Source organism: Herbiconiux gentiana (genome assembly GCF_024978135.1).
Classification (GTDB): domain Bacteria; phylum Actinomycetota; class Actinomycetes; order Actinomycetales; family Microbacteriaceae; genus Herbiconiux; species Herbiconiux gentiana.
Genome location: NZ_JANTEZ010000004.1, coordinates 282016 through 339686, shown reverse-complemented (window position 1 = coordinate 339686; position 57671 = coordinate 282016). Strand labels below are relative to the sequence as shown.

Sequence of the window (57671 nt, the reverse complement as noted above, 5' to 3'; positions counted from 1 at the left end):
CGTTCGCGAGATGGGCCTGCTGCGCAAGCGCCAGGGCTTCTACATCGGCATGTTCGCGGTCCTGATCCTCGCCCTGGGCGGAGCCGTCACCGGCTTCATCCTGCTCGGCGACACCTGGTACCAGCTGCTGATCGCCGGCGCGCTCGGCATCATCTTCACCCAGTTCGCCTTCCTCGCCCACGAGGCCTCGCACCGCCAGGTGTTCAGCTCGAACAAGGCGAACGACCGCGCGGGCCGCACGCTCGCCACCGCCTTCGTCGGCATGAGCTACTCGTGGTGGATGTCGAAGCACACCCGCCACCACGGCAACCCGAACACCGTCGGCAAAGACCCCGACATCGACCGCGACACGGTGTCCTTCCTCGAGAAGGACGCGGCGGCCACCACGGGTCTGTCGGCCCTGATCACGCGCAAGCAGGGCATCCTGCTCTACCCGCTGCTGCTGCTCGAGGGCTTCAACCTCCACTTCCACTCCTTCAAGACCCTTCTCGGCCGCAAGCCCGTCGAGGGCCGCGCGCTGGAGCTGACCTTCATCGGCATCCGCCTGATCGCCTACCTCGCGGTGGTCTTCTACTTCCTCCCGCTCGGTATGGCCTTCGCCTTCGTCGGCGTGCAGGTCGCCGTCTTCGGCTTCTACATGGGGGCCTCGTTCGCGCCGAACCACATCGGCATGACGATCTTCCCCGCCGGTTCCCGCATCGACTTCCTGTCGAAGCAGGTGCTCTCCTCGCGCAACATCGGCGGCGGCTGGCCGATGACCATCGGCATGGGCGGGCTCGACCTGCAAACCGAGCACCACCTCTTCCCGAACATGGCCCGCCCGAACCTGGTGAAGGCGCGTCCGGTCGTGCAGGAGTACTGCGCGACGCACAACATCCCGTACACCCAGGTCTCGCTGCTGGCGGCCCACAAGGCGGTCGTGGTCTACATGAACAAGGTGGGCCTCTCGGCTCCCGACCCGTTTGACTGCCCGCTCGTGAACCAGTACCGGGTGCGCCGCAGCTAGGCGGCCCGCTGTCAGGGGCCCCGGCTATCGTGAAGGCGTGAGCCGCACCCACCGCCCCCTGACTCTTCTCGCAGCGACCGCGTTCGCCGGCACCGCCCTCGTCTGGGCGGGGTTCGGCGGCGCGGTCGCCGCCGTCTCCGCCCACGACGTGCTGGCGAGCGCGGCGCCGGGCGACGGCGACTCCATCACGGCCGACCCGGGCTCGGTGGTGCTCGGCTTCAGTGACGAGCTGCTCCTTCAGCCCGGCGGCACGACCGACGGCTTCGCGGTGCAGATCGTCGACAGCGAGGGGCTGCACTACGAGTCGGGCTGCGTCACCCTCGACGGCACCTCCGTCTCGGCTCCCATCGCCCTCGGCGGTGCGGGCGGCTACCAGGTGCTGTGGCAGGTCGTCTCCTCCGACGGGCATCCCACCAGCGGCCAGTACGGGTTCGACTACGAGCCGCCCTCGCTCGAGGGCGCGCACGACGGGCTCACCAACGCCCCCACCTGCGGCGCCCCCTGGGCGGGCGAGCCCGACGGCACCCCCGTGGCGACGACCCCTGCCACCGGGTCGGCGCCGGTCGGGGCGGCACCTGTCGAGCCGGCTCCGGCGACGGATGCGCCGGCCGACGCCGAGGCGCCCACCACCCTGCAGGCCACCGAGACGGCCGGGCCGGTCTCGGGCGAGCTGCAGCAGCCGGGTGCCCTGCTGCCGTGGCCCGTCATCGTGCTCATCGTGCTCGCCGGGCTCGGCGCCATCGCGGCGATCGTGGTGCTCACCCTGCGCCGGAGCCGTGGCGGGGGCTTCGGCGGCAGCTGACCCCGCGCTATGCTGTCCCGAGCAGCCCGCGACGGCCGCTCCCGCCCCACCTGCTCCACCTTCAATTGAATACCGCTGGCCATCAGGCCGACGCGGGAGAGCCGGGTCCGTCCCGGCACCGAAGGAGCAATCCTCCCCGATAATCTCTCAGGTCCTCGTACCGCGTCGAACTGGCCACTCTGGAAAGCAGTCCGCGGCATCGACGGCGGCTCGCCCATGGTGAAAGCATCCGCTCGCGGGTGTGAAACTCTCAGGCACGATGACAGAGGGGGAGTTCCCGAAGGGCGCCGACGCGCCCTCCCCACGCGAAGCAGCGCTTCGCCGATCGGAGAACTCCACTCGTGACCGACGCACCCTCCTCCCCGTCCCGCTTCTCGCCGCTCGACGCGGTGCACCGCGCCGCCGGCGCGAGCTTCACCGACTTCGCCGGCTGGCAGATGCCGGTGCGCTACTCCAGTGACCTGGCCGAGCACCACACCGTGCGCTCGGCCGCCGGCCTCTTCGACCTCTCGCACATGGCCGAGTTCCGCGTCTCCGGCCCCGACGCCGGCGCATTCCTCGACCTCGCCCTCGCCGGTCTGCTCTCGGCGACCACGATCGGTCAGGCGAAGTACTCGCTGCTCCTCACCGACGAGGGCGGGGTCGTCGACGACGTGGTCGTCTACCGTCTGGGCGACGCGGAGTTCCTCGTAGTCGCCAACGCCTCGAACCGCGAGCCGGTCGCCGCCGCCCTCGAGGAGCGTCGCGCCGGCTTCGACCTCGTGCTCGTCGACGAGAGCGACGAAACCGCCCTGATCGCCGTGCAGGGCCCCGCCTCGCGCGAGATCCTGACCCGCACCGAGGGGTTCGAGGCGCCGGGCCTCGACGAGCTGCGCTACTACCGATCGACGCCGGCGACCTTCCGCGGTGAGCCCGTGCTGCTCGCCCGCACCGGCTACACGGGCGAGGACGGCTACGAGCTCTATGTCGCCCCCGCGCACGCAGAGGCGCTGTGGACGGCCCTCGCCGCCGCCGGCACCCCGCTCGGCCTCGTGCCGGCGGGGCTCGCGAGCCGCGACACGCTGCGCCTCGAGGCCGGCATGCCGCTCTACGGCCACGAGCTCTCGCTCGAGACGCAGCCGGTCCAGGCGGGCCTCGGTCGCGTCCCGGCGCTCACGAAGGAGTCCTTCGTCGGTCGCGACGCGCTGCTCGCCGGCCCGCCCGAGGGGGCTCCCGTGCTCGTCGGGCTCGTCGCGGAGGGCCGCCGCGCCGCCCGCGCGGGCTACGAGGTCTACCCGATCGACGGTGGTGCGGATGCTCCGCCCGCCGGTCTCGTCACGAGCGGCGCACTCTCGCCCACGCTCGGGCATCCCATCGCCCTGGCCTACGTCGACCCCCGCCTCGCGGCCGAGGGCACCGAGGTCACCGTCGACATCCGGGGCACCCGCCTCGCGTTCCGCACCACGACCCTGCCGTTCTACCGCCGGAAGAAGGACTGACATGCCCGAGAACACCGAACTCCGTTACACCGCCGAGCACGAGTGGGTGCTCGTCGAGGGCTCGGTCGCCACCATCGGCATCACCGCCTACGCGGCGGCGCAGCTGGGCGACATCGTCTACCTCGACCTGCCCGATGCGGGCACCGAGGTCGCGGGCGGCAGCATCGTCGGCGAGATCGAGTCGACCAAGTCGGTCGGCGAGCTGTTCGCCCCGGTCGACGGCACCGTCGTCGAGAAGAACGAGGCCGTCGAGAGCTCGCCCGAGCTCGTCAACAGCGACCCCCTCGGTGAAGGCTGGCTGCTCAAGGTCGAGTTCACCGAGCTGCCCGAGCTGCTCTCGTTCGACGAGTACTCCGCGCTGATCGGGGGCTGACGGATGACCGACCTCCTCGAGCCCGCCGTGGCCACGCCCACCGGCGGCACCCTCACCGACCGTCCGGCCGAGTCGGGCGTCTTCTCCGCCCGGCACATCGGAACCGACGCCGCCGCCCAGGCGCGCATGCTGCAGGCCGTCGGCTACTCCAGCGTCGTGGAGCTGATGCGCGCCGCCGTGCCGACCGCCATCCAGTTCGACCGCACGCTCGCCGACTCGCTCGTGCCGCCGGCCGCCACCGAGCGCGAGGCGATCGACGAGCTGCGCGCCCTGGCCGGCCGCAACACCGTCTCGACCTCCTACCTCGGCCTCGGCTACTACGGCACCGTCACTCCCGCGGTGATCACGCGCAACGTGCTCGAGAACCCCAGCTGGTACACGGCCTACACGCCGTATCAGCCCGAGATCTCGCAGGGCCGGCTCGAGGCGCTGATCAACTTCCAGACCATGGTCGCCGACCTCACGGGGCTCGCGACGGCGAACGCCTCGATGCTCGACGAGTCGACCGCCGCCGTCGAGGGCATGCTGCTCGCCCGCCGCGCCTCCAAGTCGACGTCCAACCGCTTCCTGGTCGACGCCGACGCGTTCCCGCAGACCCGGTCGCTGCTCGCGGCCCGGGCCGAGGCGGTCGGCATCGAGATCGTCGAGACGGTGCTCGACGCGATCGACCACCCCGCGCATCCGCTCATCGGCGACGACGTCGACGCCTTCGGCGTGTTCGTGCAGTACCCCGGCGCCTCGGGGCGGGTGTGGAACCCGAGCGACGTGATCGCGCGTGTGCACGCCTCGGGCGGCATCGCTGTGGTCGCGGGCGACCTGCTCGCGCTCACCCTCGTGGCCTCGCCGGGCGAGCTCGGCGCCGACGTCGCCGTGGGCACGAGTCAGCGCTTCGGCGTGCCGATGGGCTTCGGCGGCCCGCACGCCGGGTACATGGCCGTTCGCTCCGGGCTCGAGCGCCAGCTGCCGGGCCGGCTCGTCGGCGTGAGCGTCGACGCGGCGGGGCACCCCGCCTACCGGCTCAGCCTGCAGGCGCGGGAGCAGCACATCCGGCGCGAGAAGGCCACCTCGAACATCTGCACCGCCCAGGTGCTGCTCGCCGTCATGGCCGGCATGTACGCGGTCTACCACGGCCCCGAGGGGCTGCGGGCGATCGCCGAGCGGGTCAACACCACCGCCCGGTCGCTCGCCTCGGCCCTCACCGCCGCGGGCCTCGAGGTCGTGCACGCCGACTTCTTCGACACCGTGCAGGTGCGCGTGCCGCGCCGCGCGCGGGGTCTCGCCGAGCACGCGCACTCGCGAGGCATCCTGCTGCACGTCGTCGACGACGACACGATCAGCCTGTCGGTCGACGAGACCACCCGCGACCGCGAGCTGCTCGAGCTCGTGCGGGTGTTCGACGCCCAGCCGCACGACAGCGATCGTGCCCTCGACCCGAGCATCCCGGATGCCCTGCGGCGCACCTCGGCCTACCTGACGCACCCCGTGTTCAGCGCCCACCGCTCGGAGACGAGCATGATGCGGTACCTGAAGCGCCTCGCCGACGCCGACTACGCCCTCGACCGCGGCATGATCCCACTGGGCTCGTGCACGATGAAGCTCAACGCGGCCACCGAGATGGAGGCCGTCACCTGGCGGGAGTTCTCGGGCATCCACCCCTTCGCGCCGAAGGAGGACGTGGGAGGCTACCTGGAGCTGATCGCACAGCTCGAGCGCTGGCTCGCCGACGTCACCGGCTACGACTCGGTGTCGCTGCAGCCGAACGCGGGCAGCCAGGGCGAGCTCGCCGGGCTCCTCGCCATCCGCGGCTACCACCGCTCACGCGGCGACCTCGACCGCACCGTGTGCCTCATCCCCTCGAGCGCCCACGGCACGAACGCGGCCTCGGCCGTGCTCGCCGGCATGAAGGTCGTCGTTGTCGCCTGCGACGAGCTCGGCAACGTCGACCTCGACGACCTGCGCGCGAAGATCGCGGCGCACGCCGCCGACCTGGCCGCCCTGATGATCACCTACCCGTCGACCCACGGGGTGTACGAGCACGAGGTCGCCGAGATCTGTCGGCTCGTGCACGCCTCGGGCGGTCAGGTGTACGTCGACGGTGCCAACCTGAACGCGCTGCTCGGCTTCGCACGCTTCGGCGACTTCGGCGGGGACGTGTCGCACCTGAACCTGCACAAGACGTTCTGCATCCCGCACGGCGGTGGCGGACCGGGGGTCGGGCCGGTCGCGGCGAAGGCCCACCTCGCTCCATTCCTCCCGGGGCATGTGTTCGCGCAGGAGGCCGAGCACGTGCAGGTCGACGGCTCGACCGTGCTGCACGCGGGCGGGCCGGTCTCGGCGGCCCCGTACGGCAGCCCGAGCATCCTGCCGATCAGCTGGGCCTACGTGCGCATGATGGGGCTCGAAGGCCTCGCCGACGCCACCGCCTCGGCCGTGCTCGCCGCCAACTACGTGGCGGCCCGCCTGGCGCCCCACTTCCCGGTGCTCTACACGGGCGACAACGGTCTGGTGGCGCACGAGTGCATCCTCGACCTGCGGGGCATCACCGCGGCGTCGGGCGTCTCGGTCGACGACGTCGCCAAGCGGCTCGTCGACTACGGCTTCCACGCCCCGACGATGAGCTTCCCGGTGGCCGGCACCCTGATGGTCGAGCCCACCGAGAGCGAGGACCTCGCCGAGATCGACCGCTTCATCGACGCCATGATCGAGATCAAGGCCGAGATCGACGCGGTCGCGGCGGGGGAGTGGCCGGTCGAGGACAACCCGCTCCGCAACGCACCCCACACGGCGCAGTCGGTGATCGAGGGGGAGTGGGCGCACCCGTACGACCGGGAGCGCGCCGTCTACCCGGTGAAGAGCCTGATCCGGGGCAAGTACTGGCCGCCGGTGCGGCGCATCGACCAGGCCTACGGCGACCGCAACCTGGTCTGCGCGTGCCCGCCGCCGGAGGCCTTCGCCTGAGTCGCCCCTCCCGGGCGGCCGACGAGGCGGTGAGGTAGGGTTCGGGTCATGCCCGAGCTGCTCGACACCCGTTCTCGTCGGCCGCTCGCACGGGCCGGGGGCCGGGGTCGGGCGGCCGTCGGGATCGGCGCGCTCGGCGTTCTCGTCGGTGCCGTGCTGGCCGTGTCCGCGGTGGCCCCCGCGCAGGCCGACCCGCTCTTCGCCGAGGGCGACTGCGTCGTCTCCCCGATCAGCGAGGGCGGCCCCGGCGGCGCCCAGTGCCCGGGCGTCGACCTGAGCGGCACCCGCTTCGGCGAGGGCGACTTCCGCACGGCGAACCTCACCGGGGCGTCCTTCGCGGGCGGCGACGTGCAGGGGGCCGTCTTCGAGGGGGCGGTGCTCGACGGGGCCGACTTCAGCGGCACGCGCATCGTCGGTGCCGACTTCACCGGGTCGAGCATCCTGCCCGGTCAGCTCGACCTCGAGGCCGACGGGAGCGGGAGCGCGCCGGTGCCGATCCAGGCGGCGCTGCCGGCGGGGCTGACGCTCGACGGCTGCGCCATCGCCGGCACCCCGGTGGAGTCGGGGCAGCCGTTCCCGATCGGCACCTCGACCATCCTCTGCACGATCTCGAGCTCGTTCCCCGGCACCGCGTCGGCGCGCCTGACCGTGAACGTGGTGGCGTCTCCGACCGCGACACCGACCCAGGCGCCGCTGTTCACCCCCGAGCCGGCGGCCGCGGGCACGGGTGGGCCCGGTGGGGCGGACTGGATCGCGATCGGCGGCTGGGCATCCGTCGCCGTGCTGGTCGGGGGAGCGGCGCTGATGATCGTCACCGCGGTGCGGGGCGGCGGCTCGCGGCGGCGACCGGGTCGCGTCAGCCGAACAGCGCGGGCGCGAGGCTGACGGCGAGCGGGTAGCCGACGAACGAGACGATGTCGATGATCCAGTGCGCCACGACCAGCGGCATCACGCGGCCCCAGCGCCAATAGCACCAGCCGAAGACCACCCCCATCGCCACGTTGCCGACGAACGGCCCCGGCCCCTGGTAGAGGTGGTAGCTGCCCCGCAGCACGGCGGCGCCGACGATGATCTGCCACTTGCGCCAGCCGAGCTGACGCAGGCGGGTGAAGAGGTAGCCGACGACGATCACCTCCTCCTGCAGGGCGGCGCGCAGCGCGGCGAGCACGAGCACCGGCACCGTGTACCAGTGGCCGTCGAGCGGGGCGGCGACCACCGCCGCGCTGAAGCCGAGCAGGCGCCAGACCACGTAGAGCGCGATGCCCGGCACGCCGACGACGAGCACGAGCAGTGCCCCCCGGCCGAGATCGCGGCCCGGCCGGGTGAGGTCGAAGCCGATGCGCCGGAACGGGTCGCCGCCCGAGATCGCGAGCAGGTAGAGCACGAGGGCGACCGGCACGAGGTCGAATCCGATCGCCAGCAGCTGGTAGGTCAGGTCGAGCCACGCGCGGTCGCTCAGGGCGCCGTTGATCGTCGCCGTCTGATCGGCGAGGGCGGTGCCCGAGGTGGTCTTGGCGACGAGGCTGACGACGGAGTACACGGCGGAGGCGCCGAGCGAGAGACCGAGCACCAGGAGCACCTCGGTGCCGAGCCGACGACGGCGGAGGAGGTACCAGGAGTCAGCTCGCGGCATCATTTCGCTTTCTTGCGCCAGGCGCTGTTTTCGAGCGGGTACTGTCGAACATGCACAAAGATCCTGCGGAGATAGTTTCGTGTATGTAACTTTTTCGGCCCGCATTTGATCTGGTGTTTACCCCCACTTAGGGTACTTCCTTAGGTCTCGGCCCTCACAAGGGAGTCGTCGCCTGCCCCTATTCTGCACAGGAGGAAAATTGAAGAAGAGACGGTATGGCATCGGCGCGATCGCGCTGATCGCCGCGAGCGCGCTCGCACTGTCCGGCTGCGCCGCCGGCGGTTCCGACGACAGCGCGTCGGGCGACACCTCGGCGGTCATCACGGCGAACGGCTCCGAGCCGCAGAACCCGTTGATCCCCACCAACACCAACGAGACCGGTGGTGGAAAGATCCTCGACTCGATCTTCGCCGGCCTGGAGTACTACGACGCCACCGGTGCGCCGCAGCTCGACATGGCCGAGTCGATCGACACCGACGACTCCCAGACCTTCACCATCAAGGTGAAGGCCGACCAGACCTTCAGCAACGGCGACCCCGTCGACGCCGACAGCTTCATCAACGCCTGGCAGTACGGCGCCCTACTGTCGAACGAGCAGCTGAACAGCTACTTCTTCGAGGACATCGAAGGCTTCAGCTACGACGCCGACAGCCCCCTCACCGGTCTGACCAAGGTCGACGACCTGACGTTCACCGTGAAGCTGAAGGAAGCGCGCTCCGACTTCCCGCTGCGCCTCGGCTACTCGGCGTTCTACCCGCTGCCCAAGTCGGCGTTCGACGACATGGAGGCCTTCGGCCAGAACCCCGTCGGCAACGGCCCGTACAAGCTGGCCAGCGACACCGCGTGGGCGCACAACGAGAAGATCGACCTCGTTCCGAACGAGGCCTACAAGGGTGGCCGCCAGGCGAAGAACGGTGGCCTGACCATCGTGTTCTACGCCTCGGAGGACGCCGCCTACGCCGACCTTCTCGGTGGCAACCTCGACGTGCTCGACGCCGTTCCCTCGAGCGCCTTCGGCAACTACGAGTCCGACCTGGGCGACCGTGCGGTCAACCAGCCGGCCGCCATCTTCCAGTCGTTCACCATCCCGGAGCGCCTCGCGCACTTCGGCAACGACGAAGAGGGCAAGCTCCGCCGTCAGGCCATCTCGATGGCCATCAACCGCGACGAGATCACCGACGTGATCTTCTCGGGCACCCGCACCCCGGCCTCCGACTTCACCTCCCCGGTGATCGACGGCTGGAGCGACTCGCTCGAGGGCGCCGACGTGCTGAAGTTCAACGCCGACGAGGCGAAGAAGCTGTGGGCCCAGGCCGACGCCATCTCGCCCTGGTCGGGCACCTTCCAGATCGCCTACAACGCCGACGGCGGCCACGCCGACTGGGTCGACGCGGTCTCGAACAACATCAAGAACACGCTCGGCATCGACGCGTCGGGTGCTCCGTACCCGACCTTCGCCGAGGCGCGCACCGCGATCACCGACCGCAGCATCCAGACGGCGTTCCGTACCGGATGGCAGGCCGACTACCCCGGTCTGTTCAACTTCCTCGGCCCGCTGTACGCGACCAACGCGTCCTCCAACGACGGCGACTACTCGAACCCCGAGTTCGACAAGCTGCTGCAGGAGGGCTCGTCGACCGCTGACGCGGACGAGGCGAACACTGACTTCCAGAAGGCTCAGGAGATCCTGCTGAAGGACCTCCCCGCCATCCCGCTGTGGTACTCGAACGTGGTCGGTGGCTACGGCGAGAACGTGCAGAACGTGGAGTTCGGCTGGAACTCGGTGCCGCTCTTCTACGAGATCACCAAGAACTAGTTCCCGCATCTACGGGGGCGGCAGCCACGGCTGCCGCCCCCGTATCATGTTGTCTGTGATTCGTGTGGCGGCTCTCGCCCCTTAGTTTCGATTGGTTCGGTCTGATTCGTGGCCGGTTACATCCTCAGGCGTCTACTCCAGGCGATCCCCGTCCTGCTGGGTACGACGTTCCTCATCTACTTCATGGTCTTCGCGATGCCCGGAGACCCCCTTCTCGCCCTGTTCGGCGACAAGACGCCCAACCCGGCACTCCTCGAGCGGCTCCGCCAGGAGTACCACCTCGACCAGCCGTTCATCGTGCAGTACTTCCTGTACCTCGGCGGCATCTTCCGCGGTGACTTCGGAACCTCCTTCTCCGGTGAAGCAGTGTCCGACATCCTCGCCCGCACCTTCCCGGTGACCATCCGCCTGGCCATCCTCGCGCTCATCATCGAGTTCGTCGGCGGCGTGCTGATCGGCCTCTACTCCGGCCTCCGCAAGGGCAAGCTGTTCGACGGCACCGCCCTGATCGTGAGCCTGGTGTTCATCTCGCTGCCGATCTTCGTGATCGCGTTCGTCGGGCAGTACGTGTTCGGCATCCAACTCGGCTGGGCCAGGACGACGGTGTCCACCGGTGCCCCGATCCAGGACCTGATCCTGCCGGCCTTCGTGCTGGCGAGCATCTCGTTGGCGCAGCTCATCAGGCTCACCCGGGCATCCGTCATCGAGACCGCGGGCCTCGACTTCGTGCGCACCGCCTACGGCAAGGGCCTCAGCCGCCGTCGCATCATCCCCGTGCACATCCTGCGCAACTCGCTCATCCCGGTGGTCACCTACGCGGCGACCGACTTCGGGGTGCTGCTGGTCGGCGCGACCGTCACCGAGGGAATCTTCAACGTGCCCGGCGTCGGGCGCACGCTCTACCAGGCGATCATCCGAGGCGAGGGCCCTACCGTCGTCTCGTTCGTGACCGTCATGGTGCTCATCTACCTGGTGGTCAACCTCGTCGTCGACCTCCTGTACGGCCTTCTCGACCCGAGGATCCGCTATGTCAAATAAGCCACTCTCCCCGACGCACTTCGTCGCACCGCTGGAGGAGACCCCTCTCGTCGCGATCGACGCCGTCAACGTCGGCGAACGCAAGAGCAACCTCTGGATCGACGCCTGGCGCGACATGCGCCGTCGGCCCATGTTCTGGGTGTCCGCCGTCATCATCCTGCTCGTGGTCGTCGTCGCCCTGGCGCCGAACCTGTTCACGTCCGTGCCCCCGAACTCCGACTGCCAGCTGTCCAACAGCAACGGCGCTCCCACGGGTGAGCACATCCTCGGCTTCACGAAGCAGGGCTGCGACGTGTTCTCGCGCATCGTGCACGGCACGTCGACGTCGCTCTCGGTCGGCATCATCGTGACGATCCTGACCTCGGTGCTGGGCATCCTCTTCGGCGCCTTCGCCGGCTTCTACGGCGGCTGGCTCGACGCGGTGCTCTCCCGTGCGGGCGACATCTTCTTCTCGATCCCCTACATCCTGGCCGCCGTGGTCATCATGTCGGTGTTCTCGGCCTACCGGAACGTCTTCGTGATCTCGCTGGCGATCGGCATCTTCGCGTGGCCCTCCACGGCGCGCGTGCTCCGTGCCGAGATCCTCCGGGTGAAGCAGAGCGACTACGTGATGGCGGCCCAGGCCGTCGGCGTCTCGAACTTGAAGATCCTGATGCGCCACGTGCTGCCGAACTCGATCGCCCCCGTGATCGTCGTCACCACGATCTCGCTCGGGGCGGCCATCGTCGCCGAGGCGACGCTGTCGTTCCTGGGTGTCGGGCTCCCGAACTCCACCATGTCCTGGGGCAACGACATCAGCGCCGCGCAGGTCGACCTGCGGAACGCCCCCCAGACCCTGATCTACCCCTCACTCGCGCTCTCGATCACCGTGCTCGCCTTCATCATGATGGGCGAAGTGGTTCGCGACGCACTCGACCCGAAGGCGAGGGCCCAGCGATGAGCGACTCCTCCACCCGCAGCACGGGCACCACCCCGCTGCTCGAGATCAAGAACCTCGAGGTCGGCTTCCAGTCGACCAACGGCATCGTCCCGGCCGTGCGCGGCGTCGACCTGACGCTCATGCCCGGCCAGACGCTGGCCATCGTCGGCGAGTCCGGCTCGGGCAAGTCGACGACCGCGCACGCGATCATCAATCTGCTGCCGGGCGCCGGGCGCATCACCGGCGGCAGCATCATGTTCGACGGCAAGGAGCTGAGCTCCTACTCCGAGAAGCAGATGGAGGACATCCGCGGCCGCGAGATCGGCTTCGTGCCGCAGGACCCGATGTCCAACCTCAACCCGGTGTGGAGCGTCGGCTTCCAGGTCGAGGAGACCATCCGGGCCAACGGCGTCGCCACGGGGCGCAAGGAGGTGCGCGCGCACGCCATCCAGGTGCTGAAGGAGGCCGGCCTCGCCGACGCCGACAAGCGCCTGAAGCAGTTCCCGCACCAGTTCTCGGGCGGAATGCGCCAGCGTGTGCTGATCGGCATCGGGCTGTCCTCGCGCCCGAAGCTGCTGATCGCCGACGAGCCCACCTCGGCACTCGACGTGACCGTGCAGCGGCGCATCCTCGACCACCTCGAGACGCTCACCCGCGACATCGGCACCGCCGTGCTGTTCATCACGCACGACCTGGGGCTCGCCGCCGAGCGCGCCGAGCAGCTCGTCGTGATGTACAAGGGCCGTATCGTCGAGGCCGGGCCCTCCAAGGAGATCCTGCAGAATCCGGTGCACCCGTACACGCAGCGTCTCGTGGCCGCCGCACCGAGCCTCGCCTCGCGGCGCATCCAGTCGGCGACCGCCCAGTCGGAGACGCACTCCCTGAGCGACCTCGACTACGCGCCCACGAAGGTCACCGAGGGCCTCGACCTGATCGCGGCCGCCGAGGAGCGTGTCGAGAGCCGTCCCGTGACCAAGCGACCCGACGCCATCGTGGTGAAAGATCTGACGAAGGTCTACAAGATCCGCGGTCAGGGCAAGGGGTCCTCGGGCGAGCTCGTCGCCGCCGACAAGGTCTCGTTCGCGGTCGAGAAGGGCACCACGACGGCGCTCGTCGGAGAGTCGGGCTCCGGCAAGTCGACCGTCGCCAAGATGATCCTGCGCCTCGAGAACCCCACGAGCGGCCAGATCCTGATCGACGGCACCGACGTGGCTCCGCTGAAGGGCAAGCCGCTGCTCGATCTGCGCCGTCGCATGCAGCCGGTGTTCCAAGACCCGTACGGCTCGCTCGACCCGCTGCGCAACATCGGCAACACGATCGCCGAGCCCCTGCAGGTGCACGACGTGGGCGACCGCACGGCGCGCCGCGACCGTGTGCTGGAGCTGCTCGGCCAGGTCTCGCTGCCCCAGTCGCTGATCACGCGCTACCCGAACGAGCTCTCGGGCGGTCAGCGTCAGCGCGTGGCCATCGCCCGGGCACTCGCGCTGAAGCCCGACATCGTCGTGCTCGACGAGGCGGTCTCGGCGCTCGACGTGCTGGTGCAGGCCCAGATCCTGCAGCTCTTGGCCGAACTGCAGAGCGAGCTCGAGCTGACGTACCTGTTCATCACGCACGACCTGGCGGTGGTCCGAGTGATCGCCGACAACGTCTGCGTGATGCAGCAGGGGCGCATCGTGGAGGCCGCTTCGACGGATGCCGTCTTCGACAACCCCAAGGAGCAGTACACTAGGGAGTTGCTGAACGCTATCCCGGGCGCTGGAATCATCCTGGGCGTTTAGCGGTCCGGGCCACGACGCCCACCCCACACCCTGTTATTCGAGCCCGCGGGTGGCTTCTGCCATCAGTCCCGGGTTCAAGAGACCTGAGGACTCCCCATGGCACAAGCCACCCGCGACGACCTGCGCAATGTCGCGATCGTCGCCCACGTCGACCACGGCAAGACCACCCTGGTCGACGCCATGCTCACGCAGACCAACTCCTTCGACGCGCACTTCGACGCCGACGACCGGATGATGGACTCGAACGACCTGGAGCGTGAGAAGGGCATCACGATCCTCGCCAAGAACACGGCGATCTCCTACAACGGCAAGCACGCGGGCGACAAGCCGATCACCATCAACGTGATCGACACCCCCGGTCACGCCGACTTCGGCGGCGAGGTCGAGCGCGGCCTGTCGATGGTCGACGGCGTCGTGCTGCTCGTCGACGCCAGTGAGGGCCCGCTGCCCCAGACCCGCTTCGTGCTCCGCAAGGCGCTCGAAGCGAAGCTGCCCGTCATCCTCCTGGTCAACAAGACCGACCGCCCCGACGCGCGCATCGATGAGGTCGTGGGCGAGTCGCAGGACCTGCTGCTCGGCCTCGCCAGCGACATGTCCGACGACGTGCCCGACCTCGACCTCGACGCAATCCTCGACGTGCCCGTGGTCTACGCCTCGGGCCGCAACGGCGCCGCGAGCCTGAACAAGCCCGAGAACGGCACCCTGCCCGACAACGACGACCTCGAGCCGCTCTTCGGCGCGATCCTCGAGCACATCCCGGCGCCGACGTACGACGACGAGGCGCCCCTGCAGGCCCACGTCACGAACCTCGACTCCTCGCCGTTCCTCGGCCGCCTCGCCCTGCTGCGTGTCTTCAACGGCACCATCAAGAAGGGTCAGCAGGTCGCCTGGGTCAAGCACGACGGCACCGTCACCAACCAGCGCATCAGCGAGCTGCTGAAGACGGTGGCGCTCACCCGCTTCCCGACCGAGTCGGCCGGCCCCGGCGACATCGTCGCCATCGCCGGTATCGAGGACATCACGATCGGCGAGACCATCGCCGACCCCGAGGACGTGCGCCCCCTGCCGGCCATCACGGTCGACGACCCGGCCATCTCGATGACCATCGGCACCAACACCTCGCCGCTCGTCGGCAAGGTCAAGGGCCATAAGCTCACCGCCCGCATGGTGAAGGACCGCCTCGACCGCGAGCTGATCGGCAACGTCTCGCTGCGTGTCGTCGACATCGGAAACCCCGCCGCCTGGGAGGTGCAGGGCCGTGGAGAGCTCGCGCTCGCCATCCTGGTCGAGAACATGCGCCGCGAGGGCTACGAGCTCACCGTGGGCAAGCCCCAGGTGGTCACCAAGCAGGTCGACGGCAAGACGCACGAGCCCTACGAGCACCTGACGATCGACGCCCCCGAGGAGTACCTCGGCGCGATCACGCAGCTGCTCGCCGCCCGCAAGGGCCGCATGGAGAACATGGCGAACCACGGTACCGGCTGGGTGCGCATGGAGTTCATCGTGCCCTCGCGCGGCCTGATCGGCTTCCGCACCGAGTTCCTCACCATCACCCGCGGCACCGGCATCGCGAACGCGATCTCGCACGGCTACGGCGAGTGGGCCGGTTCGATCGTCACCCGCAACAACGGTTCCATCGTGGCCGACCGTTCGGGTGTCGTCACCCCCTTCGCGATCATCGCCCTGCAGGAGCGCATGACCTTCTTCGTGAACCCCACCGAGGAGGTCTACGAGGGCATGGTCATCGGCGAGAACTCGCGCGCCGACGACATGGACGTGAACATCACCAAGGAGAAGAAGCTGACCAACATGCGTCAGTCGACCTCCGACACCTTCGAGTCGATGACGCCGTCGCGTCAGCTCTCGCTCGAGGAGTGCCTCGAGTTCGCCCGTGAGGACGAGTGCGTCGAGGTCACCCCCGAGATCGTGCGCATCCGCAAGGTCGAGCTCGACGCCAACGCGCGTGCTCGCCGCACCGCGAACCTCAAGCGCGCCAACCAGTAGTCGGCGCGCACACGAACGGCCGGTCTCCCTCGGGGGGCCGGCCGTTCTGCGTCTGGTGCCCGACCGGCCCGTTCTGGGATGATCGTGCCATGACGAAGAAGCCGGCCCTGATCCTCGCGCTCGCTCTCGCCGTCGTGCTCACCCCCACGCTCACGTCCTGCGCCAACCCGGTCGAGCAGCTCGTCGAGGGCGCGGTCGAGCAGGCGGGCGGCGGCGACGTCGACCTGAACTCCGACGGCGGGCTCCCTGACGGCTTCCCGAGCGACGAGGTGCCCCTCGCCGACGGCGAGATCGTCGGCGGCATGGGCGCCGGCAGCGTCGACTCCGGCGGCGGCTGGACGGTCATCGTGCGGGTCGGCGACGACCGCGAGGCCGCCTTCACCGCCATCGACGAGCAGCTGAAGGCGGCCGGTTTCGAGGCGAGCTACTCGGGCTTCGTCGAGGGAGTCGGCAGCGGCGCCTACAGCGACAGCGCCTACTCGGTCATCGTCAGCGTCGCCGACGACGGCACGGGCGCGAACACCGCCACCTACATCGTGGGCGGCACGTCCTCGTAGCCCTCTCGGTTCAGGATGCGCGAACCGCACCCCGCGCGACCCCGACCCCGGCCCCGGCCACTCCCCGCGAGAGCCCGACCGCCCCGACCGCCAGCGCCAGCCCCAGCCCGAACACCGCGGCGAAGCCGTCGACACCCACGCCCGGGAGGGCCTGGAAGGCGAGCCCGGCGATCGACAGGGCGACCGCGGGGCCGGCGGCATCCGCGATGTTCAGGGCGCTGCTGTTGAAGCCCTGGTCGGCGTGCGAGGAGCGCGCGAGCAGCAGCACCGACAGGCGCGGGTAGGCGAGCCCCATGCCGGTGCCCGAGAGCGCCCAGCCGGCCACGGCCACCCAGCCGGGCAGGCCGAGCAGCGCAGTGGCGAGGGCCACGGCGACCGCGAGGGCGACGAGCGAGGTGCCGGCGGCGAGCATCCACCGGTCGGCCAGGCGGGCCGCGTAGCGACCCTGCAGGAGCGACGCCGCGCCCCACGCGACACCGCTCACCGACAGGGCGAGGCCCGCCTGGGCGGGGGAGTAGGCGTACTCGTGGGTGAGCAGGAAGGGCAGATACGTCTCGGTGGCGAAGAAACCGCCGGCGAGCACGAAGCGGGTCAGCACGATCCGCGGCAGACCGGGCCGGCCGGTGAGGGTGCCCCGGGGCAGCAGGGGCCGCACGGCGAGGGCGGCCAGCAGCACCGATCCGGCGGCGACCGCGACCGCGAGCATCCCACCGAACTCGGCCGAGATGCTGAGCGCCAGGATGCCGACGGCCAGCAGCACCGAGCAGACCAGCCGCGACACCACGAACCCCGGCGCCGACCCGGTCTGCGCCGCGGCGAGCGAGCGCAGCACGGGCAGGAGGAGCCCGAGCGCGGGCACGCAGATCAGCGCGACGCCGAGGAACACCCAGCGCCAGCCCACGGTCTCGCCGAGCACGCCCGCGATGAGGGGCCCCACCAGCGCCGGCACGACCCAGGCCGCCGACATCAGGCCGAAGACGCGCGGCTGCAGCGCACCGGAGAAGACGCGCGCCACGATGACGTAGAGGGTCACGGTCACGCCACCCGAACCCAGACCCTGCACGAGGCGCCCGACGACCACCTGCTCCATGGTCGACGCGAGACCGGCCACCACGAGTCCCGCGATGAACAGCGCGACGGATGCGCTGAGCGGCACCCGAGGGCCGCTGCGGTCGCACCACTGACCGGCCGCGACCATCCCCACCACCGACACGGCGAGCGGGGCCGCGAAGGCGACGGCATACAGGGCCTCACCGTGCAACTCGGTGCTGATCACGGGCATCACGGTGGTGACCGCGAGGTTCTCGAACGCGGCGACGAACACCAGCACGACGGTGCCGAGGGTGATCAGGCGGTAGCGGCCCGACAGGGGGCCTTCGGCGCGCGGCTCCTCACGGGACCCGTCGGCGCGCGACCCCGACGGAGGGGTCACCCGAGGAGCGTCTCGCCGACCCAGCCACCCGACGAGGCACCCGGCGGAACCGCCCAGAGGCCGGAGCCGACGTGACGGAGGTACTCGTTCATGGCGTCGTTCTTCGCCAGGTTCATCTGGATCGGCACGAACTGCTTCGCCGGGTCGCGCTGGTACGAGATGAAGAACAGGCCCGCGTTCAGCCGCCCGAGCTCGTCGTTGCCGTCGACGAAGTTATAGCCGCGCCGCAGCAGCTGCGCGCCCGAGTTCATGGTCGGATGCGCGAGCCGCACGTGCGAGTCGGCGGCGATCAGCGGGGCACCGCCCTGGCCCTTCGCCTCGAAGTCGGGCTCGCTGAACTCGGTGCCGCCCGAGTACGGGGCTCCCTCGCCCTTGGTGCGGCCGACGATCGCCTCCTGGTCCTTCAGCGAAGTGCGGTCCCAGGTCTCGATGGTCATGCGGATCTTGCGTGCGACAAGATAGGAGCCGCCGTGCATCCACGAGGCGCCGTCGTCACGCGAGGCCCAGACCTGGTCGGCCACGACGTCGGACTGCTCGGCCTTGATGTTCGCCGTGCCGTCTTTGAAGCCGAACAGGTTGCGCGGTGTCACCTGTGCGGTGGTGGTGGAGCTGGTGCGGCCGAAACCGAGCTGCGACCAGCGCAGCGACGCGCGGCCGAAGGCGATGCGGGACAGGTTGCGGATGGCGTGCACCGCCACCTGCGGGTCATCGCTGCAGGCCTGGATGCAGAGGTCGCCGCCCGTGAGCGACTCGGTGAGCATGTCGCCCGGGAAGTGCGGGAGCTCGACGAGGGCGGACGGGCGCTGGGCGGCCAGCCCGAAGCGGTCGGTGCCGTCGGCCGAGGTGAAGAGGGTGGGGCCGAAGCCGAAGGTGATCGTGAGGCCGGCGGCAGGCAGGTCGAGCGCCTCGCCGGTGTCGTCGGGCGGGGCGGTGTAGGGGCCGTTGACCGCCCCGTAGGTGCCGACCGGGGTGCCGGCGGTCATCAGCGCGGCGGCGGCGCTCCAGTCCTGCAGGAGGCCGACGAGCTCGGCGCGGGTGATGTCGGCGACGTCGAAGCTCGCGAAGTGCAGGCGGTCTTGTGCCGGGGTGACGATGCCGGCCTGGTGCTCGCCGAAGAAGGGGTAGACGGTACCCGCTCCGGGCGACGCGGCGGCCGACGGGGGGAGGGCGAAGCGGTCGACCGCGATGCCGCCGGCCAGCCCCGCGCCGGCGCCGAGCACACCGGCGCCGGCGAGGCCGAGCAGCCCCCGTCGGGAGATGCCCGGCTTCGCCGGCGTGGGTTCGGGTTCGACCATGCTCAGAAGCCTACGGGTCAGCCCACCAGCGTCGCCGTGAGGCGGCTGAGCGGCTCGCTCAGCGCGCTCACGCCGTCGGCGAGCTGCTTGACCTGGTCGGTCGTCAGCTCGTCGTAGTACACGAAGCCGGTGTCGAGGCTGCCGTACTCGGCGAGGGTCTTCTCCAGAGAGGCGAAGCGCTCGTCGATGGTCGTCACGAGCTCCGGGTCCTTGGCCTCGACGATGTCGCGAACGCCCTCGTAGGCCACGCGGGCGCCCTCGAGGTTGGCCTGGAAGTCCCAGAGGTCGGTGTGCGACCAGATCTCCTCCTCGCCGGTGATCTTGCCGCTCGCGACCTCCTCGAGCAGGCCGATGGCGCCGTTCGAGATGGCGTCGATCGAGACGGTGTAGTCGTCGGCGTTCACGGCCTCGTAGAGCGACTGCGTGTCGGCCTTGAGCTTGTCGGCGTAGTAGCTGCGCTCGTCGGAGGTGAGCGGCACGTAGGCGGTGCCGCCGTTCTCCTCGGCGGTCGGCGGGAAGAGGTCCTTCTCGATCCGGTGCCAGCCGGTCCACTCGTCGGCCTCGGCCACGTCGGCCTCGCGGAAGTCGATCATCGGGTCGAGGTCTCCGAACGACTCCGCGACGGGCTCGATGCGCTCGTAGTTCGCGCGGGTGGTGGCGTAGAGGCCCCGGGCGGTCTCGTCGTCGCCCGCGAGGTAGGCCTCGAGGAAGGTGTCGGTGCCGGTCACCAGCTGGCCGACCTGGTCCTTGATGTAGGCCACGTAGTTGGTGGCCGCCTGGTCGACCTGCTCCTGCTGGTCGCCGGCGAGCTGCACCTTGTCGCCCGAGACGGTGAAGGCGGCGCGGCCGATGCCCTCGCCCACCATGCCGGGCTTGCAGACGGTGAAGTAGTCGCCGGGCTGCGCCTGCACGACGAGGTCGCGGGAGATGCCGGGGCCGACGTTCTCGACCTCGCCGACGATGCGCAGGCCGTCGTCGGCCAGCAGGTAGAACTCGGTCACCTGGTCGCCGGAGTTCGTGACCGAGAAGGTCAGGGTGCCGCTCGAGGCCGTCGTGGTGCTCACCCGGCAGTCGTCGGAACTGGAGTCGACGGTGATCGTGCCCGCCGCATCCGTCGCCGCGGAGCTGTTGGGCACGCAGCCCGAGAGCGCGAGCAGGGTGACGGCGGCGCCGGCGGCGGCGAGGAGGGGAGTGGTCTTCACAGGGTGGCTCCTTGGAGGGTGGCGCGGGTGGGCGCGCGGGGTCGGGGCGGGGTTCAGGATGCGCGGGCGACGACCGGCGCGGACGGGACGGCCGTGGCCGCCTTCCGCTGCCGGCCGCGGCGCACCGCGCGGAGGAACAGGAACATGGTCGGAACGAAGTAGGCGAGCCACGCGGCGAGCTCCAGCCACGTGGTCGCGGGGGAGAAGTTGACGGTGCCCTTGAGGAAGGTGCCGAGCCAGCTGTCGGGCGGGATGACCCCGCTGACGTCGAAGGCGAGGCTGTTCAGCCCGGGCAGGATGCCGGCCTCCTGCAGGTCGTGCACGCCGTACGACAGCACGCCGGCGGCGACCACGATCAGCGCGGCGCCCGACCAGGCGAAGAACGCCGACAGGTTGATGCGCACGAGGCCCTTCGAGATGAGCCAGCCGAGCACGACGGCCGTCAGGATGCCCAGCAGGGCACCGACCAGCGGCAGCGTCGTCTCTCCGGTAGCCTGCGCCGCGGCCCAGATGAACAGCGCGGTCTCGATGCCCTCGCGCCCGACGGCGAGGAAGGCCACCAGCACGAGGCCCCAGCCGGCGCCGATCAGCGCCTTGTCGACGTCGGACTGCAGAGCGCCCTTGAGGTTCTGGGAGGTGCGGAGCATCCAGAACACCATCCAGGTGACGAAGCCGGTGGCGATGATCGAGAGCGAGCCGCCGATGGCCTCCTGCGCCTCGAAGCTCAGGCCGTAGGCGCCGAAGGTGAGCACGGCGCCGAGCGTGAGGGCGACCAGCACGGCGAGGCCGATGCCGAGCCAGAGCCGCGCGAGCACGTCGCGGCGGCGGATCTTCGTCACGTAGGCGATGAGGATGCTGACGACCAGCGCGGCCTCGAGGCCCTCGCGCAGGCCGATCAGATAGTTCGCGAGCACGGGCACCTGACTTCGGGGGAACGGGTGTGGGGGAGGCAGTGCGCTGGGAGGTGTGGACTGCCTTAGTTGGGTAAGCCTAGCCTTACCAAGGGCGAGCGTAGCCCCGCCGGAGCCGCTTTGTCCACTCGTCGGGTGCGAAGGGGGGACGCGCGGTGCGCTTCTCCTGCCTCTTCTCCTGGCGGCGGGAACGTGCTATCCATGAGCCCTGATGAGAACGCGTCGGGTGGGTTGATGGGGGACGGGACGGCGTCAGGGGCGGGGCGCGGCACGGCCCTGGTCGACGCGCGCCGCGAACTGCTGGCCGGGCGGGGCGTGCTCGTCGTCGGCGAGCGGGGCGCCGGGCGATCGCACTTCGTCGACAGCCTGCTCGACTCGCTCGATCCCCCCACGCGCCGTCTGGTCTGGACGGGAGAGGTCGAGCAGCTCGACGGCGATCGCGTCACTCGCCTGGAGAACGGACTCCGGGACGCATCGCTGCTCCCGGTGCTCACCGCCTCGACCGGTTCCCGCCACGACCCCGGCATCGATCGGCTGCTGCAAGCGGGCCTCATGACGCGGGTCGATCTGGAGCCGATGACTCCGTCGGCCCTGCTCCGGGCGGTCGAGAACTTCCTCGGCGGCCGGCTCGACTCCGAGGCGGCCCCGGCCTTCGTGCCCGCGCGCCCCGGGGGCGATCTGGTCGTGCTCCAGGGGGCGGTGCGGGCGGCGCGCGCCAGGAGGGTGCTGCAGGAGGTCGACGGCCTCTGGTCGTTGACCGCGCCGCTGCAGCCCGACGAGGAGGTGCGGCAGCTGCTGCTGAGCCGTCTGGACCTGCCGGAGGGGCCGACGCTGCCGGCCGCCGAGACCGTGCTCGACCTCGTCGCCCTGGCACCGGGCATCAGCCTCGACCGTCTCGAGCGACTCGTCGGCGTCCTGGTCGCCGACGTCGGCCTCGCCCTCACGGGCCTCTCTCCTTCCGGCTTCTCGCTTTCCGGGCTCCTCGAGCTGCTCGAACGACGGGGCACCCTCGAGGTGGTGGAGGCGGGAGGGGCGGTGCGCCTGCGGGTTCACGACCCGGTGATCGAGCTCCAGCTCACCCAGACGATCTCCATCCTGCGTCGACGCAGGTTCGCGGATGCTCTCGTCGACGTCCTCGGCGATGCCGGTGCCGAGCTCGCCGGGGGTGAACTGCTCGCGCTCGCCCTGCACGGTCGGGCGCGCGGCCGTCAGGTCGCGACGACGACCCTCCTGCAGGCCGCTCGGGTCGCGCTGCAGGCGTACCGGCCCGACCTGGCGCGACAGCTCGCCGCCGACGCGCGCGCGGGCGGCGGCGGATTCGAGGCGGACCTGATCTCCGCGACCGCTGACGCGCAGCTGGGGCTCGCCGGACAGGCCCTCGAGCTGATCGAGGCGGTCGACGAGTCGCAGCTCGACCCGGCCCAGCAGGAGCTGCGCGCACGGCTCCGCGACCGCCTGCGCGAGAGGGTCGACGACCCGCACGCGCGATGGGCCGCTCCCCGGCCACCCGCCGACGCCGTCTCGTCGCTAGCGGCACCGCGCTGGGACTCGATCACCCGCTTCACCCGGTACCCGGCCGTGCGGGACCCCGACGCCAGCCGGGTGCTCGACCCGACCGTGCTGATCGAGGGCGAGGCGCTGACGACCACCGCCTCGGTGCTCGCGATGAGAGGCGATCTCACGGCGGCGGGACGGGCACTGGAGCAGGCGGAGGCGATCCTCGCGCCGATCGGCGCCGACCTGTTCGTCGTGCAGTGGACGGAGATCTTCGTGCGCGCCTACGACGAACCGCTCGAGACGAGCATCGACGCAGCCGTGCGGTTGCGGAACGGCGGCGGCGTCGTGGTCTCGGGTCTCCAGCAGGGGCGGAGCAGCTATCTGCTGGGTGCCCTGCGACTGATGGGCGGGCGGGCCGGGGAGGCCGTGTCGGATCTGCGGACCGCTCTGCTCGAGTACCAGCGGCACGGGCTCGAGTCGGTCGCCGTGCACGCGCGGCCCGTGCTGGCCGCCGCGCTCGCCCTCGGCGGACTGCCGGACGAGGCCGAGGAGATCCTGGCACCCGCGCTGACGGCCGACAGCGACCCCTACCTGAACGGCCAGCTGCAGGAGGCGCGGGGCTGGCTGAGCGCGGTCGCCGGCGATCGACCGGGGGCGGTGGCCTCGTTCACCGCGGCGGCCGCGTCCCATCGCGCCGACGGTTTCGACCTGGAGGCCCTGGTCTGCCTCGTGCACGCGGCGCGCGCCGGGGGAGCCCGGGCGGTGCTCCCCGACGTCGACGCCCTCGCCGGGGGAGTGGAAGGCCGGTGCGCGGCCGTCTTCGTGCGCTACGCCCGGGCTCTCGCCCGCTTCGAAGCCCTGATCGAGCCCGACGCATCCGAGGCCGGCGACGCATCCGACGCATCCGACGCGGGTGGCGAGCCGGGCGAGGGCGCCGCCGGAGCGGCGGCCGACCGGGCCTGCGCGGAGGAACTCGACACGATCGCGGAGGAGGCGGCCGCACTCGGCTTCCACAACCTCGCGGCGGAGGCGGCGTCGAGGGCGGTCTGGCTGCACGCGACCTCCGGCTCCGAGCGTGCGGCGGCCGCCTCGGCGCGCCGAGCGGCGACCCACCTCGATGTCACCGGCCAGGGCGGCCGCCTCTTCCTGCTCGGCGGGGACCGCCCGCCGCTGTCACGGCGCGAACGGGAGATCGCGGCGCTCGCCGCCTCGGGTGCCTCCAACCGGAAGATCGCCGAGCGCCTGGTCCTGTCGGTCCGCACGATCGAGACCCATCTGCTCAGGGTCTACCGCAAGCTGGGCATCCGCACCCGGGCCGAGCTGCCCGACGCCCTCGGGGTCTCCGAACTCCCGGGGGTCTCGGTGCTGTCGAGCGACCTCGGCTCCTGAGCCTGGTCGAGAGATCGCCGGCTCCCCTCGACGTCGGCGGCGTACCCGGGTGAGCCTAAGCTGGCGCCATGACGGATGACGAGGTTCGCACGGTGGCCGGCCCGCTCGACGAGGCCGCGGTGGACGCTGTGCGGGCGGGCTACGAGTTCGACGGTCCGGCGCTCGAGATCGGAGCGCTCGTCAACGGGGAGGCGCTGCCCGGGGTGCCGGTGCGCATCCCTCTCGCCATGACCAACCGGCACGGCCTCGTCGCGGGGGCGACCGGAACGGGCAAGACCCGCACGCTGCAGGTGCTCGCCGAACAGCTCGCCGCGGCGGGCGTGCCGGTGTTCGCCGCCGACATGAAGGGCGACCTGACGGGGGTCGCGACGCCCGGGGCGTCGAGCGAGAAGCTGCTCGCCCGCACCCGCGGCATCGGGCAGGACTGGACGCCGCGCGCCGCGACCGTCGAGTATTTCAGCCTCGGCGGGCTGGGCTCGGGCGTGCCCGTGCGGGCCACGCTCACCGCCTTCGGGCCGCTGCTGCTGAGCAAGGTGCTGGGCCTCAACGACACGCAGGAGTCGAGCCTCGGACTCGTCTTCCACTACGCCGAGCAGGCCGGGCTGCCGCTGGTCGACCTGAGCGACCTGCGGGCCGTGCTCACCCACCTCACGAGCGACGAGGGGCGCCGGGAGCTCAAGGAGATGGGCGGGCTGTCGACGCAGACGGTCGGGGTCATCCTGCGGGAGCTGATCGCTTTCTCGGCCCAGGGCGCCGACGCGTTCTTCGGGGAGCCGGAGATCGACACCTCGCTGTTCCTGCGCACCGCCGCCGACGGCTCCGGCGTGATCAGCCTGCTCGAGCTGCCGCGGGTGGCCGACAAGCCGGCCCTGTTCTCGACCTTCCTGATGTGGCTGCTCGCCGATCTCTACAACGACCTGCCCGAGGTGGGCGACCTCGACAAGCCCAAACTGGTGTTCTTCTTCGACGAGGCGCACCTGCTGTTCGCCGACGCCTCGAAGGACTTCACGGCGGCCATCGTGCAGACGGTGCGGCTGATCCGCTCGAAGGGGGTGGGCATCTTTTTCGTCACCCAGACGCCGAAGGACGTACCGGGCGACGTGCTCGCCCAGCTCGGTTCGCGCGTGCAGCACGCCCTGCGCGCCTACACGCCGAACGACGCCAAGGCGCTGCGTGCGACCGTGTCGACGTACCCGAAGTCGGGATACGACCTCGAGGAGGTGCTGCAAGCGCTCGGCATCGGCGAGGCCGTGGTGACGGTGATGAACGAGAACGGCGCCCCGACGCCGGTGGCCTGGACCCGGGTGCGGGCCCCTCAGGGGTCGATGTCGCCGACACCCGCGGCCGAGGTGGACGCGGCGGTGGCCGCGTCACCGCTGCTCGCGCAGTACGGCACCCCGATCGACCGGGAGTCGGCGCGGGAGATTCTCGCCGCCAAGCTGAACGCGGCGCTCGCCGCGGAGCAGGCGGCCTCGGCCGCCGCGGCCCGGGCGGAGTCGGAACGGGAGGCCGCCGAGGAGTACGCCCGCCAGCGGAAGGAGATGGACGCGCAGCTCGAGCGCGACCGCCGCGCCGAGGAACGCGGTCGCGCGCGTCGGGAGCCCGCACCGCGGAGCCGCCCCCGCAGCACCACGTCCGACGGCGACATCCTGACGGAGGTGCTGAAGTCCCGCACGACGCAGACGATCCTGAAGGGCGTGCTGGAGGGGGTCTTCGGCACCCGGCGGCGTCGCCGCTGAGAGGTTCCAGTCGCCGCTGAGAGGTTCCAGTCGCCGCTGAGAGGTTCCGGGGGAGATGCGGGCGAGCGGGCCTCCCGGCGAGCCGGTGTCAGTGCCCGCGCCTAGACTGATCGCGTGCTCCCCGACCAGCCCGCGTACACCCCGGCGTGCGGCTCCGCCGCTCCGGTCCACGCCCCTGCCGCCCCGGGCGACGAGCTCGGCACGAGCCGCGGGTCGCGCATCCTGGGCTACATCGCCGCGCTGCTGCTCGGAGCCCTGTTCGGCGCCATCGGCACCGTCGTGCACCAGATCGACGTCAGCGTCTTCGGGCTGTTCGACCTGCCCGTCGGGCTGATCCTCGCGCTCGTCGCGATCGGCCTGCTGCTGACCGGGCTGCGGCTCATCGCGCCCAGCCGCCTCGCGGCCATGCTCGCCGCGGCGGCGCTGATCGGCGTCGTGGCGCTGCTGACGCTCGAGAGCCCCGGCGGCTCGGTGCTGGTGCCGGCCGGCACCGTGGGGCTGGTGTGGCTGTTCGGCTCCACCCTCATCGCGGTCGTCGTGATCGCCTGGCCCCGGCTCGCCGCGCGACGCCGGCCGGTCGCGACCGGGGGCCCCGTGCATCCGGATGCCCGCCCCGACGCCGTAGACTCGACCTGGTAACACCGAAGGAGCCTGAACGCCTGTGACCTATGTCATCGCCTTGCCGTGCGTCGATGTGAAAGACCGCGCGTGTATCGACGAATGCCCCGTCGACTGCATCTACGAGGGTGAACGCTCCCTCTACATCCACCCCGACGAGTGCGTCGACTGCGGCGCCTGCGAGCCCGTCTGCCCCGTCGAGGCGATCTACTACGAAGACGACCTGCCCGAAGAGTGGGCCGACTACTACAAGGCCAACGTCGAGTTCTTCGACGAGATCGGTTCGCCGGGCGGCGCCGCCAAGGTCGGCGTGATCAAGAAGGATCACCCCGTCATCGCGGTCCTCCCTCCGCAAGCACACTGAGGGCATCGGTCTGATGGCACTGGGTGCGCTGCCCGACTACCCGTGGGACGAGATGGCGCCCTATGCCGCTCGGGCACGGGCCCATCCCGACGGCATCGTCGACCTCTCGATCGGCTCCCCGGTCGACCCGACTCCGCCCCTCGTGGCCGACGCCCTGAAAGCGGCGACGGATGCGCATTCCTACCCCCAGACGGCCGGCACCCCCGCGCTGCGGAGCGCCATCGCCTCGTGGTTCGAGCGACGCCGGGGTGTGCCCGGCCTGGGCGACGACAGCGTGCTGCCCACCATCGGCTCGAAGGAGTTCGTGGCGTGGCTGCCGTTCATGCTGGGGCTCGGCGAGGGGGATGTGGTCGCGCATCCGCTCGCTGCGTACCCCACCTACGAGATGGGGGCCCGGCTGGCCGGGGCGACCCCGCTCGCGGCCGACGACCCCTCGTCATGGCCGGCGGAGACGAAGCTCGTCTGGCTCAACAGCCCGGGAAACCCCGACGGCCGGGTGCTCGACGTGCCGGCCCTGCAGGCGGCCGTCTCGCGGGCTCGTTCCCTGGGCGCCGTGATCGTCGGTGACGAGTGCTACGCCGAGCTCGGGTGGGACGGGCGCTGGGCGAGTGAGCCGGTGCCGTCGATCCTCGACCCGCGGGTGACCGGGGGAGACCTCACGGGAGTGCTCGGGGCGTACTCGCTGAGCAAGCAGTCGAACCTCGCGGGCTACCGAGCCGCGTTCGTGGCGGGCGACCCGGCGCTGATCGCGCGGCTCGTGACGGTGCGGAAGCACGCGGGCATGATCCCGCCGGCGCCGGTGCAGGCCGCGATGGAGGTCGCGCTCGGCGACGACGCCCACGTGGCGGCGCAGAAGGCGCTGTACGCCGCGCGCCGGGCCGTGCTGCGGCCGGCAATCGAGGCCGCCGGGCTGCGCATCGACGAGAGCGTCGCCGGGCTCTACCTCTGGGCCACCGAGGGGCGCGACGCCTGGTCGACGATCTCCGACCTCGCGTCGCTCGGTATCCTCGCCGGGCCGGGGCACTTCTACGGGGCGCATTTCCCCGAGCATGTGCGCTTCTCACTGACCGCCACCGACGAGCGCATCGACGCCGCCGCGTCGCGTTTGCGTTCGCGCGGACATTAGGCTGTAGGCGGGTCAACGCGGTCACGGTCTACAGATGCAGCCTGCGTCCCGCCACAGAAACCACTCAGGCAGGATCACTCAAGGAGGCTCCGTGACGGACGACGCGCAGAAGGCCACGCTCACCTATCCCGGTGGAACGGCCGAGTTCCCGATCCTGAAGAGCGTCGACGGGGCATCCTCGCTCGACATCTCGACCTTCACCAAGCAGACCGGCCTGACGACCGTCGACTACGGTTTCGTGAACACCGCCGCCACCAAGTCGGCGATCACCTACATCGACGGCGACCAGGGCATCCTGCGCTACCGCGGCTACCCGATCGAGCAGGTCGCGACGTCGCTGACCTACCTCGAGACCGCCTGGCTGCTCATCTACGGCGAGCTGCCCTCGGCGTCGGAGCTGTCGGAGTTCGACGAGCGCATCCGTCGTCACACCCTGCTGCACGAAGACCTCAAGCGCTTCTTCGACGCGCTGCCGCACAACGCCCACCCCATGTCGGTGCTCTCGTCGGGCGTCTCGGCGCTGTCGACGTACTACCAGGACTCGCTGAACCCCCACAAGCCGGAGGACGTCGAGATCTCGACCATCCGCCTGCTGGCGAAGCTGCCGGTGATGGCGGCCTACGCGCACAAGAAGAGCCTCGGGCAGGCGTTCCTCTACCCCGACAACTCGCTGTCCTTCGTCGACAACTTCCTGCGGCTGAACTTCGGCACCATGGCGGAGCCGTACGAGGTGAACCCGGTGCTGTCGAAGGCGCTCGAGCGTCTGCTCATCCTCCACGAAGACCACGAGCAGAACGCGTCGACCTCGACCGTGCGGCTCGTCGGTTCGACCGAGGCGAACATGTTCGCGTCGATCTCGGCCGGCATCAACGCGCTCTTCGGGCCGCTGCACGGCGGGGCGAACGAGGCGGTGCTGACGATGCTCCGCGAGATCCAGGAGTCGGGCGAGGGCGTCGCGAAGTTCGTGGAGCGGGTGAAGAACAAGGAGGCCGGCGTGCGCCTCATGGGCTTCGGTCACCGCGTCTACAAGAACTACGACCCGCGCGCGAAGCTCGTCAAGGAGAGCGCCGACGAGGTGCTCACCGCCCTCGGTGTGCAGGACCCGCTGCTCGACATCGCGAAGGAGCTGGAGCAGGTCGCCCTGTCGGACGACTACTTCATCTCGCGGCGGCTCTACCCCAACGTCGACTTCTACACGGGCGTCATCTACAAGGCGATGGGCTTCCCGACGCGCATGTTCACGGTGCTCTTCGCGATCGGCCGGCTCCCGGGCTGGATCGCGCACTGGCGCGAGATGGCCACCGACCCGCAGACCAAGATCGGCCGCCCCCAGCAGCTCTACCTGGGCGCCCCGGCCCGCGACCTCCCCCCGCGCTGACCCCGCCCGTCCTTCCGCTCTGATCGAGCCGTCGGAAAACGCCCTCTCACCCCTTCGAGAGGGCGTTTTTTGACGGCTCGGGTATCCACAGATCGTGACGCGCGCCCCTGGCGGAGGCGGTGGTCTGGCACCGTGGGCGGATGGTCAGGCACGTGCCGCTTCCCGCCGAGCTGAGCGAGCGCGCCTTCGGGGTGGGTGACGGTGCCGCCGCGGGGCTGAGCGAGAAGCGGATGCGCGGCTCCGACCTGGAGCGCCCGTACCACGGTGTCCGCCGGCGGCCCGTCTCGCGTCCGAGTGTGCTGCAGCGCTGTCGCTCCTACGCGGTCCGTATGCCCGAGGGGCAGGTGTTCAGCCACACGACGGCCGCGCTGCTCTGGGGGCTTCCGCTTCCGCCGGCGCACGCGACGGATGCCCGCCTGCACGTCACCGCCTCGGGAGGCGGTTCGCGCCCCCGTACCGCAGGCATCGTGGGGCACGAGGGCGATGGGGTCGGCACGAGCATCCGGAGCATCGACGAGCTCAGAGTGGTGGACCCGATGACCGCGTGGGTGCAGCTCGCAGTGATGCTGCCGCTCGACGACCTCGTGGCGGCGGCGGATCATCTCGTGCTGACACCGCGGCGGCAAGCAGTCGCTCAGACCCGACCGTTCTGCTCGCGTGACGAGCTGGCCGAGCGGCTCGAGCTCCACTGCGGACGGGGGAAGGCGTCCGCCGTTCGCGCGCTGGCCTTGGTGCGCGACGGGGCGGAGTCGCCCCGCGAGACCCACCTCCGCCTGGCGCTCGTGCGCCACGGACTGCCCGAGCCGGAGCTCAACGTCTCGATCGAGGATGCTCGAGGCCTCCGCATCGGGTACGGGGACCTCGTCTACCCCGAGTGGAAGGTGCTCGTCGAGTACGACGGCGAGCAGCACCGCAGCGACTCGCGCCAGTACTATCGCGATGTCGAACGGCTTGAAGCTCTGCACCGCGCGGGGTGGCACGTCGTCCGGGCGACGAAGGAGACGCCGCGCATCGGCCTCCGCTCGGCGCCGGTGCGCGCCGAGCACGCCCTCCGTTCGCGCTCGTGGCGCCCGGCCTCGTGAATCGACCCGTCGAAAATCGCCCTCTCCGGGCGCTGAAAGGGCGATTTGTGACGGCTCGATCCAGGGTCAGGCGTGGAGGGTGGGGTTGAGGGTTACGCCCGAGCCCGTGCGGGGGGTCGCCTCGACGGCGCCCGTGAGGGAGTTGCGGCGGAAGAGGAGGTTCGGGACACCAGAAAGCGCCACCGCCTTCACGATGCGGTTCTCGTCGTCGCCGTCGATGAGCACGACCTTGGTGCCGGCCGTGACGTAGAGTCCGGCCTCGACGACCGAGTCGTCGCCGATCGAGATGCCGATGCCGGCGTTCGCGCCGAGGAGGGCGCGCCGTCCGATCGCGACGCGCTGGGTGCCCCCGCCCGAGAGGGTGCCCATGATCGAGGCGCCGCCGCCGATGTCCGAGCCGTCGCCCACGACGACGCCCTGCGAGATGCGGCCCTCCACCATCGAGGTGCCGACGGTTCCGGCGTTGAAGTTTACGAAGCCCTCGTGCATCACGGTGGTGCCCGGTGCGAGGTGCGCGCCGAGTCGCACCCGCGAGGCGTCGGCGATGCGCACCTTGGGCGGGGTGACGTAGTCGAGCATCCGCGGGAACTTGTCGACGCCGTAGGCCTGGATGCCCGCGCGCTGCAGGGCAGGCCGCAGCCGGTCGAAGGCCTCCGGATGCACGGGGCCGGCGTTCGTCCACACCACGATCGGCAGGTGCGCGAAGATGCCGTCGAGGTTGATCGTGTTCGGCGCGACGAGCAGGTGCGAGAGCAGGTGCAGGCGGAGGTAGGCGTCGGGGGTGGAGCGGGGCGGCGCGTCGAGTTCGATCACCTCGGCGACCAGCTCGACCGAGACGTCGCGGCGAGCATCCGGAACCGCGTGCGCGAGGAGCTCGGCGGGCGCGTGCAGCGTGGCCGCGTCGGGCGGCGAGCCGAGCGCGGGCGACGGGTACCACGTGTCGAGCACGGTGCCGTCGGAGGCGATGGTGGCGAGTCCGTGGCCCCAGGCGTGGGTGGGGTTCAGTACTTCTTCAGGCATGACTCAAGCGTATGGGGCGCGGAACCCTAAACTTGGACAATGCCTCGTTTCGACCCCGCGCATCCGGTCTTCGACCTCACCGACTCATCGACCGTGCTGACGCAGCAGATCTGCGACGTCGAGTCGGTGTCGGGAGACGAGACGCTGCTCGCCGACGCGATCGTCGCGTCGCTCGCCGGGGCGGAGCACCTCGAGATCATCCGCGACGGCGACACGATCGTGGCGCGCACGAACCTCGGCCGCGAGCAGCGGGTCGTGATCGCCGGGCACATCGACACGGTGCCGCTGAACGACAACCTGCCGACGCGCTACGAGACGGTCGACGGCGAGGAGTACCTGTGGGGGCGCGGCACGGTCGACATGAAGGCCGGTGTCGCGGTGCAGCTGAAGCTCGCGGCCGAGCTGACCGACCCCGTCGTCGACATCACGTGGATGTGGTACGACCACGAGGAGGTCTCGAACGAGCTGAACGGGCTGACGCGGCTCGCGGCGAACCGTCCCGAGCTGTTCGCGGGCGACTTCGCCATCCTGGGGGAGCCGTCGAACTCGCAGATCGAGGGCGGGTGCAACGGCAACCTGCGGGCGGAGATCCGCGCGTACGGGCTGCGGGCGCACTCGGCGCGCAGCTGGGTGGGCGACAACGCGATCCACAAGGCGGCCGACATCCTCGCGATCCTCGACTCGTACGAGGCGCCGCAGGTCGAGGTCGACGGGCTGGTGTACCGCGAAGGGCTGAACGCGGTGGGCATCTCGGGCGGGGTGGCGGGCAACGTCATCCCCGACGAGGTGATGGTGCACGTGAACTACCGCTTCGCGCCGTCGCGCAGCGGCGAGGAGGCCGTCGCGCACATCCGCTCGCTGTTCGAGGGGTACGACGTGACGATCGTCGACCTGGCGGTGGGGGCCCGGCCGGGGCTGGATGCTCCGCTCGCGCAGCGCTTCCAGGCCGCCGTGGGGGGCGAGGCGAAGCCCAAGTACGGGTGGACAGACGTGGCCCGGTTCTCGGCGATGGGGGTGCCGGCGGTGAACTACGGGCCCGGAGACCCGATGAAGGCGCACGCCGACGACGAGCGGGTGCGGGTGTCGCAGATCGAGGAGTGCGAGGCGGGGCTGCGGGCGTGGCTGACCGGGCGCGGGTGAGCTCGGGCTCGGGTGCTGAGGCGGCCGCGGCGGCGGGCGCCGAGCCGGGCGGGGGCGCGGGTGCGGAGGCGGGCGCTGGCGTCGGCGCCGAGCCGGGCGAGGGCGCGGGTGCGGGCGGCCCCGCGGCGGGCGGTGCCGTGACGGAGGCCGAGGCGGGTCGCGGCGGACGCGCATCCGTCGCCCGTGCCTGGCGCGCGACACCGTGGTGGGCCCGGGTGCTCGGCGTCTTCGTGCTCTCGCGCGTCGTCACCACGATCATCGTGCTGCTCTTCGCCCGGGCCCAGGGCCCCAACCCCTGGACGGGCGCGAACCCGCCCTACCTCAGCTACGCCGCCATCTGGGACGGCAACTGGTACAAGATCATCTCGTTCTACGGCTACCCCTCGGTGCTGCCCGTCACCGCCGACGGCCACGTGGGCGAGAGCGCCTGGGCGTTCATGCCGGGCTACCCGTTCCTCGTCTCGGGGCTGCGGGCACTGACCGGCACCACCTGGGAGCTCGTCGCCGTCACCGTCTCGGTGCTCTGTGCCGCGGCCACCGTGCTCGTCTTCTACCGGTTGATGAACCGCGTGCTCCAGGATGCCCGGACCGCCCTCTTCGCCGTCGTGCTGTTCTGCGTGGCGCCGCTGTCGCCGCTGCTGCAGTTCGCCTACGCCGAGTCGATGGGGCTGCTGCTGCTCGTCGGCGCGCTCTACCTCGTGGTCACCCGGCGGTACGGCTGGGTGTTCCCGATCGTGGCCGTGATGGCGCTGACCCGGCCCTCGGGGCTCGCGTTCGCGCTGTTCCTCGTGCTGCACGTGGGGTACCGGTTCCTCACCCGCGGTCGCGACCCGTTCCCGCTCCGTGAGCGGGTGACGGCATCCGCTCTGGCTGTATTCAGCGGCGTGATGGGGCTGGCCTGGCTCGGGATCGCGGCGATCGCGACCGGCTCGCCGACCGCCTACACCGACACCGAGCTCGCCTGGCGGGCCGCCTACATCGGCTACGGCGAGCTCGTGCCCTTCACCGCATGGTTCGAGAGCGGCGTCTGGTGGCTGGGCGCACCGTGGGGGCCGATCGTCGTGGTGCTGCTGATCGTGGGGTTCGCGGTGTTCCTGTTCCTGCCGCCGGTGAAGCGGCTCGGGGTCGATCTGCGGTTCTGGCTGGCGAGCTACGCCCTCTACCTGCTCGCGGTGTTCTTCCCGCAGTCGAGCACGTTCCGGCTGCTGATGCCGCTGTTCCCGGCGCTCGGGGCGCTCGCGCTGCCGAAGTCGCCGGTGTACCGGGTGCTGATCGTGCTGGTCGCGATCGCGGGGCAGGTGGGGTGGATGGCGATCGGCTGGGGGGTCGACGGGCGGGACTGGACGCCGCCGTGATCGGCGGGGCGTCACCGGGCGCCCGGTGACGGGCGCGGTCGGGCCCGTCGTCCGGGTGGCCAATCGGGCCGCTGGTTCCGAGCACGCGTCACTATCGGAGATAATGGAGACAACACCAGGAAAGGGGAGCCGAATGGCCGCCATGAAACCGAGGACCGGAGACGGGCCTATGGAGGCAGTGAAAGAAGGACGCCTCATCATCGTGCGAGTGCCGCTGGAGGGCGGGGGTCGCCTGGTCGTCTCCGTCAACGACGCGGAGGCGAAAGAGCTTCACGACGCACTCGCAGGAGTGGTCAGCCCCGCCTAGCAGGCAGGCTCGCGACGACCTCGGCGCATCGATCCTCGGATCGGGCGCCGGGGTCGTCGGCAGTTAAGGGGTCGGGCCGTGCCGGTGTGCCGGGCCGGCGCGTGGCGGCCCTGCCCGTGGCGGTGGGCCGGCGCGCGGGGCGCTGGGGCCTACTCGACGACCTTGGTGACCTGCAGCAGCCCGTCGCCCGCGGGCGACAGCGCCACCAGCACGGCCTCCGACGCCGACAGCTCGGCGATCAGCGTGCGGAAGTCGCCCACGGTCTCACCACGCTGCGCCGGGTCGGCGACCTTGTCCTTCCAGAGCGCGTGCGGCACGAGCACGGTGCCGCCCTGACGCACGAGCCGCAGCCCGTGCTCGACGTACTCGATCACCGATGCAGCATCCGCGTCGACGAGCACCACGTCGTACGAGCTCTCGTTCAGGCGGGGCAGCACATCGCCCGCCTTCCCGGTGATCAGACGGATGCGGTTGGCCGGCACCTTCGCGTCGAGCAGCGCGGCCCGGGCCACCTGCTGGTGCTCGAGCTCGGTGTCGATCGAGGTGATGGTGGCGTCGGGGGCTCCGCGGAGCATCCACAGGGCGGACACGCCGAGCCCCGTGCCGATCTCGACGATCGACTTCGCGCGGGCCGCCGCGGTGATCACCGCCAGCTGGCTGCCGATCGCCGGGGAGACGGATTCGACCCCCACCTCGGCCGCGTGCGTGCGCGCGGCGACGATCTGCGTCGTCTCGACGACGATGTCGTCGGCGAACTTCCAGCTGGATTCTTTAGTCACTGATGGCCTCCGGGTTCAGCTTAGGCAGTGGGCGCGCGGGCACCGGGGTGCCACGCGGCAGGCGGCCGGGGCGGGATCTCGGGTCCCCACAGCGGATGCCCGGCAGCGGTGTCACCGCGCGCGGCTATGATTCAAGAATGTTCGGGCTGACCTTCGAGAAGCTGCTCCTGATCGGGATCATCGCGGTGTTCCTGCTCGGCCCCGAACGCCTGCCCGGGTACACGGCGAAGCTGGCTCAGTTCGTGCGCACGGTGCGCGACATGGCGAACGGTGCGAAGAGCCGGATGCGCGACGAGATGGGCCCCGAGTTCGACGACGTCGACTGGAAGAAGCTCGACCCGCGGCAGTACGACCCGCGGCGCATCATCCGCGAGGCGCTGCTCGACGACGGGCCCGCTGACGGCGCGGCGGCCGGAGCGGCGGGGTCGGCGGTGCGGCCACCGAGTCGGCCGCGGCCGGAGCCGGCGTATCTGCAGCACAAGGCGAAGTCGGCCGGGGGGCCGGTGCCGGTCGTGGAGCCGGGGTCGGCGGGTGCCGGGGCGGCCGGGGACGGTGCGGCTGGCGTCGGGGCTGCGGGGGTTGGCGCTGCCGCGGTCGGTGGTGCCGATTCGTCTGCCGACACGGGCGTGACCGGGGCAGTGGACGGCTCCGAGGCGACGCCGCGTCCTGTCGCGACCGCCTACGACTCCGAGGCCACCTGACGCCGAGCCGAGTCGGCTCTCAGCCGGTGGCCACCGCGAACCCGCAGGTGCTCGCGAGGTAGTCGTAGATTGCCAGGCGGAGGGTGTCGCTCGACGGGATCGAGACGGTGCCGGCCGGTCCGCCGGGGATCTCGAGTGTGACGGGCACGAAGGTGCCGCGCTTGTCCTCGGCGATGGCGTGCGGGTCGCAGCGCGCCGGGACGGCGTCGAGCGTGACGGTGACCGGGGCGTCTCCGGGGGTGACCTCGAGATCGATCGGCCAGTCGGTGCCGTCCGCGGGCCGCAGCAGGATGGTGGACGCCGCGTGGTCGAGCCGGAGGGTGATCGGTCCGGCACCGGTGGGGGAGAGCGGCGCGGTGCGACTGGAGGCGCCGGTGTCGGTCGTCGTGGCCATCGGCCGGGGGTCGACGATCAGCTGCAGGTGCGCCACCGAGTCGGATCCCGCGCCGGTGACCTCGAGGGTGTCAGCGAGGCGGAGGTCGGCGACCGTCGCGACGGCATCGTCGAGGCAGTCCTCTCCGGCGATGCGGGGGAGCACCGCGAAGGGGTCGGCGGGGCTGCCGGCCACCTCGCGCGAGGCTCCTGCGGCGTCGGTCACCGTGACCGTCAGTGTGGGGGTGGTGGACGGTGCCGGGCAGACCGCCTCGGGCAGCAGCACGGGGAGGAACCGGGTGAGTCCCACCGGGATCTCGGTGCCCTTCGCGGCGGCGACCGGGGCCGTGAACTGCGGTGAGCTGAACTGCGCGGCGGTGACGGTGACGGGAGAGGCGCTCTCGTTGGTGATCGAGAGCTGCAGGCGTCGGGCGCCGTAGTCGGGGCGGTTCTGCACGATCGCGAGGCCGAGACCGTCGACGACGACGGGCGCCACCGTGGGGGGCGTGGTGCCGTTGGCGGTGGTGCCGGTGGGGGCGACGGATGCCCCGGCCGGGGTGGTGGCGGAGGAGGACGCGGCGGGTCCCGCGGCGGGGGTGGCCGGGTTCGAGCATCCGGAGACCGCGACCAGCAGCAGCGCGGTCAGCGCGGCGGTGGTGGCGGCCCGGGTGCTCATGCCGGTGCGAGCCCGAGCTTGCGGCCCGCGAGACCGCGGCCGCGGCGGGCGATGCGGTCGGCGACCGACGCGATGGCGACGGCGGCCGGATCGCCGGGCCGCGCCAGCACGACGGGCGCCCCCGTGTCGCCGCCGGAGCGGAGGGCGACGCTGATCGGTACGGATGCGAGGAGCGGCACGGCCCCGTCGTCGCCGGCTGCCGGGCTGGTGGCGGATGCTGCGCCGGCAGCACCGGCGCCCGAGGTAGTCGCGGATACCCGCTGGGAAGCAGCGGACGTCGACGCCTGCTGGCGGGCCGAGAGCCGGCGCGCCACCTCCGCGCCGCCGCCCGAGCCGAAGAGGTCGACGATCGTGCCGTCGGGCGCCGCGTAGCCCGCCATGTTCTCGATGACCCCGTAGACGTGCTGCCCCGTCTGCATCGCCACGAGGCCGGAGCGCTCGGCCACGTCGGCCGCCGCGGGCTGCGGGGTCGTCAGCACGATGACCTCGGCGTTCGGCAGCAGCTGGCCGATCGAGATGGCCACGTCGCCGGTGCCGGGCGGCAGGTCGAGCAGCAGCACGTCGAGGTCGCCGAAGTACACGTCGGTGAGGAACTGCGTGATCGTGCGGTGCAGCATCGGACCGCGCCACGCGACGGCGCCGCCGGTGGCCGAGCTCTGCTCGGGGTCGATGAACATGCCGATCGAGATGACCTTCACCCCGTGCGCGACCGGCGGCAGGATCATGTCGTCCACCCGCGTCGGGCGCGCGGCCACACCGTTCTCGTCGACGAGGCCCAGGATGCCCGGGATCGAGAACCCGTAGACGTCGGCGTCGACCAGTCCGACCGCGAGCCCGCGCGCGGCCAACGCGACGGCGAGGTTCGCGGTGAGCGTCGACTTGCCGACGCCGCCCTTGCCGCTCGTGACCGCGTAGACGCGGGTCAGTGAACCCGGGCCGAAGGGCATGGTGCGCGGGCCGCCGGGGCCACGGAGCTTCTCGGTGAGGGCCCGTCGCTCGTCCTTCGTCATCACCGAGACCGCCACGTCGACCGCCGAGACGCCGGGCACGCCGGCGGCGGCCTGCCGCACGTCACGCTCGATCGTGGAGGCGGCCGGGCATCCGACGATCGTGAGTTTCAGATCGACCGAGGCGAGGCCGGCCGCGTCGACCTGCACCCCGCCGACCATGTCGAGCTCGGTGATGGGCTTGCGGATCTCTGGATCGATGACGCGGCCGAGGGCCGTACGCACGGCGCCGGCGAGCGCGGTGTCACGGTCGCTCACGGGTTCACGACCGGCAGCGAACCGGTCGGGGTGCCGCGGCTCGAACGGATGCGGGCCGAGCCGGCGGGAGGCGCATCCGGCACGTCGTCGTGGCCCCGGTCGAGCTCGTCGAGCAGCGAACGGAGCTCGGCGCGGATGAACTCCTTGCTCGCCATGTCCTGCATCGCGAGCCGCAGCGCCACGACCTCGCGGGCGAGGTACTCGGTGTCGGCGAGGTTGCGCTCGGCGCGCTGGCGGTCCTGCTCGAACTGCACGCGGTCGCGGTCGTCCTGCCGGTTCTGCGCGAGCAGGATGAGCGGGGCGGCGTAGGAGGCCTGCAGCGACAGGATGAGCGTGAGCGCCGTGAAGCCGATGGCCGCCGAGTCGAAGCGCAGGTTCTCGGGCCCGATCGAGTTGAACCCGATCCAGACCACGCAGAACAGGGTGAGCCCGATCAGGAAGAACGGGGTGCCCATGGCGCGGGCGATTGCCTCGGTGGCACGGCCGAAGCGATCACGCGAGGTCACCGGTCGGCGGGGGATGACGCTGGTGCGGCGGCCCTTGGGGGCGTCGAGCGGGTTCTGGGTCTTGCTGTTACGACCGGCCATTCGAGGTCCTCCTTCCGCGGGTGGTCAAGCGCGGGGCGATCGCCTGCGCTCGCGAGAGTGTGCGATCCGGCACCCGGGGGGTGTCGGGGTCGCTGTCGTTACTTCGCCAGTCGTCGGGCAAGAGATAGTCGAGGACGTCGTCAATGGTCACCACCCCGACCAGGCGGTGGTTGTCGTCGACAACCGGGACGGAGACCAGGTTGTAGCTGGCCAGGATGCGCGACACGACGGCTGCGCTGGTGTCGGCCGTGACGGGCTCGAGGCCCTGGTCGAGGATGGTGCCGAGTCGCTCGTGCGGTGGGTACCGCAGCATGCGCTGGAAGTGCACGACCCCGAGGAACCGCCCGGTCGGCGGCTCGTACGGCGGAAGGGTGACGCAGATGGCCGCTCCGAGGGCGGGCGCGAGCTCGTGGCGGCGGATGAGCGCGAGACCCTCGGCCACCGTGGCGTCGGCGCTGACGATGATGGGCTCGGTGGTCATCAGGCCACCGGCGGTGTCGGGGGCGTAGGCGAGCAGCATGCGCACGTCGTCGGCCTCCTCGGGCTGCATGAGCTCGAGGAGGTGCTCGCCGCGCTCCTCGGAAAGCTGGGCGATGAGGTCGGCGGCGTCGTCGGGCTGCATCTGGTCGAGCACGTCGGCGGCGCGGTCGTCGTCGAGCTGCGCGAGGATCTCGACCTGTTCGCTCTCGGGCATCTCCTCCAGCACGTCGGCGAGCCGGTCGTCGGGCAGTTCCTCGGCGACCTCGAGCATGCGGGCCTGCGGCAGGTCGAGCAGGGTGCTCGCGAGGTCGGCGGGCTTCAGCTCGCTGTAGGTGGCGATCAGCTGCTCGGCCGACTGCGCCTGGCCGCGGGCGGTCTGCTCGCGCACGTCGTTCCAGCTCGCGTAGACGGTGGCGCCCTTGGCGAAGATGCTGGCGCTCGTCTTGGGGCGGCGCACGAAGAGTTGCACGATCGCCCACTCGCCGGGGCCGTGCTCCTCGATCGCGACGTCTTCCACCGTGGCCTGGCCCGAGCCGTCGGCGAACACGACGGTGCGGCCGAGCATCTCGGCGATCACGCGCACCTCGCCGCCGCGCTGCTCGAAGCGGCGCACGTTGATGAGACCGGTGGTGATGATCTGGCCGCTCGAGATGCTCGTTACCCGGCCGATCGAGACGAAGACGTGCCGGCGGCCGGGGATCTCGACGATCAGCCCGACGACCCGCGGCGGATCGCTCTTGCGGTACACCACCAGCACGTCCCGCACCTTGCCGAGGCGGTCGCCGGCGGGGTCGAAGACGGTGCACCCCACCAACCGGGCGACGAAGACTCTGGTGGCACTCACGACTACTAACTTAGACCCCCGGCATGCACGTCAGCCGGGCGGCACTCGGGGGTGGCGGGGCGACGGATGCGCGGACCGGCGCCCGGCATCACTCGGTTCGCACTGAGGCGCCCGTGGGATGATCGGGGGGTGAGCGACCGATCCTCTTCCACCCGCCGCGGGCTGCCCCGCTTCCCGTCCATCCCGCGTGGCGAGGTGGTCGCCACCTTCGACAGCTACGACGACGCCCAGAAGGCGGTCGACACGCTGTCGAAGGCGGAGTTCCCGGTGAAGGAGGTGTCGATCATCGGCAACGACCTCGTCAGCGTCGAACGCGTCACCGGAACGCTCAGCTACGGCCGGGCCGCCGGTGCGGGCGCCCTCTCGGGCCTGTGGATCGGGCTGTTCTTCGGCCTGCTGCTGACGCTGCTGTCGCCGAACGCCTCCACGCTGCTGTTCATCGGGGCCGCCGCGCTGATCGGCGCCGGCTTCGGCATGTTCTTCAACATCGCCGTCTACAGCCTGAACCGCCGTCGGCGTGACTTCACCTCGGTGATGCAGGTGGTGGCCACCTCGTACTCGGTGCTCACGAGCGCCGACCTGGCGAACCGCGCCCGCAACCTGCTCGGCCTGGAGTAGCTCGCCCCGGGCCGGGCGGGTGGCGGGGGCCCGCCTCAGGCGGCCGGGGCGACAGGTCGCGGGGGCCCGCTTCAGGCGGTCGGGCCGGCTGGTGGCGGGGCCGCCTCAGGCGGTCGGGTTCTGGCGCGCGTACCAAGCCTCGACCTCGTCGGCCGTGCGGGGAAGGCCGATCGAGAGGTTCTCGGCGCCGTCGGCCGTGACGAGGATGTCGTCTTCGATGCGCACCCCGATGCCGCGGAACTCCTCGGGCACCGTCAGGTCGTCGGGCTGGAAATACAGGCCCGGCTCGATCGTGAACACCATGCCCGGCTCGAGCACGCCGTCGAGGTACATCTCGCGGCGGGCCTTCGCGCAGTCGTGCACGTCGATGCCCAGGTGGTGGCTCGTGCCGTGCACCATGTAGCGGCGGTGCTGCTGGTTGTCGGCCTCAAGCGCCTCCTCGGCGCTGACCGGCAGCAGCCCCCACTCGGCGGTGCGCCGGGCGATCACGGCCATGGCCGTCTGGTGGATCTCACGGAACCGGATGCCCGGCCGCACGATCGCGAAGGCCGCATCGGCGGCCTCGCGCACCGCCTCGTAGACCGTGCGCTGCACCTCGGTGAACCGGCCGTCGACCGGGATCGTGCGCGTGATGTCGGCCGTGTAGTAGCTGTCGAGCTCCACGCCGGCGTCGAGCAGGATCAGGTCGCCCGGCCGCACGGGGCCGTCGTTCCTCGTCCAGTGCAGGATGCAGGCGTGCGGGCCCGAGGCGGCGATCGTGTCGTAGCCCACCGTGTTGCCGTCGAGGCGTGCGCGGGTGTTGAACACGCCCTCCACGAGGCGCTCGCCGCGCTCGTGCTGCGAGCTGCGCGGGAAGTCGGCGATGACGTCGTCGAAGCCCCGGGCGGTGGCGGCGATGGCGAGTCGCATCTGCTCGATCTCGTACTCGTCCTTCACCAGGCGCATCTCGGAGAGGAAGCGGTGGAAGTCGGCGTCGGCCTCCTCGCCCGCACCCGCCGGGAGCTGGGGGGCGGCCTCGCGCACGGCGAGCGTGTCGTCGTCGAACAGCACGTCCTCGAAGCCGGCGATGCCCGCGGTGGTCAGCCCGAGATCGCTCGCGACCTGGGCGAGCGACGGGCGCGGCCCGATCCAGAACTCGCCGATCTCGGGGTTGGCGTAGAACTCGTCGGAGTCGCGGCCCGCGCGCTCACGGAAGTAGAGGGTGACGTCGTGACCCGCATCCGTCGGCTCGAAGACCAGGAAGGAGCCCGGCTCGCTGTCGGAGCCCCAGCCGGTGAGGTAGGAGAAGGCGGAGTGCGCCCGGTAGGGGTAGTCGGTGTCGTTCGAGCGCTGCTTCGCCGCACCCGAGGCCACCACGAGCCGCTTGCCGGTGTAGGCCTCGGACAGGCGTCGGCGCCGCTCGGCCGCGAACGGCGCCTGCTCGCGCGCCGTCGGCAGCTCCTCCTCGCGATCGGCCCACTGGCTGCCGATGTAGTCGCGGAACGTGTCGGACGCGGGGGTCGTCGACCGGTTGCTCGTGGCGCGCGGCTTCGGGGCCTCGGTGACGGAGTGGTCGGCCGTGGTGGGTGCGGTGGTGTCTGCCATTCCTCCATTCTCCACCCAGCCGCCGACGGTGTGCGGGGTCGACCCCGGGCTGTGGACGGATGCGGCTGTCTGTGGACGGATCGTGGAGTGGTTAGCATGGTGGGATGTCTCCCGATCGGCTGTTCCGTGCGCCGATCGACCTGCACACGCACAGTCGTGTCAGCGACGGAACCGAGTCGCCGGGCATCCTGGTTCGGGCCGCGGCCGACGCGGGTCTCGGCACCGTCGCCCTGACCGACCACGATTCCACCGCCGGCTGGTCGGAGGCGAGCGGCGCGGCTGTCGAGTTCGGCGTCACGCTCATCCCGGGCATGGAGCTCAGCACCCGTGTCGACTGGTCGAGCGTGCACATGCTCGCGTACCTGTTCGACCCCAACAACGCCAAGCTCGTGGCGGAGACGGCGCGCATCCGTGAGGCCCGCCTGCACCGCGCCGAGGAGATGGTGGCCCGAATCGGCCGCGACTACGACGTGGGGTGGGACGACGTGCTCGCCCAGACGACCCCCGGCGCCACCGTCGGGCGCCCGCATATCGCCGACGCGCTCGTGGCCCGGGGGCTGGCGGCGACGCGCAGTGAGGCGTTCGCGGGCATCCTGCACTGGCGCGCCGGTTACTACCAGCCGCACTACGCCCCCGACCCGCTGCTGGCGGTCGAGCTCGTGGTCGCGGCCGGGGGAGTGCCGGTCATCGCGCATCCGGCCACCGTCAGCCGGGCCGATGTGGCGCTTGACGAGCGCATGGGCGACCTCGTCGACGCAGGCCTCTTCGGCCTCGAGATCGACCACCGCGAGAACACCGCCGAGGGGCGCGAGCGCCTGCTGCGGCTCGCCGACCGGTACGGGCTCGCCCTCACCGGGTCGAGCGACTACCACGGCGAGGGCAAGCCGAACCGGCTCGGCGAGAACACCACGCGGGCCGAGGTGCTCGACCGGCTCATCGCGCGCGCCACCGGCTGGAGCCCGGTCTACGCGTAGGGCCGTTCGCCGCCGGGTCTGAGGGGCGGATGCTCGGCCGGGACGCGGGCGCGCGCATCCGGCCACCCGGCGCGGGGCCCGGGAACGGCGAAGACGGCCGGCCCCGAGGGGCGCGGCCGTCTTCGCGGTAGGTGGGTGCTACTCGCCCGCGGGGCGGGGGCCGCGGCGGCGCGAACGGCTGCGGCGACGCGGGGCGCTGTTGCTGTCGTGGTGCTCGCTGCCCGAGCCGGTCGAGGTCGACTCGGTCGACCCCGACTGCTTCTGCCCCGTCGAGGCCCTGATCGCGTCGGGCAACGTGCCGGAGGCCAGCGAGCCCGGAGCGAGCTTGCGCGAGGTGTCGTTGTCGAGCACCGAGGTGGGAGACGAGCCCGAGCCGCCCGAGCGGCGGTTGCGGTTGCGGTTGCGCGGGGCACCGGCGTTCTCACCGGCCGCCGTGGCGCTCGCGGCGACGGCGGCGATGGGCGCCTCCGACTCGCTGCCCGACGCGTCGGAGGCCGGAGCCGAGACGGTGCCCTGCGTGGCGCGCGCCCCCGTGCCCGCTCCCGAGCCCGCGCGGGAACCGCGGTCGCCGCCACGAGCCGGACGGTCGCTGCGCTCGGGGCGCTCGCCCCCGCGACCACCGCGGTCGCCGCCGCGCTCTCCACGGTCACCGCGGTCGCTGCGCGGCGCCGTGCCGGCCTCGGCCGACCGCGATGTGGCCTTCAGCCGCCCGCGGGTGCCCGCCGGGATGTCGAGGTCGGTGAACAGGTGCGGCGACGACGAGTACGTCTCGGTCGGCTCGGGCTGGCCGAACTCGAGGGCGCGGTTGATCAGCGCCCACTTGTGCAGGTCGTCCCAGTCGACGAAGGTGACCGCGATGCCGGTCTTGCCCGCACGGCCGGTGCGGCCGGCGCGGTGCAGGTAGGTCTTGTCGTCGTCGGGGATGGTGTGGTTGATCACGTGCGTGACGTCGTCGACGTCGATGCCGCGGGCGGCGACGTCGGTGGCGATCAGGATGTCCTTCTTGCCGGCCTTGAAGGCGGCCATGGCGCGCTCGCGCTGCTCCTGGTTCAGGTCGCCGTGCACGGCGGCGGCATTGAAGCCGCGGTCGTTGAGCTCCTCGACCAGCTTCGCCGCGGCGCGCTTGGTGCGGGTGAAGATGACGGTCTTGCCGCGACCCTCGGCCTGCAGGATGCGGGCGATGACCTCGTCCTTGTCCATGTTGTGGGCGCGGTAGACGAGGTGCTTGATGTTCGCCTGCGTCAGGCCCTCGTCGGGGTCCGTGGCGCGGATGTGGATGGGCCGGTTCATGAAGCGGCGCGCGAGGGCGACGATCGGGCCGGGCATCGTCGCCGAGAAGAGCATGGTGTGGCGGTTCGCCGGGGTCTGGGCGAAGAGCTTCTCGATGTCGGCGAGGAATCCGAGGTCGAGCATCTTGTCGGCCTCGTCGAGCACCATCTCCTGCACGGCGCCGAGGTTCAGCAGGCGCTGACCGGCGAGGTCGAGCAGGCGCCCGGGGGTGCCGACGACGATCTGAGCGCCGGCCTTGATCTGCTCGATCTGGCCCTCGTAGGCCTTGCCGCCGTAGATCGAGACGATCTTCGTGGGGCGGTTGCCCGCGGCGATCTCGAGGTCTTCGGTGACCTGCACGCACAGCTCGCGCGTCGGCACGACGACGAGCGCCTTGACGCCGGGCTCGGGGTCGAGACCCAGGCGCTGGATGAGGGGGAGGCCGAAGCCGAAGGTCTTGCCGGTTCCCGTCTTGGCCTGGCCGATGATGTCTTGCCCGTCGAGGGCCAGGGGGATGGTCTGCTCCTGGATGGGGAACGGTTCGAGGATGCCTTTGCTCGCGAGAGCGTCGACCATGTCCTGGTCGACCTTGAGGTCTGAGAAATTCACGTGGATACCTGTCGTGGAAGCGGTGCCGCCGTAGTGAGGAACGGTGCTCGGCTGACCTGAGCGATGACCGGCGATGGCGCCGGGCGGCGGCGGATTGCCCCGATTTGCGTCAGGGCCCGGATCGAGTTTAGTGGACGGGGCCTGCGCACAGGCCGGAAGGCCCCGGGCGGCGGGTCGGACGGCCGTGGCAGGCCCCGTTAGGATTGGCGTCGTGTTCGGTTTTCTCCGCCGCCCGAAGGTGCGCATCGACATCCCGCGGCTGAAACCCCGGGACGACTCGGCGAGCTACCCGAAGGTCAACCTGGCCGAGCTGACGCCCGAGGTGCTGCCCTATCTGGGGCAGGCCGCCTATGTGCAGCTGGCCGTGTTCGAAGAGGTGTCGGATGCGATCGCCGCCGCTCCGACGGTGGCCGCCAAGCAGGCGCTGGCCCCCGCGGCCAGCCAGGCGCTCGACAAGCACGAACGGCTGGTCGCCGAGATCCGTCGGCGGGTGGATGTGCCGGCCGACGTCATCTCGCCCTTCGTGGCCGGGATCGACCGGTACCGCTCGCTGGTGCGCGGCGGCGACTGGTTCGAGCAGCTGGCGAGCGTCTACCTCACCGCCGGCATCCTCGACGACTTCTTCACGCTGTTGGCCGCCGGTCTGCCCGGTGACATCGCTCCGCGCTGCGTCGCGATCCTCGACGCCGAGACCGGCCGGCGGGCGATCGCCGACCTGCTGGCCGAGGGGATCGCCGCCGATCCGGTGCTCGGGCCGCGGCTCGCGATGTGGGGGCGGAGGGTCGTCGGCGACACGCTGCTCGTGTGCCGCTCCGCCATCCACCTGACCGGCAACCAGGCGACGGACGAGCAGCGGATCGAGCCCGTGTTCACCGAGATGATCGCGTCGCACACGCGGCGGATGGATCGGCTCGGGCTGACCGCTTAGGCACCGGGACGAGCATCCGCTCGATGACGACGACGGATGGTGCCGCAGCGGCCGGGTGGTTGTCGCAGCACCCAGGTGGTTTTCGCGGCACTCAGGTTCTTGCCGCAGCACGGGAGTGCTTGCCGTCGCACTCAGGCGGCGGCGCGGCCCTTCAGCAGCTGCTGCAGGCGCAGATCGTCGCGCTCCTTGCGGGTGCGGCCGATCAGCACGTCGGCCACCACGACCGCTACGGCCGTGACGACCAGGCTGATCACCCAGATCCACCCACCGTCCCACGGGAGGCCGGCCCAGGTGAGAGCCACCCAGACGACCGCCGCGACGGCCGCGCCGATGGCGGGCACCACCACGGCGCCGTGCCGGTCGCGGTTCGGCAGGGCATAGCGCGCGATCAGCCCGAGGATGACACCGCCGAGGGTGATGAACAGCAGCTCCATGAGGAGAGGCTAGGCGACGAAGCCGACGCGGCGCGACTCTTCGCTGCCGATCTCGACGTAGCTGAGCGAGGCGACGGGCACGAGGTACTGCTTGCCCTTGTCGTCTTTCAGCGAGACGTGGGTGCCGCCGTTGGTGAGGGCCTCGGAGACGATCGCCTCGATCTCGGCGGGGGACTGGCTCGACTCGAAGTTGAGCTCACGGGGCGAGTTGGCGATGCCGATACGGATGTCCATCAAAGTGCCTTTCACGTCACGTGACCGATTCGACCGGCCACGGTTTCAGAGTACGGCACACCCCCGACACCGCCCGCCGAATGGGGCGCGTGGGCACCAGCCCAGAGCGAACAGGGCGGTCGGGGTGGGGTGAGGGGCTCGGGTGGCGTCGTCGGTGCCGTGGTCGGTGGGCTGGTCGGTGCCGTGGTCGGTGGGCTGGTCGGTGCCGGGTTCGACGGGCGCGGGCGGATGCTCGGACCGGCGATGTCGGAGGGGGACGGTACCGTGGTGGCCGTGATCGACGCACCCTCCGAAGCCCCCCGCAGCGCGTTCGCCGAGCTGCTCGCGCGGCCGGTCGAGGCGTCGTTCGCGGTGATCGGGGCGCCGGGCACGGGCAAGACGACGGCGCTCGTCGAGTTCGTGGCGGATCGGGTGGGGCGGCACGGTCTCGCGCCCGAGAGCGTGCTGGTGCTCGCACCGACACGCCAGAGTGCGACGCGGCTGCGCGACCGGGTGGCACTCCGGCTCGGGGTGCCGAGCAGTGGTCCGCTGGCGCGCACGCCCAGTTCGGCGGCGTTCGGCATCGTGCGCACGGGGGGAGACCGCACGGCGGCCGGCGCAGGGGCCGCCGCGGTCGCGGGTTCGGTGCGGGCATCCGTCGCCCCTGCCCGGGCCGTGGCGCTGCTGACGGGTGCGGAGCAGGACAGGATCGTGGCGGAACTGCTGCAGGGCGGCATCGACGACGAGCTCGCCGGGCGGGCGGCCGTTCCGTGGCCGGCGTCGCTGCCGGCGGAGGTGCGGAGCCTGAAGGAGTTCCGCACCGAACTGCGCGAGCTGATGATGCGCGCGACCGAGAACGGGGTCTCGCCGTCGGGGCTGGCGCGGCTCGGCGTCGCTCAGGGGCTACCGGAGTGGGAGGGGGCGGCGGCGTTCCTCACCGAGTACCAGGCGACCCTGGAGGCCTACGAGGTCGCGCACCTCGACTCGGCCGAGCTGCTCGCCGAGGCGCGACGCATCGTGCGCGACGCGGGGCTGCCGGCGGGGCTGCGGCTCGTGGTTGTCGACGACTTCCCCGACCTGGCGATCGGCGCGGTCAACCTCGTGCGCGAGTTCGCTCGGCAGGGGGCCGCCGTGGTGGCGTTCGGCGATCCCGACACGGCGACGACGGGGTTCCGCGGGTCGGACGTGCGGGCGCTCGGGCAGTTGTCGCGGGCGCTCGGGGTGCCGACGCTGTCGCCGGTGGTGTTGCGGGAGTCGCATCGACAGCGAGGCGCGCTGCGGGGGCTGACGCGGAGGGTGACCGAGCGGATCGGGACGGCGGCGGCGGGGCGGCAGCGGGACACGGTGGAGGCGGGTGGCGCGGCCGGGGCCGGGGTGGCTGCGGCGGGTGCAGGTGGCGCGGAGTCTGCTGGGGCGAGCGCGGGTGGCGCAGGGGCGGTTGCGGCGGGTGCCGGGGCGGGTGCGGGTGCCGCGGGGGCGGGCACAGACGCGGGTATAGCGGGAGCGGCCCCGGCAGGTGGCGCGCAGGCGGTTGCCGCCGGGGCCGGTGCGGCGGGCGGGGGACGTGTGCTGCGCATCCAGGCCGACACGCGCGCCGGGGAGATCGCCACGGTCGCGCGGCTGCTCCGCGAGCAGTATCTGCTGCACGGCATCGAGTGGTCGCAGATGGCGGTGATCGTGCGCTCGGGTGCCCTCGTGCCGGCCATGGCGCGCGGGCTGGGGCTCGCAGAGGTGCCGACGCGCACGCTGTCGGCCGTGCAGGCTCTGCGGGACGACTACGCCGCGCGCCATCTCGCCGAGGGGGTTGCGCTCGCGATCGGGCGGCTCGAGCTGACGCCCGACGCGGTCTCCTCACTCATCCTCGGGCCGCTCGGCGGCGTCGACGCAGTGGGGCTGCGGCGGCTGCGGCTCGCCCTGCGGCACGAGGAGCTGGCGAGCGGAGGCAGCCGGCACTCCGACGAGCTCCTCGAGGAGGCGGTGCGCATCCCCGGTGTGCTCGCCACGATCGACTCCGGTCCCGCGCGCCGCGTCGCCGCTCTCGGCACCACGCTCGCGGCGGTTCGCGCGAGCCACGTTGCCGGGGCCAGCGTCGAGGAGCTGCTCTGGGAACTCTGGCAGCGCACCGGTCTGGCCAAGCGATGGGGCGACCTCGCCGCCGGCACGGGCATCGTCGCCGACGAGGCGAACCGCAACCTCGACGGTGCGGTCGCGCTGTTCACAGCGGCTCGTCGCTCGGTGGAGCGCGACCCCGAGCGGCCGGCGGAGCTGTTCCTCGACGAGTTCCTCACGGCCGAGGTGCCGGAGGACACGCTCTCACCCCGCTCGCGCAGCGACGCCGTGCTCGTCACGACGCCGACGGGCGCGGTGGGGGTCGAGGTCGACGTCGTCGTGGTCGCGGGGCTGCAGGAGTCGGTATGGCCGAACCTCCGGCTGCGGGGGTCGCTGCTGCACGCGCAGCGGCTCACGGCGATCGCCGAAGCGGGGGAGCTGTCGGGGGCGGCGTGGGGGCGGGCATCCGCTGACCCGTTGCCAGGTGCCCCTGCACCGGCCGCACCTCTCAGAGCGGACGAGGACGAGCCGTCGACGACCGTTTCGGTTTCAGGCGGATCGCCCTCGGCCGGGCCTTCGGGTGGGCCGAGCCCCGAGGCCGACAGCGAGGCGGCCGGGGCTGCCGCCGCCGCTCAGCGTGCCGAGGTGCTCGGCGACGAGCTGCGGATGTTCGCCCTCGCCGTCTCGCGCTCGCGCACCCTGACCGTGCTGAGCTGCGTCGCGAACGACGACGAGCAGCCCTCGCCGTTCTTCGGTTTCGCGCCCGACGCGGAGCCGATGGCGCAGGCGCGGCATCCGCTCACCCTGCGCGGCCTGACCGGCTACCTGCGCCGCCGTGTGGCGGAGGACGACGATTCGCGCGCGGCCGCCGCACTCGCGCGCCTCGCCCAGGAGGGTGCGGCCGGGGCCGACCCCGCCGACTGGTACGGGCTGCTGACGGCGTCGACCGACGAGCCGGTCATCGATCCGGCCGACGAGGAGGCCGTGGTGCGGGTGTCGCCGTCGCGCATCGAGGCCTTCGAGCAGTCGCCGCTGATCTGGTTCGTCGACCAGGTGGCCGGCGGGTCGAAGAGCCTGGCGGCAGGCATCGGCACCATCGTGCACGCGGCGATGGAGTCGGTGTCGACCGATCCCGAGGCCGAGCCGACGGTCGAGGCGCTCGCGCGGGTGTCGGAGGAGCGCTGGAAGGAGCTGCGCTTCGAGGCGCCGTGGATCGAGCAGCGGGAGCGGCGGGCCCTCGAGACGAAGCTGGACGGTCTCGCCGACTACCTCCGGCGCTTCGAGAGCCGCGACGGGCACGAGCTGGTCGGGGCGGAGGCGGGCTTCTCGTTCCGGCAGGGTCGGGCGCAGGTGAACGGATCGATCGACCGCGTGGAGCGCGACGGCGACGGCACGCTGCTCGTCATCGACCTGAAGACGGGCAAGTATCCGGTGCGGGCCGCCGACATGCCCACGCACGCGCAGATGGCGGCGTACCAGCTCGCGCTCGTGCGCGGGTCGGTGGACGGTCTCGGCGCGCCGGGCGACGGGGCGCCGGAGGAGGGCTCGCCGGAGGCTGGTGCGCCGGGCGACGAGGCGCCGGAGGGTGGTGCATTGGGCGACGGTTCGCTGGTGGATGGTGCACTGGGCGGCGGGGCGCCGGTGGGTGGCGCACTGGGCCGCGGGGCGCCGTTGGGTGGTGCACGGGGCGGCGGGGCGCCGGATGCGGGGGCGCTGGAGGAAGGGGTGTCGCTCGGGGCTGCGGATGCGGACGCCACCGACGCGGGATCGGGGATCGTGCACCGGGGGGCGGCTCTGCTGTATGTCGCCAAGGGTGACCGGGAGGGGCGGTTCACGCTGCGGGTGCAGGATCCGCTCGACGACGAGGCGCTCGCCGACATCGCCCGGCGCATCGAGGCGGTCGCCGAGGGGATGGCCGCCGCCGAGTTCTCCGGGGTGGCCGCGCCCGAGGAGCGGGACAACCAGAACCGGTACGAGTACCGGATCCAGCTGATCAAGGCGGTGAGCGAATGAGCGACGCGCTCTTCGACCTGGCCGACCTCGACGACCCGAGGGCCTTCGTCGCGCCGCGAGGTGGGGAGGCTTCGAGTCTTCCGCCGGAAGCGGAGGCCGCCCATCCGTCGCCTGCGGTGGGGGCGGACTCGCGGTCGCCGCGGGACGAGGCAGAGCTGCTGTCGCCGGGGGAGGGGGCCGCGCATCCGTCGCCTGGAACCGTGTCGGCGTCTGGTGCTGAGCGGGCCGGGGATCTGATCTCGGCTGTCGAGATCGCCGACCGTCTCGGGCTGCCGCGGCCGACCGAGCAGCAGCGTGCGGTGATCGAGGCGCCGCTCGATCCGCGGATCGTCGTGGCCGGCGCCGGTAGCGGCAAGACCGAGACCATGGCCAACCGGGTGGTGTGGCTGATCGCTAACGGGCTGGTGCAGGTGCCCGAGGTGCTGGGGCTGACGTTCACGCGGAAGGCGGCGGGGGAGTTGGCGGAGCGCATCCGCCGGCGACTGGCGCAGCTGACCGAGGCACGGGTCACCGAGCGCGAGCCCGACCCCTTCGACGCGCCGGAGATCGCGACCTACAATGCGTTCGCGAACAGCATCTTCCGCGAGAACGCGGTGCTGATCGGCCGCGAGGGCGAGGCGGCGGTGCTGAGCGAGGCCTCGGCGTGGCAGCTGGCACGGTCGGTGGTGGTGGCGAGTCGCGATGAGCGGCTGCTCGGCATCGACCGGTCGGTCGACGTGGTGACGTCGGCGGTGCTGAACCTGAGCCGGGCGCTCAGCGAGAACGTGACCGAGTCGGGCCCGGTGTCGCGCTACGCCGACCGCTTCGCCGCCCTTGCGGACCTGCCGAAGGGCAAGAGCTCGCGGGGCGGGGCGGTCTTCGGGTATCTGGAGTCGGCGATCGCGCCGGTGGCCGCGCTTCCGCTGCTTCTCGACCTCGCCGACGAGTACGCGGCCGAGAAGGTGCGGCGGGGGTACGTCGAGTTCTCCGACCAGATCGCGCTGGCGCTCGCGATCGTCGAGAGCACACCGCGGGTCGTGGCCGACTACCGGGACCGCTTCCGCGTGGTGCTGCTGGACGAGTACCAGGACACGTCGGTCGTGCAGACCCGACTGTTGTCGGTGCTGTTCCGGGAGCATGCCGTCATGGCGGTCGGGGATCCGCACCAGTCGATCTACGGGTGGCGCGGGGCTAGCGCGGCGAACCTGGCGCGGTTCCGGGCCGACTTCGGCGACACGCGGCGCGGTGCCGGCAAGGCGACCGACGTCGCGCCGGTCGCGCCGGTGAGAGCCGATCCCATTATTGGTGCTTCCGCCGTCGACGTCGCAGGTGCTTCCGCCGTTGGCACTCCGACGGGTGGCGAGAGAGTCCCCGCGACGAAGGGCGCACCGCCGTTCGCCCTGTCGACGAGTTGGCGCAATCCCGAGGTGGTGCTGAAGGCCGCCAACACGCTGGTGCGTCCGCTGACGGCGACCTCGGGCATTCCCGTCGAGGAGCTCGGGCCCCGCCCGAACGTCGCCGCGGGCCGGCTCGATGTCGGCTTCAGCGAGACCGTGCGCGACGAGGCCGAGCAGGTCGCGGCCTGGCTCGAGCAGCAGTTGCGCGCCCGGCCCGACGGCACCCGTCCGTCGGCGGCGCTGCTCTGCCGCTCGGTGAAGAAGATCGAGCCGTTCACCGCGGCGCTGGAGGCGAAGGGCGTGCGCTACCACGTGCTCGGCATCGGCGGTCTGCTCGGGCAGCCCGCGGTCGCCGACCTCGTGTCGACCCTCCGCGTGCTCTACTACCCGACGGCCGGCCCCGACCTCCTCCGGGTGCTGGCCGGAGCGCGCTGGCGCATCGGCACGAAGGACCTCGTCGCCCTCCGCGCCCTCGCCTCGTGGATCGCCGAGCGCGACCACCGCTTCCAGAAGCTCGAGCCCGAGGTCTCGGGGCGCCTCCGCGGGTCGGTCGTCGACGACGAGGACAGGTCGATCGTCGACGCCCTCGACTTCCTCGCCACCGCCCGGCCCGACCACCGGGCCCTCGAGCCCTTCAGCGAGGTCGGGCTCGACCGCCTCCGCCGGGCCGCCGCCCAGTTCGCCCACCTCCGCACCCGGGCCGGGCTCGGGCTCGTCGATTTCGTCGACCTCGTGCAGCAGGAGCTCCTGCTCGACATCGAGGTGCTCGCCAGCCCCCACCACACCCTCGGCCGTGCCAGCCTCGACGCGTTCACCGAGCAGCTCACGTCGTTCCTCGCCCTCGACCCCACGGCGGGTCTCGGCGACTTCCTGTCGTGGCTCGAGGAGGCCGAGAAGCGCGACCGCCTCGAGCCTCGCAGCGAGGAGGCCGAGCCGGGCACCGTGCAGATCCTGACGATTCACGGAGCCAAGGGGCTCGAGTGGGACGTCGTCGCCATCCCGCGCATGGTCGAGGGCGAGCTGCCGGGCGATCCGCGCTCCAGCCGGGGCTGGTTGAGCTTCGGCGAGCTCCCCTTCGACTTCCGCGGCGACAGCGCCGAGCTGCCGAAACTCGCCTGGCAGGGCATCGACACCCAGAGCGACTTCAAGCCCGCGCTCGACGCCTTCCAGGCCGACAACGCCGCGCAGTACGCCGCCGAGCAGCGCCGCCTCATCTACGTCGCGGTCACCCGCGCCCGCGAGAGGCTCCTGCTCACCGGCTCCTTCTGGACCACCGGCGTCAAGCGCCCCCGCGGCCCCGGCCTCTACCTCCGCGAACTCGGGTCGATCGGCCTCGTCGCCGAGGGCGTGCTCCCGGATGCGCCCGAGCACGAGGACAACCCGCTGGCCGAAGCGGAGAACTGGGTCCCGTGGCCGCGTGACCCGCTCGGCGGCCGTCGCTCTCGCGTCGAGACCGCCGCTGCAGCCGTGCGCGCGGCCGACCCGGGTGCGTCCACGCCGTGGGACCACGACATCGAGCTGCTTCTCGCCGAACGGGCCCGGCTGCGCGACGACGTGGCGCTCGACGTGCCGGTGCGCATCCCGGCGTCGCGGTTCAAGGACTACGTGTCCGACCCGCAGGCGGTCGTGCGTGCCCTTCAGCGCCCGATGCCCGAGCGCCCGTACCGGCAGACACGGCTCGGCACGCGGTTCCACACCTGGGTCGAGGAGATGTTCCGCCGTGACGGGGCCGACGCCCTCGTCGACCTGCCGACCCTCGGCGCGGACCACGTCGACGGCCTCGCCAACTACGACCTCTTCGACGACTTCGACGACCTCGACGACTTCGATGGGCTGGATGGCCTGGATGACCTCGGTGGCGCGAATGGCCTTGGCGCCGGGGACGGCCTCAGTGGTGTGGATGGCGTCGGCGGCAAGGATGAATCCGACGACCTTGGCGATCGTGATGGTGTGGACCCGGCTGGTGCCACTGACGCCGGCGATGACGTGGCGGCGGGCGGCGGTGCGGCTGGGACCGCTGACGCGGCGGCGGGTGGCGGTGCGGCAGTGACCGGCGGTCCGGAGGCTAGCGGCGACGCGGCGGTGGGTGGTGCGGCTGGGACCGGTGACGCGGCGGCGGGCGGCGGCGATGTGGTGGGCGGGCCGTCGGCCGAGGATCAGCGGTTCGCCGAGCTGATCGAGACGTTCCGGCGGTCGCCGTTCGCCGCGCGGCGGCCTGAGGAGGTGGAGGTCGAGATCCACCTGGTGCTGGGCGGGCGCATCGTGGTGTGCAAGATCGACGCCATCTTCGCCGGGGGCGGGCGGTTCGAGGTCGTCGACTGGAAGACCGGTCGGGCGCCCGTCGACGCCGCCGATCTTGAGCTGAAGCAGCTGCAGCTGGCGCTGTACCGGCTGGCATACGCGCGGTGGAAGGGCATCGACGTCGACCTCGTCGACGCGTCGTTCTACTTCGTGGCCGACGATCAGGTCATCCGGCCCGACCGTCTGTACTCCGAGGCCGAGCTCGAGGCGCTGCTCCGCGACGCGGCACTCTGACGAGTGCCGCTGCCGCGGCCGTGCTCCGCGACGCCGCAGGTTGACGAGCGCCGCCACCGGGGCAGCTCACGCACGGGGAAGCCGACCCACCGCGCCCTGCGTGGCGGGGGTGGGCTGGTTGCACCGAGGAATTCGCCCCACCGGGCCCTGAGTGGCAGGCAAAAACCGCCCCACCGCGCCCTGAGTGGTGGGGGTAGGCCGGTCGCACCGAGGGCGGAGCGTGGTCAGTCCTCCGCGATGCGGTTCGCGTGCTCCGTTGCGAGGGGGCCGAGGCCCGAGCCGGGGCGCGCGGCGCCCGCGGCGACCCCGCCCGAGACGGGGGTGCGGTCGAGCAGCGCCTCGACGTCTTCCAGCCCCATGATCTGGCCGGTGTCGGTCGACAGCGGGTTGAGCAGGTCGTTCTGCACGGTGGCGTGCAGGCCCGCGAGCATGTTCTCCGCGTCGGCGATGATCGCCTCGTCGCGGCTGTCGACGCCGTGCAGCAGCCAGCGCGCGATCTCGAGCTCGGCGTACAGCCGCGCGCGCTTGCGCAGCTGGTGGTCGGCGGGCCTCGTGACGGCGCGGGCGTAGGCGGCGTAGACGCGGTCGGCGCTCTCGATGTGGGTCGCCGAGTTGAGCCAGAACAGGTCGAGCGCCGGGTCGCCGACGCGCAGGTTGTGCCAGTTCAGGATGCCCGTGACCTGGTCGGCCGCGATCAGGAACGACTCCGGCGCGAGCGCCCCGTGCACCACCGTCGGCTGGAACTGCCAGAGGGCGCTGTCCTCCAGGGCCAGCGACCAGCGAGTCAGCAGCTCCTTCGGCACCCGGCCCGACGCCGCGGCGCGGTCGGTGAGCTTGCGGGAGGTGGCGGCGATCTGGCCGGCCGAGTTCGAGGGCAGCCCCGCATCCGACACCACCGAGGTGGGCAGCGAGTGGATGCCCGCGATCGCCCGCCCGATCGAGTCGGACGCGCTGTCCTCGTCGCCGACGTCGGCCAGCGAGCCGGGGCGGCCGGGGATGTAGTCGTAGACCACCGCGCGGGTGTCGCCGACGGGGGTCTGGCCGACGAAGGCCGGCACATGGAAGAGCAGCCGCGAGCGCACACCCGGGGTCAGCGCGTTGAGGGCCACGAGGTCGCGCGACTGCTCCGAGCCGGCGTCGTCGTCGCGGGGCACCCGCACCACCAGCTCGTCGCCCGAGCGCAGCGTGACCACCGCGGAGTCGAAGCGGCCCACGGTGCTCGTCGACAGCGGGCGGGTCGCGACGATGTCCGCCCCGGCGACGGCCGAGGTCGCGAGCGCGGCTAGAGTGAAGTGGGATCTCGCCATGCCTTCCAGGGTACGGCGGGCAGGCTCCCGCACCGGCTTTCGCCACGCACGATTGGTCAACCATGTCCCGCGCTTTCCCGTCCTCGTTGCCCCTATCGCGGCATCGCATCGACCGGGACCACGACACCCGGTCCGACCCCGCCGCCCTCGACCGCCTCTGGTCGTCGGCGGACACCCGCGTGCTCGTGCTGAACCGCGGCCTCGCGCTCGCCTCGACCGGCTCGGCGCCCTCGGGCTGGGACGGCTTCGGCGACCGCCCGCCGAGCATCCGCACCGAACTCGCGCTGCTCCGCCCCGACGAGGTCGCCGGTGACGTCTCCGACGAAACCGCCGTGCGCCTGTACCTCGGCGTGCTGCTCGACGCCCACGACGATCCGACCGGGCCGCCGGTCTTCGCGATCTCGGTTCCGGATGCTCGCGCCGACGCCCTCGTCGCCGAACGCCCCGGCGCCTCCTGGGTCAACCTCCGCCTCGTGGCGACCGATCTCGACGACAGCGCGGCGGGCGTGTTCACCGAAGCGCTCGCGATGATGAACTGGCACGCCGTGAGCAGCCACTGCCCCCGCTGCGGCGCGACGACCACGGTCGAGAGCGGCGGCTGGGTCAGGCGCTGCACCGTCGAGGGTGTCGAGCTGTTCCCGCGCACCGACGCCGCCGTGATCGTCGGCATCGTCGACGCCGAGGAGCGGCTGCTGCTCGGGTCGAACGCCCTCTGGGAGAAGAACCGCTACTCGTTGCTCGCGGGCTTCGTGGAGCCGGGGGAGTCGCTCGAGGCGGCGGCGATCCGCGAGGTGGGTGAGGAGTCCGGCGTGGTGATCGCCGACCCGCAGTACGTCGGCTCGCAGCCGTGGCCGTTCCCCGCCTCGCTGATGGTGGGCTTCATGGCGCGGGTCGCCGAGGACGGCGCCTCCGGCGAGCGGCCCGACGGCGACGAGATCATCGACCTGCGCTGGTTCAGCCGTGAGGAGATCGTCGACCCCGACAACGGCTTCCTGCTGCCCGGGCCGTCGTCGATCGCGCGCGCGATCATCGAGCGCTGGTACGGCGGACCGCTCGTGCCGCGCACCACCCCGTCGGCCGTCGCGCTGCCGGCCGACGCGGCCGCCGACGACCGCCCGGTCGAACCGGGCCCGGGACAGGGATGATCGGCACCTCGTCGGAGGAGCTGCTGGAGGCGCTGGATCCGCAGCAGCGGGTCGCGGCTCGGGCGCTGCTCGGGCCGGTGTGCATTCTCGCCGGTGCCGGCACGGGCAAGACCCGCGCCATCACGCACCGCATCGCCTACGGCGTCGCGACCGGGGTGTACTCGCCGAGCCGGGTGATGGCGCTGACCTTCACGTCGCGCGCCGCGGCCGAGCTGCGCTCGCGGCTGCGTCCCCTCGGCGCCGGCGGTGTGGCGGCCCGCACCTTCCACGCGGCGGCGCTGTCGCAGCTGAACTACTTCTGGCCGCAGGTGATCGGCGGGGAGGCGCCCCGGATCGTCGAGAACAAGGCCCGCGCCATCGCGCACGCGGCGGAGACCCTGCGCCTGCGCGTCGACACCGCCACCCTGCGCGACGTGGCCGCCGAGATCGAGTGGCGGAAGGTGTCGAACCTCTCGCTCGCCGACTACGAGCTGAAGGCCCGCACCGTGCGGACGATGCCGTCGAACCTCTCGGTCGAGCAGATGATCGCGCTGCAGAAGCAGTACGAGGCTCTGAAGGACGAGCGCCGCCAGCTCGACTTCGAGGACGTGCTGCTGGCCACGGCGGGCATGATCGAGATCGAGCCGTCGGTCGCCATCCAGGTGCGGGAGCAGTACCGCTTCTTCGTGGTCGACGAGTACCAGGACGTCTCCCCGC

45 protein-coding genes, 1 pseudogene and 2 riboswitches (2 of these 48 only partly in view) are annotated in these 57671 nt (G+C 71.6%); of the genes and pseudogenes, 30 read left to right on the top strand and 16 right to left on the bottom strand.

Features of this window, described 5'->3' with window-relative positions; genetic code table 11:
* The 6 genes from NVV95_RS11995 to NVV95_RS11970 all read left to right on the top strand — a co-directional run.
* Nucleotides 1-1006 carry the 3' portion of a fatty acid desaturase family protein gene (locus NVV95_RS11995; protein ID WP_259486950.1) on the top strand. The gene continues 89 nt to the left of window position 1, outside the view, so the window shows 1006 of its 1095 coding nt (coding positions 90-1095); its start codon lies off the left edge, out of view; it ends in the stop codon at nucleotides 1004-1006.
* A gap of 37 nt (nucleotides 1007-1043) precedes the next feature.
* Entirely contained in the window at nucleotides 1044-1808 is a 765-nt protein-coding gene (locus NVV95_RS11990) for a copper resistance CopC family protein (RefSeq protein WP_259486770.1), read from the top strand.
* An 83-nt stretch (nucleotides 1809-1891) separates the two neighbouring features.
* Nucleotides 1892-1981, top strand: a riboswitch (glycine riboswitch).
* A gap of 1 nt (nucleotide 1982) precedes the next feature.
* Nucleotides 1983-2081, top strand: a riboswitch (glycine riboswitch).
* Nucleotides 2082-2149: 68 nt separating this feature from the next.
* Nucleotides 2150-3286 (top strand): glycine cleavage system aminomethyltransferase GcvT, encoded by a 1137-nt coding sequence (gene gcvT, locus NVV95_RS11985; protein ID WP_259486769.1) that lies wholly within the window; start codon nucleotides 2150-2152, stop codon nucleotides 3284-3286.
* 1 nt (nucleotide 3287) lies between these two features.
* Nucleotides 3288-3659: a glycine cleavage system protein GcvH gene (gcvH, locus tag NVV95_RS11980; protein WP_259486768.1), complete on the top strand. Its 372-nt coding sequence runs from the start codon at nucleotides 3288-3290 to the stop codon at nucleotides 3657-3659.
* A 126-nt stretch (nucleotides 3660-3785) separates the two neighbouring features.
* On the top strand, nucleotides 3786-6617 hold the full coding sequence (gcvP, locus tag NVV95_RS11975; protein WP_375163830.1) for an aminomethyl-transferring glycine dehydrogenase: 2832 nt from the start codon (nucleotides 3786-3788) through the stop codon (nucleotides 6615-6617).
* Between the two features lie 48 nt (nucleotides 6618-6665).
* The gene (locus NVV95_RS11970) at nucleotides 6666-7502 is read left to right on the top strand and encodes a pentapeptide repeat-containing protein (protein WP_259486766.1); all 837 of its coding nucleotides are present in this window, start codon (nucleotides 6666-6668) and stop codon (nucleotides 7500-7502) included.
* Here the strand turns inward: NVV95_RS11970 and NVV95_RS11965 are convergent.
* On the bottom strand, nucleotides 7474-8253 hold the full coding sequence (locus NVV95_RS11965) for a CPBP family intramembrane glutamic endopeptidase (protein WP_259486765.1): 780 nt from the start codon (nucleotides 8251-8253) through the stop codon (nucleotides 7474-7476). The genes NVV95_RS11970 and NVV95_RS11965 overlap by 29 nt on opposite strands.
* Before the next feature lie 196 nt (nucleotides 8254-8449).
* Between NVV95_RS11965 and NVV95_RS11960 the strand changes: the two genes are divergently transcribed.
* From NVV95_RS11960 to NVV95_RS11935, 6 genes are all read left to right on the top strand, one after another.
* The gene (locus NVV95_RS11960) at nucleotides 8450-10066 is read left to right on the top strand and encodes a peptide ABC transporter substrate-binding protein (protein ID WP_259486764.1); all 1617 of its coding nucleotides are present in this window, start codon (nucleotides 8450-8452) and stop codon (nucleotides 10064-10066) included.
* A 108-nt stretch (nucleotides 10067-10174) separates the two neighbouring features.
* Nucleotides 10175-11104 carry an ABC transporter permease gene (locus NVV95_RS11955; protein WP_259486763.1) on the top strand — a complete coding sequence of 310 codons (930 nt, stop codon included), beginning with the start codon at nucleotides 10175-10177 and terminating at the stop codon, nucleotides 11102-11104.
* Nucleotides 11094-12044, top strand: a complete 951-nt coding sequence (locus NVV95_RS11950; protein WP_259486762.1) for an ABC transporter permease — start codon at nucleotides 11094-11096, stop codon at nucleotides 12042-12044. The genes NVV95_RS11955 and NVV95_RS11950 overlap by 11 nt, the downstream gene beginning before the upstream one ends.
* On the top strand, nucleotides 12041-13801 hold the full coding sequence (locus tag NVV95_RS11945) for a dipeptide ABC transporter ATP-binding protein (protein ID WP_259486761.1): 1761 nt from the start codon (nucleotides 12041-12043) through the stop codon (nucleotides 13799-13801). Before NVV95_RS11950 ends, NVV95_RS11945 begins: the two co-directional genes overlap by 4 nt.
* A 96-nt stretch (nucleotides 13802-13897) precedes the next feature.
* On the top strand, nucleotides 13898-15805 hold the full coding sequence (typA, locus tag NVV95_RS11940; RefSeq protein ID WP_259486760.1) for a translational GTPase TypA: 1908 nt from the start codon (nucleotides 13898-13900) through the stop codon (nucleotides 15803-15805).
* 89 nt (nucleotides 15806-15894) lie between these two features.
* Nucleotides 15895-16362: a hypothetical protein gene (locus tag NVV95_RS11935; protein WP_259486759.1), complete on the top strand. Its 468-nt coding sequence runs from the start codon at nucleotides 15895-15897 to the stop codon at nucleotides 16360-16362.
* Nucleotides 16363-16372: 10 nt separating this feature from the next.
* Here the strand turns inward: NVV95_RS11935 and NVV95_RS18415 are convergent, their stop codons facing one another.
* From NVV95_RS18415 to efeU, 4 genes are read right to left on the bottom strand one after another with little or no spacing between them, the layout of a single operon-like run.
* Nucleotides 16373-17794: an MFS transporter gene (locus tag NVV95_RS18415; RefSeq protein ID WP_269909049.1), complete on the bottom strand. Its 1422-nt coding sequence runs from the start codon at nucleotides 17792-17794 to the stop codon at nucleotides 16373-16375.
* Nucleotides 17791-19089, bottom strand: coding sequence for an iron uptake transporter deferrochelatase/peroxidase subunit (gene efeB, locus NVV95_RS11925; protein ID WP_259486758.1), 1299 nt, complete (start codon nucleotides 19087-19089; stop codon nucleotides 17791-17793). The genes NVV95_RS18415 and efeB overlap by 4 nt, the downstream gene beginning before the upstream one ends.
* A gap of 17 nt (nucleotides 19090-19106) precedes the next feature.
* Nucleotides 19107-20291, bottom strand: a complete 1185-nt coding sequence (gene efeO, locus NVV95_RS11920; RefSeq protein ID WP_259486757.1) for an iron uptake system protein EfeO — start codon at nucleotides 20289-20291, stop codon at nucleotides 19107-19109.
* Between the two features lie 53 nt (nucleotides 20292-20344).
* The gene (gene efeU, locus NVV95_RS11915) at nucleotides 20345-21205 is read right to left on the bottom strand and encodes an iron uptake transporter permease EfeU (protein WP_259486756.1); all 861 of its coding nucleotides are present in this window, start codon (nucleotides 21203-21205) and stop codon (nucleotides 20345-20347) included.
* Between the two features lie 198 nt (nucleotides 21206-21403).
* On the opposite strand from efeU, the gene NVV95_RS11910 reads away from it, so the two are divergent.
* The 7 genes from NVV95_RS11910 (at nucleotide 21404) to NVV95_RS11880 (ending at nucleotide 30395) form a co-directional block, all read left to right on the top strand.
* Entirely contained in the window at nucleotides 21404-24088 is a 2685-nt protein-coding gene (locus NVV95_RS11910) for a helix-turn-helix transcriptional regulator (RefSeq protein WP_259486755.1), read from the top strand.
* Between the two features lie 68 nt (nucleotides 24089-24156).
* Complete coding sequence (locus NVV95_RS11905; RefSeq protein ID WP_259486754.1) at nucleotides 24157-25827, top strand: helicase HerA-like domain-containing protein; 1671 nt, start codon at nucleotides 24157-24159, stop codon at nucleotides 25825-25827.
* 114 nt (nucleotides 25828-25941) lie between these two features.
* Entirely contained in the window at nucleotides 25942-26466 is a 525-nt protein-coding gene (locus tag NVV95_RS11900; protein WP_259486753.1) for a DUF6113 family protein, read from the top strand.
* 22 nt (nucleotides 26467-26488) lie between these two features.
* On the top strand, nucleotides 26489-26809 hold the full coding sequence (gene fdxA, locus NVV95_RS11895; protein WP_173181419.1) for a ferredoxin: 321 nt from the start codon (nucleotides 26489-26491) through the stop codon (nucleotides 26807-26809).
* Nucleotides 26810-26822: 13 nt separating this feature from the next.
* Nucleotides 26823-27935 (top strand): succinyldiaminopimelate transaminase, encoded by a 1113-nt coding sequence (gene dapC / locus NVV95_RS11890; protein WP_259486752.1) that lies wholly within the window; start codon nucleotides 26823-26825, stop codon nucleotides 27933-27935.
* 73 nt (nucleotides 27936-28008) lie between these two features.
* Nucleotides 28009-29313 (top strand): citrate synthase, encoded by a 1305-nt coding sequence (locus tag NVV95_RS11885; RefSeq protein ID WP_375163829.1) that lies wholly within the window; start codon nucleotides 28009-28011, stop codon nucleotides 29311-29313.
* Nucleotides 29314-29453: 140 nt separating this feature from the next.
* Nucleotides 29454-30395, top strand: a complete 942-nt coding sequence (locus NVV95_RS11880; RefSeq protein ID WP_259486750.1) for a DUF559 domain-containing protein — start codon at nucleotides 29454-29456, stop codon at nucleotides 30393-30395.
* Between the two features lie 66 nt (nucleotides 30396-30461).
* Here the strand turns inward: NVV95_RS11880 and dapD are convergent, their stop codons facing one another.
* Nucleotides 30462-31415, bottom strand: coding sequence for a 2,3,4,5-tetrahydropyridine-2,6-dicarboxylate N-succinyltransferase (gene dapD / locus NVV95_RS11875; RefSeq protein ID WP_259486749.1), 954 nt, complete (start codon nucleotides 31413-31415; stop codon nucleotides 30462-30464).
* A gap of 39 nt (nucleotides 31416-31454) precedes the next feature.
* Between dapD and dapE the strand changes: the two genes are divergently transcribed.
* From dapE to NVV95_RS11860, 3 genes are all read left to right on the top strand, one after another.
* A complete protein-coding gene (gene dapE / locus NVV95_RS11870) occupies nucleotides 31455-32555 on the top strand; it encodes a succinyl-diaminopimelate desuccinylase (protein ID WP_259486748.1) in 1101 nt (366 codons plus the stop codon).
* The gene (locus NVV95_RS11865) at nucleotides 32534-33910 is read left to right on the top strand and encodes a mannosyltransferase family protein (protein ID WP_259486747.1); all 1377 of its coding nucleotides are present in this window, start codon (nucleotides 32534-32536) and stop codon (nucleotides 33908-33910) included. The genes dapE and NVV95_RS11865 overlap by 22 nt, the downstream gene beginning before the upstream one ends.
* 133 nt (nucleotides 33911-34043) lie before the next feature.
* Nucleotides 34044-34217, top strand: coding sequence for a DUF3117 domain-containing protein (locus NVV95_RS11860; protein ID WP_084361480.1), 174 nt, complete (start codon nucleotides 34044-34046; stop codon nucleotides 34215-34217).
* A 149-nt stretch (nucleotides 34218-34366) separates the two neighbouring features.
* Here NVV95_RS11860 and NVV95_RS11855 read toward each other — a convergent pair whose 3' ends face one another.
* Nucleotides 34367-34996, bottom strand: a complete 630-nt coding sequence (locus tag NVV95_RS11855; RefSeq protein ID WP_259486746.1) for an O-methyltransferase — start codon at nucleotides 34994-34996, stop codon at nucleotides 34367-34369.
* A 137-nt stretch (nucleotides 34997-35133) separates the two neighbouring features.
* Here NVV95_RS11855 and NVV95_RS11850 point away from each other — a divergent pair.
* Nucleotides 35134-35391: pseudogene (locus NVV95_RS11850) on the top strand (twin-arginine translocase TatA/TatE family subunit); the annotation flags it as partial.
* A gap of 325 nt (nucleotides 35392-35716) precedes the next feature.
* Here the strand turns inward: NVV95_RS11850 and NVV95_RS11845 are convergent.
* Genes NVV95_RS11845 through NVV95_RS11830 form a run of 4 tightly spaced genes read right to left on the bottom strand, consistent with a single transcriptional unit; the run spans nucleotide 35717 to nucleotide 39921 of the window.
* Nucleotides 35717-36745 (bottom strand): hypothetical protein, encoded by a 1029-nt coding sequence (locus NVV95_RS11845; protein ID WP_259486745.1) that lies wholly within the window; start codon nucleotides 36743-36745, stop codon nucleotides 35717-35719.
* Nucleotides 36742-38010, bottom strand: coding sequence for a P-loop NTPase (locus NVV95_RS11840; RefSeq protein ID WP_259486744.1), 1269 nt, complete (start codon nucleotides 38008-38010; stop codon nucleotides 36742-36744). Before NVV95_RS11840 ends, NVV95_RS11845 begins: the two co-directional genes overlap by 4 nt.
* On the bottom strand, nucleotides 38007-38597 hold the full coding sequence (locus tag NVV95_RS11835) for a DUF1003 domain-containing protein (protein WP_259486743.1): 591 nt from the start codon (nucleotides 38595-38597) through the stop codon (nucleotides 38007-38009). Before NVV95_RS11835 ends, NVV95_RS11840 begins: the two co-directional genes overlap by 4 nt.
* Entirely contained in the window at nucleotides 38584-39921 is a 1338-nt protein-coding gene (locus NVV95_RS11830; RefSeq protein ID WP_259486742.1) for a magnesium transporter MgtE N-terminal domain-containing protein, read from the bottom strand. The genes NVV95_RS11835 and NVV95_RS11830 overlap by 14 nt, the downstream gene beginning before the upstream one ends.
* Before the next feature lie 129 nt (nucleotides 39922-40050).
* Between NVV95_RS11830 and NVV95_RS11825 the strand changes: the two genes are divergently transcribed.
* Nucleotides 40051-40539 (top strand): YflT domain-containing protein, encoded by a 489-nt coding sequence (locus tag NVV95_RS11825; RefSeq protein WP_259486741.1) that lies wholly within the window; start codon nucleotides 40051-40053, stop codon nucleotides 40537-40539.
* A gap of 105 nt (nucleotides 40540-40644) precedes the next feature.
* Here NVV95_RS11825 and NVV95_RS11820 read toward each other — a convergent pair whose 3' ends face one another.
* The gene (locus NVV95_RS11820) at nucleotides 40645-42123 is read right to left on the bottom strand and encodes an aminopeptidase P family protein (RefSeq protein WP_259486740.1); all 1479 of its coding nucleotides are present in this window, start codon (nucleotides 42121-42123) and stop codon (nucleotides 40645-40647) included.
* A 104-nt stretch (nucleotides 42124-42227) separates the two neighbouring features.
* Here NVV95_RS11820 and NVV95_RS11815 point away from each other — a divergent pair, with 104 nt between their 5' ends.
* Nucleotides 42228-43097, top strand: a complete 870-nt coding sequence (locus tag NVV95_RS11815; protein WP_259486739.1) for a PHP domain-containing protein — start codon at nucleotides 42228-42230, stop codon at nucleotides 43095-43097.
* A 138-nt stretch (nucleotides 43098-43235) separates the two neighbouring features.
* Here NVV95_RS11815 and NVV95_RS11810 read toward each other — a convergent pair whose 3' ends face one another.
* A complete protein-coding gene (locus NVV95_RS11810; RefSeq protein WP_375163828.1) occupies nucleotides 43236-44942 on the bottom strand; it encodes a DEAD/DEAH box helicase in 1707 nt (568 codons plus the stop codon).
* A gap of 244 nt (nucleotides 44943-45186) precedes the next feature.
* Here NVV95_RS11810 and NVV95_RS11805 point away from each other — a divergent pair, with 244 nt between their 5' ends.
* On the top strand, nucleotides 45187-45903 hold the full coding sequence (locus NVV95_RS11805; RefSeq protein ID WP_259486737.1) for a ferritin-like fold-containing protein: 717 nt from the start codon (nucleotides 45187-45189) through the stop codon (nucleotides 45901-45903).
* Between the two features lie 131 nt (nucleotides 45904-46034).
* On the opposite strand, the gene NVV95_RS11800 is transcribed toward NVV95_RS11805, so the two are convergent.
* Both NVV95_RS11800 and NVV95_RS11795 read right to left on the bottom strand, forming a co-directional pair.
* Nucleotides 46035-46337 carry a hypothetical protein gene (locus NVV95_RS11800; RefSeq protein WP_259486736.1) on the bottom strand — a complete coding sequence of 101 codons (303 nt, stop codon included), beginning with the start codon at nucleotides 46335-46337 and terminating at the stop codon, nucleotides 46035-46037.
* A 9-nt stretch (nucleotides 46338-46346) separates the two neighbouring features.
* Nucleotides 46347-46571 (bottom strand): DUF3107 domain-containing protein, encoded by a 225-nt coding sequence (locus tag NVV95_RS11795; protein ID WP_259486735.1) that lies wholly within the window; start codon nucleotides 46569-46571, stop codon nucleotides 46347-46349.
* Between the two features lie 129 nt (nucleotides 46572-46700).
* Between NVV95_RS11795 and NVV95_RS18410 the strand changes: the two genes are divergently transcribed.
* Nucleotides 46701-50612 carry a PD-(D/E)XK nuclease family protein gene (locus NVV95_RS18410; protein WP_269909048.1) on the top strand — a complete coding sequence of 1304 codons (3912 nt, stop codon included), beginning with the start codon at nucleotides 46701-46703 and terminating at the stop codon, nucleotides 50610-50612.
* Entirely contained in the window at nucleotides 50609-54523 is a 3915-nt protein-coding gene (locus NVV95_RS11775; protein ID WP_259486734.1) for an ATP-dependent helicase, read from the top strand. Before NVV95_RS18410 ends, NVV95_RS11775 begins: the two co-directional genes overlap by 4 nt.
* A gap of 224 nt (nucleotides 54524-54747) precedes the next feature.
* Here NVV95_RS11775 and NVV95_RS11770 read toward each other — a convergent pair whose 3' ends face one another.
* Nucleotides 54748-55830, bottom strand: coding sequence for a phosphotransferase (locus tag NVV95_RS11770; protein WP_259486733.1), 1083 nt, complete (start codon nucleotides 55828-55830; stop codon nucleotides 54748-54750).
* 62 nt (nucleotides 55831-55892) lie between these two features.
* Here NVV95_RS11770 and nudC point away from each other — a divergent pair, with 62 nt between their 5' ends.
* Complete coding sequence (gene nudC, locus NVV95_RS11765; protein ID WP_259486732.1) at nucleotides 55893-56975, top strand: NAD(+) diphosphatase; 1083 nt, start codon at nucleotides 55893-55895, stop codon at nucleotides 56973-56975.
* Nucleotides 56972-57671, top strand: partial view of an ATP-dependent helicase gene (locus NVV95_RS11760; RefSeq protein WP_259486731.1) — the beginning only. The gene runs 1040 nt beyond the window's last position; 700 of the gene's 1740 nt are visible here — the first part of the coding sequence; it begins with the start codon at nucleotides 56972-56974; the stop codon falls past the right edge of the window. Before nudC ends, NVV95_RS11760 begins: the two co-directional genes overlap by 4 nt.

Coding starts and splice junctions, on each gene's coding strand:
- nudC (WP_259486732.1), top strand. CDS start 55,893: ATGTCCCGCGCTTTCCCGTCCTCGTTGCCCCTATCGCGGCATCGCATC.
- NVV95_RS11935 (WP_259486759.1), top strand. CDS start 15,895: ATGACGAAGAAGCCGGCCCTGATCCTCGCGCTCGCTCTCGCCGTCGTG.
- NVV95_RS11775 (WP_259486734.1), top strand. CDS start 50,609: ATGAGCGACGCGCTCTTCGACCTGGCCGACCTCGACGACCCGAGGGCC.
- NVV95_RS11945 (WP_259486761.1), top strand. CDS start 12,041: ATGAGCGACTCCTCCACCCGCAGCACGGGCACCACCCCGCTGCTCGAG.
- NVV95_RS11815 (WP_259486739.1), top strand. CDS start 42,228: ATGTCTCCCGATCGGCTGTTCCGTGCGCCGATCGACCTGCACACGCAC.
- NVV95_RS11810 (WP_375163828.1), bottom strand. CDS start 44,942: ATGGTCGACGCTCTCGCGAGCAAAGGCATCCTCGAACCGTTCCCCATC.
- NVV95_RS11880 (WP_259486750.1), top strand. CDS start 29,454: ATGGTCAGGCACGTGCCGCTTCCCGCCGAGCTGAGCGAGCGCGCCTTC.
- NVV95_RS11820 (WP_259486740.1), bottom strand. CDS start 42,123: ATGGCAGACACCACCGCACCCACCACGGCCGACCACTCCGTCACCGAG.
- NVV95_RS11860 (WP_084361480.1), top strand. CDS start 34,044: ATGGCCGCCATGAAACCGAGGACCGGAGACGGGCCTATGGAGGCAGTG.
- dapC (WP_259486752.1), top strand. CDS start 26,823: ATGGCACTGGGTGCGCTGCCCGACTACCCGTGGGACGAGATGGCGCCC.
- efeB (WP_259486758.1), bottom strand. CDS start 19,089: ATGGTCGAACCCGAACCCACGCCGGCGAAGCCGGGCATCTCCCGACGG.
- dapD (WP_259486749.1), bottom strand. CDS start 31,415: ATGCCTGAAGAAGTACTGAACCCCACCCACGCCTGGGGCCACGGACTC.
- NVV95_RS11845 (WP_259486745.1), bottom strand. CDS start 36,745: ATGAGCACCCGGGCCGCCACCACCGCCGCGCTGACCGCGCTGCTGCTG.
- NVV95_RS11905 (WP_259486754.1), top strand. CDS start 24,157: ATGACGGATGACGAGGTTCGCACGGTGGCCGGCCCGCTCGACGAGGCC.
- NVV95_RS11795 (WP_259486735.1), bottom strand. CDS start 46,571: ATGGACATCCGTATCGGCATCGCCAACTCGCCCCGTGAGCTCAACTTC.
- NVV95_RS11965 (WP_259486765.1), bottom strand. CDS start 8,253: ATGATGCCGCGAGCTGACTCCTGGTACCTCCTCCGCCGTCGTCGGCTC.
- NVV95_RS11800 (WP_259486736.1), bottom strand. CDS start 46,337: ATGGAGCTGCTGTTCATCACCCTCGGCGGTGTCATCCTCGGGCTGATC.
- gcvP (WP_375163830.1), top strand. CDS start 3,786: ATGCTGCAGGCCGTCGGCTACTCCAGCGTCGTGGAGCTGATGCGCGCC.
- typA (WP_259486760.1), top strand. CDS start 13,898: ATGGCACAAGCCACCCGCGACGACCTGCGCAATGTCGCGATCGTCGCC.
- NVV95_RS11970 (WP_259486766.1), top strand. CDS start 6,666: ATGCCCGAGCTGCTCGACACCCGTTCTCGTCGGCCGCTCGCACGGGCC.
- NVV95_RS11950 (WP_259486762.1), top strand. CDS start 11,094: ATGTCAAATAAGCCACTCTCCCCGACGCACTTCGTCGCACCGCTGGAG.
- NVV95_RS11770 (WP_259486733.1), bottom strand. CDS start 55,830: ATGGCGAGATCCCACTTCACTCTAGCCGCGCTCGCGACCTCGGCCGTC.
- NVV95_RS11910 (WP_259486755.1), top strand. CDS start 21,404: ATGAGCCCTGATGAGAACGCGTCGGGTGGGTTGATGGGGGACGGGACG.
- NVV95_RS11835 (WP_259486743.1), bottom strand. CDS start 38,597: ATGGCCGGTCGTAACAGCAAGACCCAGAACCCGCTCGACGCCCCCAAG.
- dapE (WP_259486748.1), top strand. CDS start 31,455: ATGCCTCGTTTCGACCCCGCGCATCCGGTCTTCGACCTCACCGACTCA.
- gcvH (WP_259486768.1), top strand. CDS start 3,288: ATGCCCGAGAACACCGAACTCCGTTACACCGCCGAGCACGAGTGGGTG.